Consider the following 57075-nt stretch of genomic DNA (forward strand, 5'->3'; position numbering starts at 1 on the left):
TGCCCTGCATCCCCGCCATAAACCCGGACGCGGAATGATACCCATCCGTGGGTAGAACCATCTTCATTCTGAACAACCTCGTGAAATATGCACATGCTATCCGCGCATCTTTCCCGTCATTGTTTCAGGGACAAACGGCACCGGACAAAGCTCAGCTTATCCGGCCAACAGTCTCAATTCCTTAAACCACAGCCCTTCCTGCGTTTTTTTTCCGGTACATCCGGCCTGCTTAAGCCCCGCACCGAAGCGGTTTTGCACTCTCCCTGCGCCATCCCTATCCATCAACAATAACAACGTCAACAACAACGTTAATTGAGTTAATACGCTTAGCAGGCGGGGATCATGCCGCCGTCCACCCGCAGTACGGCTCCGGTGATATAGGACGCCTGCCGGCTGGCAAGAAACGCCACCGCCGCGCCATACTCTTCGGGCTCGCCGTAGCGGCCGGCCGGAATCGTCGCGAGGCTATTGGCCTTAACCTGCTCCGTACTGATGTTTTCGCGTCCGGCGCGGGCGGCATCCAACTGACCGACGCGGGCGGTGGCGATACGGCCCGGGACGATGACGTTGGCGGTGATGCCCTCACGCGCCACTTCACCGGCCAGGGTCTTTGACCAGCCGATTAACGCCATCCGCAGGCTGTTGGATATCGCCAGATTGGCGATGGGCGCCACGACGCCCGAGGAGGTGCTGGTCACGATCCGGCCCCATCCGGCCTGGCGCATATCCGGCAGCACTTTATCGGTCAGCTGAATCAGCGACGACACCATGGCGTTAAACTGCTCCCGCCAAATCCGCGGCTCTACGCCGCAGGCTTTGCTGGGGGGCGGCCCGCCGGAATTGTTCACCAGAATGCCGATAAGACCGAAATCCCGGCGGATCTCCGCCAGCACGTCGTCAAAGGCCTCGGGCCGGGCCAGATCCAGGAGATAGGCCCGTGCCCGTCCGCCTGCCTGTTCAATCAGCGCCACGGTCTGTTCCAAGGTTGCCGCCGTACGGCCGGTCACCGCCACGGCAACCCCCTCCGCCGCCAGCGCCTGCGCGATGGCGCGTCCGAGGCCGCCACCGGCGCCGGTCACCAGCGCCACTTTGTCATTTATTGCAAAATTCATATTTTCTCTCTTTCTCCGCAAGCTAGGTATTTTTTTTACTGACTTTATCCGCCACCATGTCGTACGCGGACTGCAGGTGATGACGCATCTTCTCCGCCGCCTGCCGCATGTCGCCGTCGCCAACCGCGTCCATGATGGCCACATGCTCTTCGCACCATTCCCGCACCCGCTGCCGGTTTGTGTAGCTGCCGAACTCCAGCAGCCGACGCAGGCGGTTTTGCTGCTGGATAGCCTGCAATACAAAAAAATTGCCGCTGCACTCCGCCAGCAGCTCATGGAAGCTGGCGTCGGTTTCAAAGATCTGACGGCTCTCCACCTGAGTGATGTCCGGATGGGAAATCAGGAACAGGTGCTGCAAACGCAAACGTTTCAGGGCGCGTTTGTCCGCCTTGAATCCCGGTGTCAGCAAATTGGCGGGTTCGATCATCAGCCGGAAACCGTAGCCGTTGCGTAAGGCCACATCGGTGTTGAGCGTGGGCTGGAAACGCCAGCCGTGGCCCTGGTTGCGTGCGATCAGGCCGTCCTCCGCCAGACGCAGCAAGGCCCGGGACAATACCCCGCGATCGGCGTCGTAGCGTTGGGCGATGTCGGTCTGGGTCAGGGATTCGGGTAAAATGCCGGCGATACGATCTTTTACCAGTTGCTCATAGAGTTCCTGATCGGTGCTGGAAGGCACCTCGATTTTTATCCGTTGCAGTTCGTCATAGGGTTTTAAAAGAAAAAATCCCTGATTGCGACGGGCTTCGAGAATGCCCAGGCTGGTGAGCAAATGCAGGCCGGCGCGCACCGGCGTGCGCGATACGCCGATGGTATCGGCCAATTGCTGTTCCCGTAAATGATGACCTGGCTCGAATCTTGCTTCACATATCAGGTCAAGGATTTGATTCGCCAAACGCCGGCTGGTGGCGGTAGAACGCTGCTCCATGGGAATAAACGCCCTGATTAATGTATTTATTGACCTATAATATACAATATCCACGCCGGCGAACAGACAAGAATTGACGCAACTCATGCTCAACAACGGTGCGGGGACGCACTAAAAAAGGGCATTAAGCTGTCTTCATCATTGTATTAATTGACTCATAAAGAGCAATTTAATCATTCGAAAATCGGAGCCCGTTATGATCAAGAAAGCCCCTTTACGCCGCTATGCACTGACGTCGATGGTTCTCACCTGCCTGAGCGTATCGTTTTTCAGCCGGGCGGCGGAGCCTGAATGGGTGGAAAAAGGCCACATTACCTACGGCACCGCCGCGACCTTTATGCCGTTTGAATTTACCAAAGACAATACCATCACCGGCTTCGATATCGATTTGATCAACGCGCTGGCGAAAAAGCTGGCCTTGACCCCCACGCCGCTCTCCATGGAGTTCAAAGGTTTGATTCCGGCGCTGCAAGGCAAACGTATCGATATTATCAATTCGGCCATGTACATCAACCCCGCCCGTGCAGAACAGGTTGATTTCGTGCCCTATCTGAAAATCGGCGGACGGGTGGTGGTACGTAAAGGCAATCCGGCCAAGATAACCGGGCGCGATCATTCTCTGTGCGGTAAAAACATCGCCGTTACCCTGGGGGGAATCGAAGAGAGCCAGGCACGGGCGGACAATAAAAACTGTCTGGCCGCCGGTCTGAAGGCGGTTAACGTCATGACCTTCCCCGCCGCCACCGATTCCGCCGTGTCCGTGGCCCAGGGCAGAGCCGACGCCGAGTTCGTTTCCACCCCCGGCGCGGTGGCGCTGCTGAGCGAAAAAGGCGATGTGTTCGAGACCACCGGTCCGGAGTTTGAATCCGACACCCATATCGGCTTTGCGGTGCGCAAAGGAGATAGCGCCATGAAACAAACCCTGGAAACCGGCCTTAAGGGCGTGGTGGCGGACGGGACTTATAAGCAATTAATTGATAAATGGAAATTTCCCGCTTCCGTAGCAATCTTTTAAAGACCTGAGGTAAAGCGTCATGAGGAAAAGGTATGTCCATTGATCTTGTCTGGCAATATTTGTGTTCACCGGCATTCTTTCAGGGTGCGCTGATGACCCTGCTGTTGACGCTGTGTTCGCTGTTTTTCGGCGTCGTGATGGGGCTTATTCTGGCGTTGCTGCAAGAGTCGCGCTTTAGGGCCGGCCCGGCGCTGGCCTTTGTTTATCTCTGGCTGTTTCGCGGTACGCCGGTGCTATTCCAGATCATCTTTGTCTACAACGTCCTGCCGACGTTCGGACTGCGTTTTTCCGCCTTTACCTGCGCGGTGCTGGCGCTATCCCTGAATGAAGGCGCTTATATGGCCGAGATCCTGCGCTCCGGCCTGCAGGCGGTGAGAAGCGGCCAGCGCACCGCCGGCATGGCCCTGGGCATGACCAACGGCCAGATCATGCGCAAGGTGGTGCTGCCGCAGGCGGCGCGCATCGTGCTGCCCCCGATGGGCAATCAGATGATCAGCATGTTGAAATCCAGCGCCCTGGTCTCGGTGATTGCGGTACAGGAGCTGCTGCTGGTGGCCAACCAGACCGCCAGTGCCAGCTTTCGCTACTTTGAAGCCCTGTGCGCGGCGGGTATTTATTATTTGGTGCTCACCAGCCTGTTTATGATTTTCCAGTCCTGGGTGGATCGGGCGCTGGACCCGAAAAAACGCCGCAAGCCCGCGGGTTCGCTTACGGATCGGCTGATCCGCGCCGCCCGCCAGCCGGCCCCACGCTAAGGAGCCTTTATGGAACCAATACCTGTAATGCCTTCGGATACCGGCAAACCCATGCTGGAAATTATCGGCATCGATAAATTTTTCGGCCATAACCATATTCTGAAAAATTGCTCAATCAATGTGCACAAGGGGGAAACGGTGGTGCTCATCGGCCCCTCCGGTTCTGGTAAATCCACCCTGCTGCGCTGCGTGAATCTGCTGGAGCCGGTTGATGGCGGCGCCATATTTTTCGGTAATCAGGAAATCACCGCCGCCAATGTGATACCGCACCGGGTCCGGCAGGAAATCGGCATGGTGTTCCAGAACTACGAGCTGTTCTCTCATCTGTCGGCGGCGGAAAACATTATGCTCGCCCCGATGACGGTGCTGGGCATGAGCCGGGCCGATGCCCATGACATCGCGCTGGAACTGCTGGGCAAGGTGCGCATTCCGGATAAAGCCGATGCCTTCCCCGACGAACTGTCCGGCGGACAGCAGCAGCGGGTGGCCATTGCCCGCGCCCTGGCGATGAAACCCAAGCTGATGCTGTATGACGAACCCACCTCGGCGCTGGATCCGGAAATGATCCGCGAAGTGCTGGATGTCATGACGGACCTCAGCGCCGAGGGCATGACCAGCGTAGTGGTCACCCATGAGATGGGATTTGCCAAACGGGCCGCCAACCGCATCGTATTTATGGAAAGCGGGGAAATTATAGAAAACGCCACCGGCCGGGATTTCTTTGGCGGTGATGTCAGCGAGCGTGCCCAGCGCTTTCTCGACCAGATTTTACATTAAGAAGGGTGTCATTTTGGCGAAGACCATGATTTGTGCCGAACCCGATATCGCTCGCATGAAACGGGATCTTGCCGCGCTGGTGGCGGTCAATACCGAAAATCCTCCCGGCCGTGAACGGGAAGCGGCGGAGCTTATCGCCCATTTGCTGGGAGATGCCGGTTTTGATCTGAGCTACAGCGAGTATCAACCCGGCCGCACCAACGTTATCGCGGTGCTCAACAATGGCGAAGGTCCCTGCTTCGCCTTCAACACCCATATCGATGTGGTGCCGGCCGGCGAGGGCTGGGCCACGGATCCCTTTACGCTGACGGAACGGGACGGCCGCCTGTACGGACGCGGCTCCTGCGATGCAAAGGGTCCGCTGGTGGCGATGCTGGAGGCGATGCGCCAGATGGCCGCGCATCGCCACATGTGGTCCGGCACGCTGATGGGGGTTTTTGTGGCTGATGAAGAAGCGGCCAGCGAAGGGGCGAAATTTTATGTCCGCAATCATCCGCCGGCCATCGATTTCGCGGTGATTGGCGAACCCACCTCCAACGCCACCTTCTCGGCTCATAAAGGCAGCCTGCGGCCCTGGGTCCGGGTGGAAGGCGTTACCGCCCATTCCGGCACGCCGGATCTGGGCGAGAATGCGATTTTCCGCGCCGGGCAATTGCTGGGTCTTATCGAAGAGCAGCATCAAACCGAAGTGAAATGCCGCTGCCATCCGCTGGTGGGATCCGCCAGCCTGACGGTAACCCGCATCCAGGGCGGCCACGCCGACAATGTCCTGCCCGGCAGCTGCGATATCCTGCTGGATAGGCGCATGGTGCCCGGCGAGGATGAAGAGGTGGTGAAACAGGAACTGGAACACCTGCTGGCGGTGGCGAGGGAGCGTTTCGGCGTGCGGGCAGGGGTCTTGCGCTACCAGCCCACCACCGGCGGCGCCACTGAAACCGCCGCCGACGAAGCCATTGTCCAGGCCGGCCTCGCGGCCTGTCGCGCCCACGGCCAGCCTGAGCCGGGACCGTTCGGTTTCCAGGGCGGCTGCGATCTGGTGCATTTTCGCAACCTCGGCACCAAGGGCATTGTGATAGGCCCCGGCTCGCTGGCGGTAGCGCATAAACCCGACGAATTCGTGCCGCTGGATGAATTTATCAATGCCAGCCGGATTTATCAACAGGTGGCCTGCGCCATGTTGCCGTCGGAGAACGCCAAGTGAAAGCCACTCTTTATCGTGCCGATTTGCACTATCGGGGGCTACAGCTGCACACCGCCTCGTCCGGCAGCATTCCGGCCCTGGAGGCGCTTTATCTGGTGCTTGATGACGGCCACGGCAGTGGCGTGGGAGAGGTCCGGCTGAATATCGCCTACCTTAATGGTCTGAGCGCCGAACAGGTCATGGCGGACGTGCGTCTGTCCCTGACCAACGAAGACTGGTCGTTGCCCGCCGCCGCGCTGCTGGAACGTTCGGAGGCCATGCTTGCCCCTTACCTGGCGCCGACCCGCATGCTCATCGATCTGGCGCTGCATGATATGGCGGCCACACAGGCCGGCACCAGCGTGGCCGGATTATTGGGGTCGCCGACGGCGTTTCCCGTGGCCTCCTCCACCAACCAAACCCTGTTCTGGAGCCCGCCGGACATTTTTCTGCAGCAGGCCGAGGCCTATGTGGATCGGGGCTTCACGGCGCTTAAAGTGCGCATCGGCATCGGTACGCCGGAGCAGGATATCCAGCGTTTGGCGACGCTGCGTGACCGTTTCGGCGACCGCGTTCATTTGGCGGTGGATGCCAACGGCCAGTGGGCGCCTGAACAGGCCGCTGAACGTCTGCGGGCCTTGGCGCCTTTCGACCTGAGCTATGTGGAGCAGCCCATCGGGCCGCAGTGGCCGGATGAAATCGCCCGGCTGGCGGAGCAGAGTCCCATCCCCTGGATGCTGGATGAAAGCGTCAGCAGCGCGGCTGATGTCGATCGGGTGATTGCCCTTGAAGGCAAGGTCTGGGCGCATCTGAAGCTGGTGAAGCTCGGCGGTATCGCCCCGACGGTGCGGGCCGCACGGCGGCTCAGTGACGCAGGCATCCCCTTTATGATCGGGCAAATGAACGAAGGCGCCGCCGCCACCGCCGCGGCGCTTCAGGTGGCTTATCTCACTCAGCCCCTCTATGCCGAACTGTACGGCGCCGACGGCATTACCGACGATCCTGTCAGCGGCGTGACCTACGGGCAGGGCCGGGTCAGTTGTTCCTCTTCCACCGGTCTGGGTATTCATTTTGATGCGGACCGGGCTGTTTTTATTCAGGAGTTTACTAATGCAAAACGTGGGTAATATTGTCCAGGGCAGCCAATCCGCTTTCGCCCCCGAAGAGTATCGCGGCCGGGTGCAGCAGGCACGCCGGTTGCTGACCGCTGCCGGGCTGGACCTGATGATCATCACCGGACCGGAAAATATTTTTTACCTCACCGGTCAGCAAACGCCGGGGTATTACACCTTCCAGGCCATGGTGCTGCCGGTTGACGGCGATCCAATCTTTGTCATCCGTCAACTGGAATACTTCAATTTTATCTCCAATACCTTTATCAGCGACGCCGCCATTTATCAGGACGGGGATAACCCGGTGAATTTTCTGCTGGAGGTATTGCGCGGCCGGGGATGGCTTAACAGCCGCATCGGCATTGACAAACGGGGCTGGTTCCTGCCCATCAGCGTCTATGAGGCCTTACAGGAGAAACTGGGGGTTATCCATGACGCGGCGGGGATCGTCGAACAGCTGCGGGCGGTGAAATCGCCGGCGGAAATCGAAAAAATGGCGCTGGCCGCGCGTTATGTGGATGCCGGCATGAAAGCGGGCCGCGAGGCCATTGCCGCCGGCGCCACCGAGAATGACCTGGTGGCCGCCATGATGGGACAGGCCATTGCCGCCGGCTCGGAATATGTCGGCATGGAACCGCTGGTCTCCACCGGGCCGCGCAGCGGCGTACCCCACGGTACCTGGCGCCGCCGCCGCATTGTCACCGGAGATGCGGTGTTTCTCGAAATGTCCGCCACGCATGACCGTTACCATGCCGCGCTGATGCGTTCGGCCTGGCTCGGCACGCCTCCCGCCGTCGCACTGGACATGGAGAAGACCTGTCAGGAAGCCTTACAGGCGTCGCTGGACGCCATCCGCCCCGGCGCCACCTGCGAAGCCCCGCATCTCGCCTGCCAGCGGGTGATCGACCGCGCCGGTTATACCGAAAACTTCAAAAAACGTACCGGTTATTCCATCGGTATCGCCTTTGCGCCGGACTGGGGCGAAGGGGCGATCCTGAGCCTTTACACCGGCATTACCACCGAACTGCAGCCGGGCATGACGTTCCATATTCCGCCGGCGCTGCGGGTTTACGGCGAATTCACCGTCGGCGTCAGCGAAACCATCGTGGTCACCGAAACAGGCTACCGGGTACTGGGTTCAACCGAGCGTCCGCTGTATCAGTTAGGGTCTTAACCGCCCGCGGGTAGTTCCCTACCCTATTTTATCAAAGGAAATTGCAATGAAAGATTTGGTCGAAAGCCGCGAACGCCTCAAGGGCATTTTTAATATTACCGTTACGCCCTTCACCGCCGGCGGCGACATTGATTTTGACGGATTAAGCCGCAACGTGGAACGGGTTATCGCCCTGGGGTATGACGGCATTCTTATCGGCGGCACCTATGGGGAATTCCCCACGCTGACGGTAGCCGAACGGGCCGCGATGTTCCGCCGGGTGATGGATGTGGTGGATAACCGGGTACCGGTGATGCTGTGCAGCGCCGGTTCGGATCCGCGGGCGGTAAAAGAGCTGACGGCCCTGGCGGGGGATCTTGGCGGCCTGCCGATGGTGACGCCGCCGTTTGTCTCGGAAGTCACCGACGATCAAATCGTCAGCTTCTTCAAACAGATGGCGCCGTTATCGCGCACCGGCATCCTGGTGTATAACGCGCCGGGCATCGGCATCACCCTGGCGCCGCCCTTGTTGGAACAGCTGGCGGATATCCCTCAGGTCGTCGGGATTAAACAGGGCGACCTGAATCCCACCGTCATTGACCAGTTGGCCAATCGCCTGTCGGGACGCCTGCGGCTGTTTTGCGCATCAGACCTGGCCTTCCTCGGGCCGATGATGTGCGGATTCGACGGCATCAGCAGCACCAACAGCGGCGCGCTGCCCGAGCTGATTTTGGCGGCCTACCGGGCGCTGGAACGGGGGGATGCCCACACCGCCCGGGATTTGCACCGTCTGTGGTACGGCTACCGGGGTCTGGCGCGCCGTTTCGGCCAGCCGCAGCTGGTCAAGGCCGCCATGAACCTGCGCGGTTTCGACGGCGGCCACGTTCGCTCGCCGCTGATTGGCGTGGCGGAACCGGTGATAACGCAGCTTAAGGAAGAGCTCACCCGATTGGCGGAAGACAGCCGCAGCGGCGTGGTATTGAAACCTTGAAATCGCGGGCGGGCATGGCATAGGCCCGCCCGCGCACCATGACACCTGGAGTATGTGAGTCTGGTGCGGGCCGGAGATGGCGCCGGCGGAAACCGGCGGATATCTTAATGCCCCGACCGGGCGGTCTGTTTAAGCCAGGCAACCATCAGCGGGTGTGCCGCACCCGGTGCGGAGGTGAGTTCGGGATGTCCCTGCACGCCGAGATAAAACGGATGACCCGCCAATTCAATACCGTCGGCGATGGCGCCGGCCATGTCGGTGGCGCTCACCATCAGACCGCACCAGGGGAGGTATTCCAGCAAATCGGGATTGAGCTGATAGCGGTGGTTATAGCGCAGCCGGTTGCCGGCGCCCAGGATGGATGCCAGCCGGCTGCCCGCACGAAGCCGCATCTCATGCTCCCCGGAGCGATGTACGCCGTAGCGGTTCGGATCCCGCAGCGGCACGAAGGTTTTCACCGGGGCGTCGGGGTCGGCCTCCTGTAGATTGGCCCGGCTGAGTGCCGGCAGCTGTTGCAAGGCGGCGGTGGCCATGGTCTGCATGCCCAGGCATAACCCGAGGGTCGGTATGCCGTGTTTCAGGGTATAGCGCGCCACCCCGAGCTGGCCGGACACATTGCCCATATCCGCCCCGCCGGGCAGCAATACTCCCCCCACCGTCGCCGGTAGGGGGTCGGCATCCGGCGACAGCGTTTTGGGAGGGACGAACAGCACGTCAAGGGCCAGCCCCAGCGCGTCGGCGGCGTCGCCCAAAGCCGCCAGGGTGGCGGGATAAGCGGCGGCCTGGTCATCCCTTGAGCCGATAAGAGCGATACAGATTTTATCCGTGCCGCCGGAGGAATAGAGAGGCGATGAATGTGGCGGGGAGTCGTGCCAGCGGCCGAAGGCATCGGGTTGCCATTCGCCGCCGAGCGCTGCGCCCCCTGAGCGGTCCTCCAGAATAAGGCGGCCCTGGCGGCTGAGGGTATGCCAAAGGCGGTACGGTACGCCCCCCTGCTCCAGCAGCGGGATCAGGACGGATAAGGCGTCCCGTTGCGACGGGCCGATGGGCACCACGCAATCCTCCTGTGCCGCCCGTTGCGCGCAGGCGGCGGGGGTCAACGCGGCGCCGGGCGAGCGGCCGGTCATCCGCTCCAGCCATAGCAGCCCGCTGGTGACCAGCCCGCCGTGGCGTAGCGCATGCTGGCAGGCATCGGGAAACAGGCCGGTGTCGTAGTCCGCCGTCAGATGCAGCAGGGGAAGTTGCCGCCGCGCCGACACGATGGCGGCCATCAGACCATACAGCGCGGGTTCCGGCGTGTCGTGCACCACCAGGAGGATCGTCATGGATAGGTTCCTTTTGGAAAATCAATATAGGACAGGCGGCGCGGATGAGCCGCACCCGGTCAGGATGGACAAGACCGACCGGAACAGAAAGTATGCACAAAACCGACTCGATCATGCTACTTTAAATTGAATAAATTGAGTCAAATAATACAATTTTATTATCCCACTTTGAAGAGGCATCCATGTCTGCAGAATTTATCGCCCGGCGTATGAAACGCGTACGACCTTCTCCCACCGCCGTTATTTCCGATACCGTGCGGACCATGCAGCAAAGCGGCATCGACGTTATCAACCTGGGTGAAGGGGAACTGGACTTTGATACTCCCCGGCCCATCAAGCAGGCGGGGATCGATGCCATCGAGCGCGGCGACACCAAGTACACCGCCGTGTCCGGTACCGAGGCGCTGAAACGGGCCATCATCGGCAAATTCCAGCGTGAAAACGGGCTGGTTTACCAACCGGAGGAAATCATCGCCGGGTGCGGGGCCAAGCAGCTGATTTTTAACGCTTTCCTGGCAACGCTGTCCGCCGGTGACGAAGTCATCGTACCGGCGCCTTACTGGGTTTCCTATCCGGACATGGTGGCCCTGGCGGAAGGAGAGGCGTGTATCGTTCCTTGCAGCGAACAGTCGGGCTGGAAATTACAGGCCGCCGGACTGGCCGCCGCCATCACCCCCCGCACCCGCTGGCTGATACTGAATTCGCCCAACAATCCCACCGGCGCGGTCTATTCCCGCGGTGAGCTACAGGCCCTGGCCGCGGTGCTGGTGGACGCTCCCCAGGTGATGATCTTGTCCGACGATATTTACGAGCATATGCGCCACGGTGCCGAACCCTTTGTCACCCTGGCGCAAATAGAACCCCGTCTGCGGGGCAGAACGCTGACGGTAAACGGCCTGTCGAAAGGCTACTCCATGACCGGTTGGCGCATCGGTTATGCCGGCGGTCCAGACTGGCTTATCTCGGCCATGCAAATATTGCAATCCCAAAGCACCTCCAATCCCAGCTCCATCTCACAGGCGGCGGCGGTTGAGGCGCTGACCACACCGGCCGTATTCCACGCCGATTGGTTACAGCGGCTGGCGGCCCGGCGTGCCGTCGTCATGTCAATGGTTGCTTCGGTGCCGGGGCTCAGTGCAGATCTGCCGCCGGGGGCGTTTTATGTGTTTGCCAACTGCCAGGGTATGCTGGGCAAACGTACGCCGCAGGGAAAGGTGTTAAACAGCGACAGCGATTTCGCCGCCTATTTGGTGGAAAACGCCCATGTGGCCACGCTGCAGGGCTCGGCATTCGGCGCATCGCCCTATATCCGCATTGCCTATGCCATTGACGACAGACGGCTGCAAGAAGCCTGTGAACGCATCAAAACCGCCTGCCTGGCATTACGGTAATAAAGCCCAGGCTGCTCGGTAATCACGTACGGATGGCTTTGCCATTCGCGAGCTTGTTGACAACGTGCCCGGTCGGCAAGGCACCTAATAAGATCGGCGGATCTCCCGCCGGCTTATTTTACGGTAATCGATAATAATATGATCCAAATTAATAATCATTGAATAAGTAACTATACGAAACTAATGATTAGCATTGCTAATTAATTAGCGTTAAATTTTCTTTTGCTTCGCTAAACGTATTATTTTTTTTGATCCTTATTAATCATAGTGCTAATAGGTTTCTTGCCCAATCTATCCAAACGGCATCTTTTCAAACAAAACAATTTATTTATACTGGAAACATAAACAGTATAAATGAGTTCAAAGAATGAAGATTATCGCAGACTTTTCCGGCGCCCATGCAATGCTGCCGGTGCTATCGCTTCCCTTGTTCGCCGACCAATGCCGCGCGGGCTTTCCTTCGCCAGCGCAGGACTATGTGGAAAAAACCCTCGACCTGAACGAGTATTGCATTCGTCACCCCAGCGCCACCTATTTTGTTCGCGCCAGCGGTGAATCGATGATTGAAGCCGGTATCGGCGACGGTGATTTGTTGGTGGTGGATCGCGGCGAAACCGCCGGTCACGGCGATATCGTCATTGCCGCCGTCGACGGTGAATTCACCGTCAAACGGCTGTGCCTTAAGCCGCGCCTGGCGCTGCAACCGATGAACCCGGCCTTTCCGACACTCTATCCCCACCCGGATGCATTGGAAATCTTCGGCGTGGTGCTGTATGCCATCCACAACACCCGGAACTAGTCATGTTTGCCCTGGCGGACGTGAACAGCTTCTATGCCTCCTGCGAGACGGTGTTCCGTCCTGATTTGCAGGGATTGCCGGTGGTGGTGCTGAGCAACAATGATGGCTGTGTTATTGCCCGCTCCCGGGAAGCCAAACATCTTGGGATAAAAATGGGCCTGCCCTATTTCCAACTGGGAGAATTGATCCGTAAGCACCGCATCGCGATTTTCTCGTCGAATTATGCGCTGTACGCCGATATGTCGGCCCGAGTCATGTCTATCCTTGACGCCATGGCGCCGCGCACTGAAATCTATTCCATTGATGAAGCCTGGATGGACGTGAGCGGTATCGAAGCCAGCATGGCCTATGCGGACTTCGGCCATCGGGTACGGGACAGGGTCAGGCAAGAGACCGGACTGACCGTGGGGGTCGGTATCGCCCGCACAAAAACCCTGGCTAAACTGTGCAATCACGCGGCCAAACAGTGGCCGGGCACCGGCGGCGTGGTGGCCCTCAGCGAACCGGCACGCCTGCGCAAGCTGATGTCGCTGATACCGGTGGAGGAGGTCTGGGGCGTGGGCCGTCGCATCGGACGTAAACTTAATGCCATGGGGATTCATACTACCCTGCAGTTGGCGGAGTCGAATACTCAATTTATTCGCAAGACCTTCAGCGTAGTATTGGAACGCACCGTACGGGAACTGCAGGGAGAATCCTGTATTGCCCTGGAGGAGCAAACGCCGGTGAAGCAGCAAATTGTCTGCAGCCGCTCGTTCGGCGGCCGCGTCACGGCTTTGGCCGATATGCGGCAGGCGGTGTGCCGCTATGCGGAACGGGCGGCGGAGAAATTACGCCAGGAAAAACAATATTGCCGGCAAATAGCCGTGTTTATCCGTTCTTCGCCCTATGCCGTCAATGAACCCTATTATGCCAACGGCACCAGTGAAAATCTGCTTACCGCCACCCAGGACACTCGGGATATCGTTGCCGCCGCCATGCGCGGCCTGGACCGGATTTGGAAAGAGGGACCGCGTTATGCCAAGGCCGGGATAATGTTGAATGATTTTTCCCCCACCCGCCAGGCGCAGCTGCATTTATTCGACGTCTGCCCTCCCCGGCGCGCCAGTACGGAGCTGATGGCGGTACTGGATAAAATCAACCACACCGGTGTCGGCCGGATCTGGTTCGCCGGGCAAGGCATCGCCCCGTCCTGGGCGATGCGCCGGGAAATGTTATCCCCGGCCTATACCACCCGCTGGGGGGAACTGCCCAAAGCCAGATTATGCTAACCAGCCAGCAGCGAGCCAGCGTTGACTTACAGAATAATATTGTCGCTACCTGACTCCATCTATGATAAATAATCCCCTTGGTAATAATAAAAAATTGATCTCGTCAATCTGGCATTCCTTATCTGCCAGCTCGCTATCTGGTAATATTCCCCGGCGACATGTTAATAACACTTTTACTTAAAAGATGAGGAGTCTCCATGCCGATAAGCGCAGCAGGACACAGAAAGAATATAGGCGTATTTGAAAATAAATATAAAAAATATACATCTGATATTATTATCCAGAAAACACTTATTGGCATTGCCAATTCACAACAGGAGAAAGTGCCGCTCAAGCCAAACGGAATGACTGTTCTTTACGTCATTTCGGCGGTTTTACCGCATCTGAAAATGATAGCGAATACGCCGCCGGAGGCACGCGGCGGTCTTGTCCTATATAATGGAGTATCGCAGAATGCAGCCGACCACAAAGGCGCGTCAGAGGAAATGGCGGCAAGGTGCAATATCCGCCAGGGTAGCGTTCATCCTCCGGCGGATTGCAGAGTGACCCCGGCGTTAAATAATGAAATTTCAAATAGCATTTACAAAGAAATAACTATTACAAATAATATATTTTTTCACTTAGGGCAAAGCACAAGTGAATTCCTTATTCATCCCGTGCGAAAGCTCGGCGAACTGGTGGCGAAATATGACCCGCTGAGATTCCCCTCCGCCGGCGCCACGCCTGCCAGTTCTGTTGCTTTATCACGGAATCCAGTTTATTGGGATAAGAATAGTTATGCATTTATCGTCGAAGATGAATTTAAGAAGAAAGAAATCATTGAGTCATTGGCAAATTTTCTTATCGCCACGAGGCAATTAACGGAACCTCAGATTGAACAATTCGAAACCTTAATGAAAGAAAGCACCTCTGGCTTTCCAATTACAATAACGCCTGTAATGAGATTCGAAGGCGACTTATCAAGAACGAAAAGGATATCTGAGGCGGATAGAAATCGGTATATCGACGAACATATTAAAGAACATTGTGCTTTTGAAACGGAGGTTCTCAATACCAAAGGCGAGAATGAGGGTAAAGTGCTTATTTTCCAGGCACAGCGGGCTGAAAATCCGTTCCGGATGATGTATGACAATACTGATGAACCGCCTTCCCCGTTAATACGTGGAGTGTCCACTGGACTGAATTTCTTTGCCGACATTATGACGCTGGGCTTAAAACCGCTTATTGGAAATATCGTCGCCAATTCTTTGAGAAAAAAATACTACCTATCAAAAGGGGATGACATATGCGCAACAAGACAGGACCATCTGAGCATAGCTGAACTCGCCACTGCTATTAACGTTGAAGGATTGTCATTCGCCCGCCGGGGAAATGCGCCAGTGGCAAAACCCCGTGAGTTGATGCACTCGATCCCCATCCCCGACAGGGCCGCCTATTCTCTGCGCAACCCGGCAACCGGGATTCAGCAGGAATTGCTGATTAATGTAGTTGATAAGAGAAAAACGGCGGGTGCAATCCGAGATGGGGAGAATATCACTTATCTGAAACCCACGGGCCAGGGAGAATTTGTGACCTACCACCCCCGCCCCGCCAAGCCGGAATTAGCGGAAAGGAAAGTCATTGTAAATGAAGAAACGTTAACCTGGCGATATGCCGATGACGTTGGCGCCGCCGATCTCAATGTTCATTTCAGTGAAGGCAAGGCGTTTGTTCATCTTCAGGGAGAGAAATATGAATTACGGATGAATCGTCACCGGCAATATGAAATCGTGGTTCATAAATCATCAGGCGCCACGGAACACCTTCCGGTCTATCGGGAGCCGTTATCACGGAAATGGCACTTAGTTAATTATAACGCTCATCCTGCATTCAATACCCGGCAGCAAAATATCATCAACGAATACCACACGCCTATCGACGAACAATTTAAATATGTAGCGGGACAAAACGAAAATGAAAAAAGGTATGGCGCCGGCATAATATACCGTGTTGAAAAGATTGATGATCCATCAAATGAAATATTGCATACGTCCATTGAAATGAACGGTATGCTGGTGCCGGTACGTGAGCGAATCACAGCGAAAAAACCTCTACACTATGAAATATATCATATTGATAATGTTAACAAAGAAACTTATCCGGTTGAGTTTGACGGTGCTCGCTGGCTTTTTGAACGCCCCACCTCGGTTCATGCATCCAATACGCTGAAAAATGCCGTCACGCGCGATATGCTCACCGACGTGGATGCCAGCCAACTTTCAGCGCCGGGATATAAGGGATTGCGATGGGATGCCCAGGATAAATCCTATTTAAAAGTCGAAAATAAATACCTGGAGATAAAGAAATTAAATGGCAACAGGTACTGTATCAAAGCGCCTTTTAAGGGTAAGCGAACCTATCTCAGATATAATAATGAAAGATTCTCAATAGAAACGACTCGCGAGAGATTGAATAACATTATAACAGAAGGCCTGAGCGGAAGAAAAAGAACGCATGCTTTGGATATTTTGAAAGAGCAGGATGGATTTACTGAAGACAGCGCCAGGAGACTGCTTCAGGGATATCAGTTTCCTAAAAATGGTTTTTATGATGATTATAATTTTGCTCTTGAAATCGAGCAAACAGGTCAAGTGCCTCAGTGGGCTAACAAATTCAAAAAATCCAGAATATCCGACCATGTGGAATCGGCGGCGCAAAAAACAGTTTCGGTGTTTGTCGCCGATCAACCAGAACACCTTATTGAACTGAAGATGGGTGAGAAGATAGGAGAAGGCAGCTATGGTAAAGTTTTCATCGATGCCGGTGATAATAACTATGTGATAAAAAAATACGTTCTTGATGATGATTCTCCTTACATTAATATAGAAAACTTGGCCACCAACGAATCCGACTCATTCCGCCGTTATTATGGAGAGGGCTCAGCAAAAATATATCACGATGGGAATGAGGACTATTATATGCGAATGTACCGGGTTCCGGGTAAGACACTCCAGGAGCTCCCCGCGAACGTATTACCGCCGGATGCCGTAGAACGGTATGTGGATATGCTGGAGAAACTCAACCATGTCGGCATATTACACAGCGATCTGCACGAGGGTAACATCATGTGGGATGAAGAAGCAGAAATTTTCAATCCCATCGATATTTACAATATCAAAGACCAATACTTTAGTAGAGGCGCCGGTGACAGCTTTCAAGACGAGATAGATGAAGAGGAGTGGGGCTATCTGATTGAAGACATTATCCGCAAGATGAAAAGCGACGACCAGGTTTAATCAATCGGTAATCGATATTCGATGATTATCGTTATTCAGGGTGACCGATTTTGGGTCACTTTTTTTGCTGATGATGCGGAAAAACCGGCTGTTGCGTATCCTGGCCAGGGGTTTGAGACTATGTTCAAAAGCGATTTATTCGTTCGATATCTGGCCGCGGGGTGATATTAGCTTTTTTTTTGCCGGAGATTGATTGCTACCGGCGGCGATTGACGGTAAAAATACATCCGCTATGGTAAGAGCCGGAAACACAAAGGTACGGCTGTTAAACTCTATCCATTATTAAAAAGACGACAAGGACCCCCTATGTTAGCCAAGATTACCCGCCTGTTCCCGCTGTGGGCCGTTTTGCTGTCGGTTATCGCCTATTACTCTCCGGGTACCTTCACTCCCATGGGTCCCTATGTCAGTTATTTGCTGATGCTGATTATGTTCGCCATGGGCGTGACGCTGAGGATCAGTGATTTCAAGCGGGTACTTACGCGCCCGGCGCCGGTGGTGGCCGCAACCTTCCTGCATTATCTGGTGATGCCGCTGGCCGCCTGGATATTGGCCAAACTGTTTCATATGCCGGCGGATCTATCAGCCGGCATGATCCTGGTGGGCAGCGTGGCAAGCGGAACGGCGTCCAATGTGATGATTTACCTGGCCAAAGGCGATGTGGCGCTATCCGTCACCATTTCGGCGGTATCCACCCTGGTGGGGGTCTTCGCCACGCCGTTGCTGACCCGACTCTATGTCGATACCCATATTAAAGTGGATGTGGCGGGCATGCTGCTGAGCATCCTGCAAATCGTGGTCATTCCCATTTTTGCCGGCCTGGTTATTCACCATTTATTCACCCGGACCGTCAAGCGCGTTCAACCCGTGTTGCCGGCCCTTTCCATGGTGTGCATCCTCGCCATCATCAGCGCGGTGGTTGCCGGCAGCCAGGGGTTTATCGCCTCGGTGGGCCTGGTGGTGATTGCGGCGGTGATTTTGCACAACGGTATTGGCCTGCTCAGCGGTTACTGGGGCGGCAAGCTGTTCGGCTTCGACGAAACCACCTGCCGCACGCTGGCAATGGAAGTGGGCATGCAGAACTCAGGTCTGGCGGCAACCTTGGGCAAGATATATTTCACGCCGCTGGCCGCTTTGCCCGGCGCGCTGTTCTCGGTTTGGCATAATTTGTCCGGCTCCGTGCTGGCCGGTTACTGGTCCGGTCGTCCGGTGGATAAAGATGAAAAGCGATAAGCTCAACCAAAGCCGATATTCCTGAACCCGTTTCAAAAAACCATTATTTAGCCGCATTAATCTGACAACGAGTGACTTTATGCGGAAATACTGTAGAAACGGCGCACTATCCAGAAATACCACCGGTCGCCGCCGCGGGCCTTATTTCGCCTTCGGCCTGGATCATATCCGCTTACAATCCATTTTCCCATCGGGGCTTTTCGCCCCGTGACATGAAGATTGTTCATAATCCGCGTTTTTTTCCAGGTTTTTATCACTTTTTGCCGTAATATCTATGGATTGGCCAAAAACGCGGGCCGGTCCGACACCATGAAACAGGCGCAATAAAGACACTTTATGCTTATCAGGATGCCGATTACGACATCTATACTTCACTGAATATGAATTATTCATTAAGCCATATCTATTGTCTCCGGCAAGATAGGTAACAGTTTTTTACCAAAGAGATAATGAATAAAACCCATTTGGGTGTTAAATCTCACCGCCCAAATCATCGCGTTGTCGCTGAAAAGCAGGATTGTTGAAAATATGTTCAGAATGAATGCCTTCCATTCCATCAAGCTCAATCTCAAATGGGCCGGCATGTTCTGGTTACTGAACGCCTTTTTACTGACGGCAATCGCTTTTCGCTTTTGGCAGTGGATCTCCATTCCCCGTGGGGATATACGCTCAGTGGTGTATTTACTGGCCACTCAATACGGGCTGTTCGGCGCCTTCTGTGTGCTGGCGATGGTCATTCAATGCCTGCTGTGTTTTTTACCGCCCAGGCTGTTTCGGCCCGTGGGTATCCTGTTGGCGTTTTGTCTCAGTGCGCTGCTGGTGGTGGACACACTGGTCTATGCCCAATATCGTTTTCACCTGAACGGCGTGGTTCTGGAAATGCTGTTCCAGGGACAGGATATCATCGATCTCTCCTGGTATACCTGGCTGATAGGCGGTTGCATCGGCCTGGTATTACTGACAGTGCAATGCCTGTTCAGCTTTATGGCGTTGAGGATGCCGCGGCTCCAGCGGATGCGCAAGCCGGCCTATGCGCTAATGGCGGTAAGTATTCTGGTGAGCCAGGGTTTGCATGTCTGGGACGATGCCAACTATAAAACCCAGATACCCAGCTATACCCGGCAATTCCCACTGTATTATCCCTTAACCGCCAAAAGCCGGCTGGTTAAATGGGGCCTGGTGGACCCCTCGGTGGCGCTGAACAAGGAAAACAACCTGCATGTGGCGAGCGAGGGGGTACTGCATTACCCCTTGCAGGCTATCCAATATCAAAAGCCGGCCCGGCAGCCCAACATCCTGTTTATCCTGATTGATGCCTGGCGCTACGATGACGCCAACCCGCAGGTGACCCCCAATGTCAGCCGTTTTGCCCAGAAGGCCCTGCGCTTTCATCAGCACCGTAGCGGCGGCAACTCCACCGAACCGGGTATCTTCAGCTTGTTCTACAGCCTGCCGGATACCTATTGGCTGTCGGTACGCAACAGCGGTCAACGTCCGGTTTTAATGCAAACCCTGGCGGAACAGGGGTATGAATTCACTATTCACGGTTCCGCCACTATCAGCCACCCGCCATTTGACCGCACGGTATTTGCCGACATACCCCATTTGACCCTCAGTAATAACGCCCGCACGCCCGCCCTGCGGGATCAGCAGATAACCGATGAGTTCAAGCAATTTATCGATAAACGTGACGGCTCACGCCCGTTTTTCGGTTTCCTGTTTTATGATGCGGCTCACGGTTATGATCTGCCGCCCAATCCGGTAACGCCGTTCCAGCCTTATTGGGACCGGGTTGACCATATCAAGCTGAATAATGATTTTGATCCCACGCCTTATCATAATCTCTACCGTAATGCGCTTTATTATGATGATGGGCTGATCGGCCAGGTATTAACCAAATTGCAGCAGGCCGGGCTGGATAAAAATACCCTGGTGATCATCACCTCCGATCACGGCGAAGAGTTTAACGATCATAAAAAGAATTATTGGGGACACGGCAGCAACTATAGCGATGTGCAGATACATGTACCGATGTTTATGCGCCTGCCGGATGGGCAAAGCGGCGATATCGACCGGCGGACCACGCATTTCGATGTGGTACCGACCCTGATGGCGACCGTGGCCGGAGTATCAACCCCCACCAGCGACTACAGCGTGGGCCAGAATATGTTGGATCCCTCGGCCCCGCGTTCGGAGGATATGATTGTCGGCAGTTATTATAATTATGCCGTGGTCTCGCCGGATTTGATTAATGTGGTCTATCCCGGCGGCGTTTTCGAAACGTTGACCCCGGATCTGAACCCCACCAAACACCGCCTGCTGCAGGGAGATCGGCTGAAAAACATTATCAGCCTGATGTCGCGCTTCAATAAATAGCCGGACGTTATCAATGGACCTGCCCTGACAAAAACGGTTCCCGTTCGGGAACCGTTGAAGAGTTAAAAAAGCGGCCGGTGGCGACGCGTTGCGGCATCGACGATGAAACATTGTGAGTCATAGGTCTGTCTCCATGTTAAATAGGACTTGCGTGCGATCATGACTAGATAATTAATAACTCTCATAATTAGCCTTTTCAGATCAAAAGCCCAAAATAACTACCGCCAGTGGCGCGATTACGGTTCAGGAAGTTTGAGGATTATACCGGATGTTCGACAGGAATCAGGAGGGGGGATAGGTGTCGGTTGACAGGAACACGTTTAGCCATAGGCGAATCTGCTGCCAGCAATTATACTATTGACCTGTCTTAGGCTGTCTGGAGGGCTTATGAAGCTCACGCGATACACCGACTATGCATTGAGGGTCATTATTTACCTCGGTTCGCGGGATGACGGTCTGTCGTCCATTGCTGAAATTTCCGCTCTTTACGATATCTCACGCAATAATCTGATGAAGGTGGTGCAGGATTTGGCCCATTGGGGTTATATCGAGGCTATCCGCGGGCGCAGCGGCGGGATCCGCCTGGGGCGGCCGGCCGAAGACATCAATCTCGGCACGCTTATTCGCCACACCGAAAAAAATCAAAATCTGGTGGATTGCACCCAGTGCGTGATTGCCCCCGCCTGCGGCCTGCCCGGGGTACTTACCGAGGCTACCCGGGCATTTTTCGCCGTGCTGGATAAATACACTCTGGCCGACTTACTGGTACAGCGCCACCATTTCAAAGACCTGCTGATCTTCTCCGATCAATAAACCCCGCCATCATCCAAGCCAAAATACCAACAGCGCGGCGAGAATGCAGTAACCGCCGAACAGATGCCAGCGGTCTTGTTCCAGCCAGCGCGACAACCAGCGCAGGGCAACCAGTCCGGCGATAAAACTAAACAGCATACCCAGCAGGCTGGGCAACAGCATAGGCAATATCGTGCCCGAAACAGCGCCCGAGGGTAACGCGGGATTAGCCCCGCCGCCGTGAAAGGCGCGCAGCGCTTCTTTAGCGATCACCACCGGCGTAAGCACCACCGCCAGGGCAAAACTGAACTCTTCGGCGCGTTTGCGCGTCACCCCCATAGCCAGACCGGTGGAAATAGTGGCGCCCGATCGGGAAAAACCGCGAAAAGGCAGACAGAGTCCCTGAACCAAACCTATAACCAGCGCGCGCACGCTTGATATTTCCCCCCCCTCCCGTTCGCCAAAGCGTGACGAAGCGATAATCAGAACGCCGGCGGCGGCTAAGCCCGCCGCAATAATCTTACTGTTGCCGAACAGATGCTCAATTTCAAAATCCGGGGCATTGTGGGCATACAGATGTTTGATCAGGCTTTGCAAGGTCAACCCCACCACTCCGGTTACCGCGGTGGCCAGAACAATATAAAAAGCATTGTGGCGAAATGCCTTGCCGGAGCTGAAATAGGTGGTACGCCAGGTTTTCCAAAAATACAGGATTACCGCAAACATGGTGCCGGTATGCAGCATCACCAGTAATAACGTCATTTCTGGCGCGGTAGGATCCAGGCCCAGCAGCTTCTCGGCCATGATCACATGCGCCGAACTTGATACCGGCAGCAGTTCAGCCAAGCCTTGTACAATGGCGAGAATGAGTATGTTTATAAAGGACATCGTGTTGGTCTCACAGCAAGGCAAGGGCGATGACGCCATCGCAAAGGGTGGAATTCATAAGAAGCGTTAACCTGGGGGAAGGGATGAATATGAAAGAAGTTTATAGAAAGCGCTTTATTTTTACCGCTGAATTTTACATTAGAACTGTTACTGATCATTTCGTGCGAAAGTTTCAACCGACAACCATTCCGATGCGCATGGGGGCGCCAGCCGGACTGACCCCAAAAATTGCGCTACATCAAGCAATGATTAACTAACGGAAATTGCTCTATAACATTCGGCGATGCCGTTCTATCTTAAAGATGCATTTAAAATGCATCTTATAAGGAGAACTCATTATGTTTTGTGTGCAATGTGAACAAACCATCCGTACGCCATCGTCTAACGGCTGCGCCTACGCGCAGGGAATGTGCGGTAAATCCGCCGAAACCTCCGATTTACAGGACCTGCTGATTGCGGTGCTCCATGGATTATCGGCCTGGGCGATACAGGCCCGTGAGCAGGGTATCGTCGATCATCAGGTGGACAGCTTCGCGCCGCGGGCTTTTTTCGCCACTCTGACCAATGTGAACTTCGATTCGGCACGCATCGTTGAATATGCCCATGAAACCATCGCCCTGCGCGAGAGATTGATTGCGCGCTGCCGCGCCCTGGAACCAGGGGTAGATATTCCGCATCCCATGGCCCATATTATGCTGCCCTCTCTGTCGCTGGCCGGCCTTCAGGCCGAAGCGCAGCGTTTCGCCCTTAATGCCGATAAAGCCGAAGTGGGCGCCGACATACACGGATTGCGGATGCTTTGCCTGTACGGTCTGAAGGGCGCCGCCGCCTATCTGGAACATGCCCATGTGCTGGGACAGTATGACGACGAAGTCTACCGTCAATACCATGAAATCATGTGCTGGCTCGGCACCCGTCCGGCGCAAATGGACGAGTTGCTGGCGCAGTCGATGAATATTGGCAAAATGAATTTTTCCATATTGGCGATGCTGGATCGCGGCGAGACCGAAACCTACGGCAATCCCCGGCCCACCCGAGTGAACGTGAAAGCGGTGGCGGGCAAGGCCATATTGATTTCCGGCCATGACCTGCGGGATTTGCGCATGCTGCTGGAGCAGACCGAGGGCACCGGGGTCAATATTTATACCCACGGTGAAATGCTGCCCGCCCATGGCTATCCGGAGCTGAAAAAATTTGCCCATCTGGCGGGTAACTACGGCAGCGGCTGGCAGAACCAGCAGACCGAGTTCGCCCGTTTCCCCGGGCCGGTGGTAATGACCTCCAACTGCATTATCGATCCCTTTGTCGGGCAATACGACGAACGGATCTGGACCCGCAGTATTGTCGGCTGGCCGGGGGTAAAACACCTGGAAGGGGAGGATTTCTCGCCGGTGATAGAGCAGGCCCAAAGCATGCCGGGTTTCCCTTACAGTGAAATCGAGCATCTCATCACCATCGGATTTGGCCGCCAAACGCTGCTGGATGCCGCCGATACGGTTATCGACCTGGTGGCGCGGCAAAAACTGCGGCACATCTTCCTGGTGGGCGGTTGCGACGGCAGCCGGGAAGAGCGCAGCTATTACACCGATTTTGCCCTCGGCGTACCGCAGGATTGCCTGGTCATGACCCTGGCGTGCGGCAAATACCGCTTCAACAAACTGGACTTCGGCACCCTGGAGGGGCTTCCCCGTCTGCTGGACGTGGGCCAATGCAACGATGCCTATTCGGCTATAACCCTGGCGGTAAAACTGGCGGAAAAATTGGGATGCGGCGTCAATGATTTGCCGCTCAGCCTTGTGCTGTCCTGGTTTGAACAGAAGGCCATCGTCATTTTGCTTACCCTTTTGTCTCTGGGGGTAAAAAATATCTTTGTCGGGCCCACCGCGCCGGCCTTCCTCACCGACAATCTGCTGACGGTGCTCAATCAGCAATTCGGCCTGCGTCCCATCACCGACGCGACCCGGGATCTTGATGCCATTTTCGCCGCCTGCGCCTAAGGAGTCATCATGTTAATACCCCACGGGTTATGCACTCACGCCATGCAGGTTCATCATATAGAGCAGGAGACCCCCGATGTCTGGACTCTTTCCCTGATCAATCACGATGTTTATGCTTACGAACCGGGGCAATTCGCCTTGGTAAGCATCAATAACAGCGAGACCCTGCGCGCCTATACCCTCTCGTCCACGCCGGGACAAAGCCGCTTTGTCACCTTGACGGTGCGCCGTCTGGAAAACGGCAGCGGATCGGGCTGGCTGACGCGGCGGGTGAAAACCGGCGACACTCTCTGGCTGTCGGATGCCCAAGGCGACTTCACCTGCGCCCGGCAAGAGGACGAACGTTATCTGTTTCTGGCCGCCGGCTGCGGCGTGACGCCGATTATGTCCATGTGCCGCTGGCTGGCGGCCAATCGTCCGCGGGCGGATGTTCAGGTGATTTACAGTGTGCGTACGCCCCGGGAGGTTATCTTCGCTAAAACCTGGCCGACGCTGCAGCCCTGGCTGCGATTGACGCTGTTTGCCGAACAGCAGGCCGTTTCGCCTATGATAGCCGGCAGGCTTGACCGGGCACACCTGGCGGCGCTGGTGCCGGATATCGCCACGCGTCGGGTGATGGCCTGTGGTCCGGCGCCTTATATGGATCTGGTGGAAAAGGATGCGATGGCACTGGGCGCCACCGGCTTTATGCAAGAGCGGTTCCATACGACCGCCGTCACCGGCACGCAGCGGTTGAAGATCACCGTGACGCGATTGCAGCGTGAATTCAGCGCGCCGGTGGGAATGAGCCTGCTGGAGGCGCTTGAGGCCAACAACATCCCGGTTAACGCCGCCTGCCGCGCCGGCGTATGCGGCTGCTGTAAAACCCGCATCCTCGCCGGCCGCTATACCGCCGCCAGCACCGCGACCCTTAGCCCGGCGGAGATCGCCGAGGGCTACGTGCTGGCCTGCAGTTGCCGGTTGGAGGGAGATGTCGTTGTAGCTTGAGAGGGTTATATGCCCACCGGTTATTGCCAACAAGAGGATAAAATGGCCGGCTTCCGCGCCGGTCAGTTATGCACGGCGTCGGGAGACTTGCCTGCGTGTAAATTTAGCAAAGATGTCGCTAAATATTTGACCTTGTATAAGCCATTTACGTTGATCCCGCAGGCAATAATCTGTATAAAAAACCAGTGCCAATAAAAGGGAGGATTTATGCGGGTAGAATTGATTTATGACAAGCGTAATGTCAGCGGTTTACCGAACGCCGGCGCATTGATCGAAGCGGAACTGTCAAAACGCGTCCATCGGGTATTCCCTGCCGCCGACGTGAAGGTCAAAGCCATGCAGGCCAACGGCATCAACACCGACGCCAATAAACAGGAAAAGGCGATATTGAATCGCCTGGTGGAAGAGATGTTCGAAGAAGCCGATGAATGGATGATTGTGGATTAAGCCGCCCTACGCGTGCCCTATAGGGTACAGCAGGCCCGCGATCACCAGTCGTGCAACGAACCTGTTAAGGGAGACCGTGCTGATGGGGTCGAAGCGGGCGTGGTTTTTCCGCCCGCCAGAGCGCCCCACAGCACGGTGGGCCCGCGTTAACCGATCGTGCAACGAACCTGTAAAGAGAGACCATGCTGATGGGGCCGCCGCCGGCGCAGCCGTCAGAAGTTAAACGCACCGCCGATATAAGGGCCGTCGGCCACGATATTGTCGCGGTCGCCGTCTTTACCGTCCATCGCCATATAACGATAACCGACGCTTACCGTCACCACCGGGATCGCCGTCAAACGCACCCCGGCGGTAGCTTCGGTGTAATTGCCGATACCGCTGGAAAGGGAATCCGGGGAATAATAATAATCGCCGTATAGACTGAAAAGGCCGCCCACCGGCAGCTGTAGCCCGCCGCCCACCGCGACGGCATAACCTTCATCACCGTCTTTGGGCCCCATATACAGGCCTTTGCCGCCGGCGGTGGCCATAAACGGCCCGAAAGGAATATTGTAACCCAGGCCTAAACCGGCCACATCGCCATTGTCGTCGTTGTGCGCCCAGTTACCGGTCAATGCCAGGCCGGGAGTGGTGGTACCGAAACCGAAACCCAGGTTAGTATAATGCTCACCCACCTCACCGGTGACGCTGGCGGCATTAACTGATGCGGCAGCAAACATCAGGCTGGCGGCAGCGCCAGCAGCAAGAATCTTGTTCATTATTTATCCTGAATAATCAAAAATGAGCGGGTAAAGTTCCGCCAGAGGCAGTCTACCTCAAAGCAGGATGAAAAGTAGCAGGTTCTTGGCTTGAGTATCATGATTTAACAGCAATTTTGTGCAAAAAAAGCCTAATTTTGGTTTAGTCTGATCCGTATCTGGCTAGAGCTGTGCCGAAATGTCTAAAACCAGAGGATAAACCGGGTTCCCGGCGCGGATTGTGTGACCGACAGCCGCCAACGATGGGCCACCGCGATTTCCTTGCAAATAGACAGGCCCAGCCCGGCTCCTTCATGGACGGCGTCGGGAGCCCGCCAGAATCGATCGAACAGAAAAGGCAGATATTCGGCCTTAATGCCCGGCCCGCTGTCTTGTACCTGAATCGAACTGTCGCTGATGGCAACGTTGACGGCGCCATAGGGCGGCGTCACGTTGATAGCGTTTTCAATGATATTTTTCAACAGGATAAACAAGGCGCCTCGGTCAGCGGTTAACAGCGGCAGGGCGTCCGGCGCGTCCACGCGCAGTTTCACCTGGTTCTTATCGGCCTTGCGGGCCAGATACTCCACCACATCCTGAGCGACATCCACCGTGTCCACGCCGGCAAAATGATAATTCTGCGACTCGCTCACTTCCGCCAGATGCAAAAGTTGCCGTACGTGTCTTGCCATCAAATCGATTTCAAAAAACAACAGTTTCTTGTCTTTGATTTCCGGCTGCAGCTCAATCTGTCCGCGAATCAGGGTCAGGGGCGTTTGCAGCTCATGGGCGGCCGAGGCCAGGAATTCCTGCTGCACTTTAAAGCCGTTTTCCAGCCGCGCCAAGGCATCGTTAAACGCCACCAGCAGCGGCTTGATCTCGCTTGGAATGTTGTTATAGGACAACCGGGTTTTTAAATTGGCCGGGGTAATGGACGCGGCGGCGCCCGAGGCGACTCTTACCGGACGCATGACCCGGCGCACAGTGAAGGGAAAGGTCAGACTGAATAAAATCATCGTGATAAACAGTGACCAGCCGAAAATTTCCGGAATCGGTTTGAGTTTCAGATTCATGATGGCTTTATTGAAAATCTCGCTGGTGGCGACCTGGACATAGAATCGCACCCCCGTTTGATCTATGCCTAACGTCACCAGATCGAACCGCCGTCCGTCTATGATTACCTTCTCGCGCAGGGTCGCCTCGTTGGCCAGATTCTTGCTGTCCAGCGTGCCGAAAAGCCGGCCCTGGGGGGATTGCAGCAAAATATTACCGTCCTCATCGCATACGCGATAGAGTATTTCGCTGGCGGCGGTCTTGACCAGCCATGCCGTTTGCGGGTCGAACACTATCGATGCCGGACGGCCGCTATCGTTGAACCGAAGCCCGGCCGCCACCTCCTGCGCCGTCTTCATATCCTTATCCCGCTGCCACATGAACTCCGGGTACTGATTAAAGACATACAGAACAATGGCGGTAATAATCGGCAGGCTCAGCGCCAGCGCGGCTACGCTGATGAGCCAGAGACGGGCGGACAGGCTGCTGATCCAATACCTGAACATAGGGTCTTTCCTTCCTGTGCAGGCGCCCGGCATGTTGCGGGATGAAGGCTTTATGCGGCGGACTGCAGGGCAAAACCCACGCCGCGGATGTTTGCAATGCGCACCGTGGCGCCGACGCCGGCCAGCTTTTTACGCAACCGATGGACCGTAACCTCCAATGCATTGGGCGTAACCGCATCCGCCAGCCCCCATGCCGCATGCTCCAATACCGCATGGCGCACGGTCTGCCCTCCGGCGCCCAGCAGCGACGACATGATCTGCAGCTCCGCCGGCGCCAGTATCGTCACACGGGCGCCGCAGCGCAGCGCGTGCTCCTGCGGATCCACGGAGATATCGGCAAAACGCTGCACCAGCGCGGTCATTTTAACCGGCCGTCGCATCAGCGTACGCACCCGCGCCACCAGCTCGCTCATTTCAAAGGGCTTGCTCACATAATCGTCCGCCCCGCTCTCCAGGCCCTCGATGCGATCGTGCAATGCATCCCTGGCGGTTAACATTAAGCACGGCGTCATCTGGCCGCTGGCGCGCAGGTTGCGTAAAAAGTTAAGCCCGTCCCCGTCCGGTAATCCACGATCCACCAACAGTACCGCATACTCCGCCTGCTTCATCCCGTAGGCAGCTTCCGAAAGATTGGCGAAAATATCCGTTTCCACTCCCGCACTCAATAACGCCTGGCGAATCATCTGCGCCAGGCGCTGCTGATCCTCGATCAGCGCCACTCGTGACATAGGCCGTTACTCACCTGAATGTATAAAGATAACCGAACTTCGCCTCGGGAATATAGGTTTTACCCACCAGCGGGCTATCGGTAATGCCACCGCCCAGGCGGGTGACTCCGACGTCAAGGCTTATGCTCTGGTTCGGCGTTAAGTTATAGCCAAAGCTTGTACCCACCGACGTATTGTAGGTGGATTTGCCATTATACTGGTCACGTCCGGGGCGCGCCTCCGACGGCATCACGCCATAATAATAATCGACGTTTTTATCGCTGAGCCACTGGGCGCCCACATAGGGTTTGATGGAAAAATCCCCGAAGTCGAAGGATTTGCCGAATTCGATATCGGCCTTCTGCCCTTTGCTGCCCGCGGTCAGGAAGTCGGCGGAAAGCGTGCCGTATCCCGTATCCCACGCCGCCGCCGGGCCGAACCAGAAGGCGCCTTTGCGTTTTTGCATGTCGTTGAGTATCGGCGCATCGGATCCCTTGTAACCGTCGCCAAGGGCATACCTGCCGCGCAGGGTGAGCGCCAGGCCGCCCCATTTGCCGATCTTTGCGTCGACGGTGGTCCCCAGGACATGTACCCATTTGTCCTCAAAATAGACCAACGGAAGCGGCGTGAAGTCCGAACCGTAACCGCTGTAGGGCGATTGGTGATAACCCAGCCCCGCCCCCAGGCCCCACTGCGTGGTGTCCTGGGTATCGCTTAGCAGCGTAAAGCCGAAATCCTCCCCGGCGTCGGGCTCGTTGACACCTTCCGCCCAAATGGCGCCCGTGTACAGCAAAACCGACGCCGCCAATAACGGCAACCAGGACCTATGGCTAAGAAATTTTGTCACAATCGTGCTCTTGAGTTTGAAAAAGGACGGCACGACTTTAAAACCCAACGACTTACTGTTCACTTACGGCCCGACAAATCAGCAACGACGCCAAGCTCCCCCAGCCAATCTGTTTATTGCCATTTATGTTTTGGCGCCTGATAGCGATTAAATCTTTCGAGTATAAGGTCTGGTCTCTCCTCGACAATCAGCATATCCACATATTCGGCTTTTAGGAAACCTTCCTCGGCCATTCGGTTTATCATAGCCAGCAAAGGAGAAAAATAATCATTCACATTTAAAAAAGCACAGGGTTTCTGATGTAACCCCAACTGAGCCCATGTCCACTGTTCGAATATTTCTTCCAGCGTACCGGCCCCGCCGGGAAGCGTCAGGAAAGCATGGGAAAGACCGGCCATCATATTTTTTCTTTCATGCATGTCTTTCACTACATAAAGTTTTGTCAGCCCGGTATGGGCTATCTCTTTATCAACCAGTGATTGAGGCATAACGCCTATTACCTGGCCGTCATTTTGTATGGCCGCATCCGCGATGGCGCCCATAAGGCCGACTTTTCCCCCGCCATAAACGATTGTTATACTATTTTTCGCGAAAAAAGCGCCGATAGAGTTAGCCGCCTGAAGATAAACGGGATTGATGCCCGCGCTGGAACCGCAGAAAATGCCGATGCTGGTTAACATTTGTCACTCCACCAAAAATTTTCTGAATTTTAAAACCCGTCCGACCTATTTACATTTAAATTATTCTAAGAAAAAGCGCAAAATGTGAAAAATACGTGCGTTAAAGGGGCTTACTGCCTATGCGGCAGTGAACGATGCGGCCGATGATACAATAGTAATAGCGCAATTTTAAGCTGCCTGTGCGGCAGTTTATTCCCGCTTCAGGCGATTGCTGTTTGCCAGCCACAGAGTAATCACCAGGATTAAGATCGCTGCCGAATAATAGAGCGTATCCAGGGAATTTTTATGGTCGACGATAATCAGGCGAATAATCGCGGTAATACTGATATAGACAAAATAGCGCAGCGGGAAATGATAGCCGGACTGGAAGTATTTCACAATCAGCGCGATAAATTCGAAATATAAAAAATAATTAACTATACCTTCAATAAGTAAATAGGTTGAGGACTCAGCGTCCGTATGCAGCAGTACCTCACCCAGGTGGTAAGTTTCCTTGCCCAAAAAAACGATAAGAATAATCCCCAGGCACACCAGGCCGATGTTCAATATCATTTGCAGTAGGGTTGCAATGCGCAATCCTGTAATCATGCTCACACCTTTTTATTGTTATCCCATGGACAATCCCGACGAGCATAGCATGCTTTTATGAGACTCAGATCACAAAAGCAACCTCAAGCTTTTAGCTCAGCCGTGAATTTTTTTGCTTAACTTTACTTGGATTCATATCCAACGGCACAAACCCTCCGCAGCGGGTTTGTGTCTAATGAGAAATTCTGGGACAGGAGTCCTTGCCGAGTGGTTAACGCAACGCAGAGTGCTCAGGCGTGTTTAAGACGCTCGTTCAACGTTTCAACAATAAATGAATTTACCGAGACATGATGTTCAGCAGCGGCAATGGCCAACTGCTCACCAAATGATTCCGGATAGCGAAGCGTAAAGGTTTTTACTTTCTCTTCCCGTTCATAAGGGTCAATGTTATTTTCCCGGCAGTCTTCAAGGTATTCACGTAACGAAACCTCTCCTTCCCTTTTTAACCCTTCGATGCTATCGGCAACGAAATCACAATACCCTGACAACCCGACAAACCTGCCTCGAAACATGCCGATTTCGGTAACATAGCTGATAGTGGCCGGTTGCCCGGCGACTACCATGGTATTAGGGGTTATTAACACTTTTGTCATGGTTCAACTCCTATGCTCTCCAGCCATTCACGCAGGCCGACCAGCGCGCCTTTGTCAGTGTCAGGTGACGGATGGGGACGATGAAACCTGGCGATGCCGCCATTAAGTAAGAATCGGACCCGCGACCCGCCGCCTTCCTTGATTTCACCGCCTAAAGCACGGATAAGCGATTCAATTTCCGACCATTTAATGTTGGAGGGTACCGGTGATTTAAAAATTTGATTCAACACCACCTGCTGTTTTTTACGCAGGCCGGCCAATTTTTGTCGCATTGACTCATCCATGAGCACCTTGATTGACGTTAAAATAGCAACCTGCTCCGATGAAGTCAATTTATGAAGTCAAAAATCACCATTTAAGGTCATTTAAGGTCATTTAAGGTAGACAGAAATTACTCCCGCCCCCTATTCTATAACGGTAAACAAGCGACTTTATAAGGGTATAAGGACTAAGGGGATGAGCATGCCGGCCACCAATAACAATCAGCTCGGAACCTATCTCAAGGATCGGCGCGGCAAACTCGATCCAACGGCCTTTGGCTTTTCATTGACACGCCGCCGGACCCCCGGTCTGCGGCGCGAAGAAGTGGCCCAGCGCGCCAATGTCAGCCCGACGTGGTACACCTGGCTCGAACAGGGCCGGGGCGGGGCGCCCTCCGCCGAGGTACTGGAGCGGATAGCCGGCGCCCTGATGCTGACAACGGTCGAACGCGAGCATCTTTTCCTGCTCGCCCTGGGCCGTCCCCCCGAGGTTCGTTACCAGGCGGGTGAGGGCATTTCACCGCGACTGCAACGGGTGCTTGATGCGCTGGCGTTCAGCCCGGCCTTTGTAAAGACCTGTACCTGGGACATAGTGGCGTGGAATCGCGCCGCTTCGGCGGTGTTCGATTATGGATCCCTCTTACCTGGACAACTCAACATCCTGCGCCGGATATTTCTTGATCCCGAGACCCGCGCCGCGCAGCTTGATTGGGAAAGCGTCGCCCGGCTAGTGGTGGCGGTGTTCCGGGCGGACGCCACGCGCGCGGGCGCCGTGAAGAATATCGAGGCCCTGGTGGACGAGCTCTGCCGCCAAAGCCCCGAGTTCGCCGCAATGTGGCGCGACAACGATGTACGCGCGCATGGTGAAGGCATAAAAAGCCTGAAGCATCCGCAGGCCGGACTTATCGCCATGGAGTTTTCGTCCTTTGCCGTTGATGGACGACCCGATCTCAGCATGGTTGTCTATAACCCGGCAACGCCGACGGATTACGAAAAGGTCCGTGCGATTATCGAAGCCGGATCGGAAGCGGTCCGGTGACAGGACAGCGCCGTTTGCCGATGAAAAAATCCCATCACCGCAAAAGCCTCAGCGAAATGGCTTAAGCAACGCATTAAAATCAAAGTGAGACACCGGCTGCGTTTCCACGGCCGCGTAAATCCGCGTAGTCGACACATGTTCTCGCGCCTGCAAATGTTCATCGAAATAATATTGGCTTCGGCAGCCTATAAATTTTAAATATCATATTCATTTAAGTAAGAACCGGCAACGACCCATTAACTGTGCTTTGTTTTGATTGTCACTAAACTATGCTATGATCTCCTTCTCTCTGGACGACCAGGCAGACTTTCACTCACTTAGGGACGGCCCTGTTATCGGAGATATAACATGGCTTGGTTTTACCTATTAGCAGCAGGTTTGTTTGAAGTGATTTGGGCCAGCGCAATGAAAGCGTCGGAAGGTTTTACCCGCCTGACTCCCAGCGTTATCACATTGGTTTTTATGATTTCAAGCTTCGCCCTATTGGCCATTGCGATGAAAACATTGCCATTGGGCACTGCGTATACAGTATGGGTCGGAATAGGTGCGATAGGTGCATTTATTCTGGGGGTGGTACTTTTTGGTGAAAGCATAAACCTTTATAGAATTATTGCCGTTGCGTTGATTATTTCCGGCGTCACGCTCCTTAAGGTTATTTCCAATTAAGACCCATGGCATAAACCGGCCTCTGTATTAGGAAATACGAAATCGGAGGCCGGGATATAAAGGGTTATATCCCCTATTCTCCTTGCCCCCCGCATTCCGCCATTCCGCCATTCCGCCATTCCGCCATTCCGCCATTCCGCCGACGAGTTTGACAAAATTATTCGTGATAAGACAATAATTATTTTTTTCTTAACAAATTCAACGTGCTTGTGGTCGCACGGGCACCCCGGTAACAATAAATAAATCGATATTCACATACCTGTTAGTATGATGAAATCAATAGATTGATATACAAAACAGGAGATAACGATGTCCGAATCGATACAACAGACGCAGAACGCCAGAATAGCCTTGGTCACAGGGGCCGGAAGCGGTATTGGACGAGCAGTTGCCCAAGGGTTGTTGCAGGACGGATTTACCGTGGTCCTCGCCGGTCGTCGGCCGGAACCGCTCAACGAAGTCGCGCAGGCGGCAAAGGCGGCGGGTCAACATGCATTAGCGGTAGTCACGGATGTCCGCGACCCTGTCAGCGTGGAGGCATTGTTCACCATAATCAAATCAAACTATGGCCGCCTCGATCTGTTGTTCAACAACGCAGGCATCAGTTCACCGGCCGTTCCCATGGACGAGTTGCCGGTGGAAACGTGGCTTAATGTCATTAACACCAATGTTACCGGCGTATTTCTTTGCGCCCGCGCGGCATTTGGCCTGATGAGAAAACAAGTTCCGCAAGGGGGGCGAATTATCAATAACGGATCCATATCCGCGCATACGCCCAGACCCTTCTCCTCACCTTACACGGCCAGTAAACATGCCGTACTGGGATTGACCAAAAGTATTGCCCTTGACGGCCGCACTTTTGATATCGTGTGCAGCCAAATCGATATCGGCAATGCGCTGACGGAACTATCCGCACGGACCACCAAAGGCGTCCTGCAGGCGGATGGACACATCGCCACGGAACCGATGATGGATGTCAAATATGCCGCCGATGCTGTGCGCCATATCGCGGCATTGCCGCTCTCGGCCAATATTCTTAACATGACGGTGATGGCTACTAAAATGCCCTTTGCCGGGCGGGGATGAATGGGGGATGAATTAACGGTCTTGTTCTGAAAACCAAGCCCCCGCTTTTTCAATTGGCAAGATGATTATTCATTCGAGAGTTCGTTTTTGCCGTCAAGTAATCAAACCGGGCCTGCGCTATGACATAGTGCCGGCTCGGTATATTATTTAGCACACGGCTATTTTAAGTGTATCCCTTTTACGTCCAGCTGTGGAGATAATAAGCAGGTGATGTTGACCGCCGCAAGGTCCGGCCCCGACGATTTATAAAAAGAAGTCCCTTCCACGGCAATATCATAGCGAGCGGCCTTGGCGCCGGCGATTGAAGCACCAGGGTGGTAAGCACGGCTGCCAAGCGTGATTTCGACAACGCTCGAATCAACGCTGTGATCAAAAGCCGGACGGTTAATTTTTGCGGTGCCCGCATCCAGACAAACTTTGGCGGCCATCTCACGGCCTTGCTGGGTGCCGATGCCAGGCTCAAATTGTTTTGGCTTCAAAAGATGCCAAAATCCCTGTTCGGGGCTCATACTGGCCGGTTCATATTTACCCGTGCCATCGCGAAGGTAGCACTCAATAAGCTGAGGACTGCCGCCATCAATGGCCACAAAAGTCGTATCCGGATGGGAATCTCGTGACGACGCAACGTAGCTTGAATCAATTTCAAAAGGCACTGCGGTTCCATGGGCGCGCTGCGCGCACAGTTTCGCTTTTGCCGGGTCATTACCGATCGAATCGCTGGAAACCATGGCGGCATGAGCGACGCCATAGCAAGACAGCAGTCCAAAAATCACGACTAATTTTTTCATTTTCATCCTTTTTAATTTAGTACCATCAAAAATGGATCAACAGGCCGGCATTTTGCAACGCTTAGACCTTTTGAGTGTTATGGCGAGCAAAATCAATATTCGGTTATTATCGGCCGAAAAATCGTTATCATGAGTATAAATTTTATCTTAATTTTAAATTTGTTATGAATACCTAATCTCGGAAGGCTGCTTTCACTTTGATAGTAGGAATGAACCGTTAGGGGCAAAACGGGTTTATCAACGTTATTTTTACAACCACTTTCTTATCAAGATATATATCGACTTCTTTAACCGAGCTAAGGCAGGACGCGAAATTCGGATGGGTACAGTTAATCAACATATTATATTCGATGGGCACACTTCCTTTGAGCAATTTAAATATCTTAAAAATATTTCGTCACTGACGTTTAGATATCTCTATCTATTTAAATCATAGGTCCATCTCTTTTTATCATAATATCATATTCAAATTGACCCAGAAGTAAAAATTATTGGCGCCAAAACATATAATGTTCCATTATGACATTTTGATGACAATCAGCATCGACCGCGATGTAAATGACGCGATGTATATGAAGAGAAACGCACAGTGAGGAAGAGAATTAAATTAATCAGCCCCACAGGCGCAACGCCAGGCATTCAGTTCGGCATGTGGATCCTTTCCAGCATGCTGAAGGTGGATAAACCTGAATCAGGGAGGCCATTGCATGTCTCGGCAGAATAGCGAGGTATTACTCGGCGGCGCCACGTCAAAATCAGGCAGCAGACGAATACTCGGCGCAACCAGTTTGGCACACCTGTTCCATGACGGCGCCACGGACATGCACTATCTGCTGTTCGCCATCTGGCAGCAGCAGTTCGGATTGTCGCTGGCGCAGGTCGGGCTGTTGAAGATGCTGTTTTCCGGCGCAATGTCCGCGCTGCAAATTCCGGCCGGCGAACTGGGAAGAGTCGTCGGCGAAAGAAAGGTCCTTGTCGGCGGGACTCTGCTGCTCACGGCGGCGATATTCTGCTACGGGTTCGCCACCACCCTGCCGGTGCTAATGGGCCTGATTGTTTTAGGCGGCGTCGGGGCAAGCGTCCAGCATCCGCTGTCATCAAGTTATATCTCCCGGAGTTTCCCCCGTTTGCAGGCGCGCTTGGCCCTCAGTACCTACAATTTTTTCGGTGATGTAGGAAAAGCCATCATTCCCAGCGCCCTTTCCGCCCTGCTGCTTATTACCGTCTGGGGTCACTCGGTTCAACTGATTGCCGTCGCGGGCTTGTTTATTGCCTTTTGCCTGGGCGGGTTGTTATCTTCTGAAAAACGCTTACCCAAGAGCATGGCGCCGCGGCCTTCCGCATCAGACGACCAGGCGCCGCAACCGGCTGACGCAGTATCCCCGCTGTTCTCTGAAACACAGAGAAAAAGGGCATTCGCTTCGCTGTGTACCATCGGTAGCCTGGATAATGCGACCCGTACGGGCACGCTCACCTTCCTGCCTTTCCTGCTGGCGTCTAAGGGAGCCTCGGCGACTCAGGTAGGTTTTGCGTTGACCGTCATTTTTATCGGCGGCGCGCTGGGTAAACTGGTATGCGGCGCCCTTGCTCCGCGCCTGGGCATTTTAAAAACGGTCGCCGTCAGCGAAATCGTGACCTCAGGGATTGTTCTGGCGGTCACGCAGATTCCGTTGCCGGCCATTTATCTGCTGCTCGTGCCATTGGGCATTGCCTTGAACGGGACCTCGTCCGTGCTCTACGGCACCGTGGCCGAACTGGCCAAACCCCACCAGCAAACCCGGGCATTCGCCGTTTTTTATACGGCATCCCTGGGATGTGGTGCCGTGATGCCCTTGGTGTACGGGCTGCTGGGGGATCGGTTGGGAATATCACATACGCTGATTGTGATTGCGATATTGCTGCTGTGCATTTTACCGTTATTGCTGCCGCTCAAAGTGGTGACGACCCAGCATCATTCTCCTGCGGCCTGATCCAAGGGGTTAGACTGCGACGCGCTATCATCAGCATCATCATGTCCCGCGGGCTGATTCAGGATCTCGTCCAGCCATTGGCAAAAAGCGCGCGCCTGTTGTTTATAGGGACTGCGGGGATTGACGTAAGCCGTGTAGGCATCGCCGGATTGGACTATCGCATCATCCACCAGGACCAGCGTCCCGTCGCGCAAACCCTCGCGCACCAGCAGATGGGGGACCACAAGCAGACCGGCGCCGCCCACCGCCGCGGCCACCGCCAGAAAATAGTGGTCATAGGTGGCGCGAACGCTTAGACGATCCGCTTGCCGTTCATGGGCCGCCGCCCACTTGGCGATGGCATCCGGTCGCGAGCGAGCCGCGATCATGGGCCAGGCTTCCGATCCGCCACGTTGGGCGACGGTCGCGGCCAGGCTCGGCGAAGCGACACAGACCAAACCTTCGCGGGCCAGTTCCCAACGCTCCGTATTCGGCAGGACAAGATCACGGGTGATCAGGACATCGTACTCATCCTGCGGCAATGGAAACGACAGAGAGGTAAAGAGATCAATTTGAACGTCGTTACGCTCCGTGTAACCACCCAATAATGGCGCAAGCACGGCCATTGCGAAGCTCGGCATTGACGTTCGGATCCGGATCCGATTAAGGGAGTGCCCGCGGTAGGCCAGTTGTTGAGTCGCCAGTTCAATGGTGGAAATAGCGTCTTTGACCGATTCGTAAAACTGAGATCCGCGCGGCGTGAAGATGACCGTCGCGCCACGGCGCACGAAAAGCGGTCCGTCAGCCACCGCCTCCAAATTTGCCACGTGGCGGCTGACCGCGCTTTGCGTAATGCCCAGTTCCGCCGCCGCGCGGGTAAAATTCCCATGCCGGCCGATAGCGACCAATGCGCGAATCGCCGTCAGTGAAATATCCAAATCCTTCATGTTCAGGTCCTTTCTTGCAAGGGCGAAGACAAGCCCGCTCTTTGACCGGCCGGGGACGTGAGGCCTGAAGGTGCCATTACTTACCGGCGGGTACCCACCCGGGAATATCCCAGGAACAATCAGTATACGTGATTTCCGGTTTGTAAAGTTTCCTCTGATAGCTTTGTGAGCGTAATCTTAAACAAGAATAGTGCCTTTTTTATCCATATAAATAGCCAGTATATCTATAGATAACTCCGCCGTATCACTTCATATTTCAAATGTTTTATCTGTGTAAATTCTGATTTTTTAATATAACAACAATGATAAATTTCATTAAATTTCAATAAACTATCACATTATCTTTTGACCGTATCGACTCTGTTTAACCCTACCCTCCTAACGCATGAGGATAATAAAATGAAAACAAATACCCTGCAGAATTGGTTAACCGCAGGCTGTCTGGGCCTGATGATAAGCGCGACCGCCGCGCTTGCGGCGCAGCCTGAAATTGTCAATATCTCCAAGATTGCCGGTATGCCCTGGTTTAATCGCATGGGTGAAGGCGTCACCCAGGGCGGCAAGGATTTTTCGCTGAATGCCTCTCAGATAGGCCCGTCCAGCACCGATGCGCCGCAACAGGTAAAGATCATCGAAGACCTGATCGCGAAAAAAGTCAGCGTGATAACCATCGTGCCCAATGATGCCGATGTCCTGGAGCCGGTGTTCAAAAAAGCGCGCGCGGCCGGCATCGTGGTACTGACCAACGAATCGCCGGGCCAGCCCAGCGCCAATTGGGATATCGAGATCATTGACAACCAGCGGTTCGCCGCCGACAACGTTGAGCAGGTGGCCAAGTTCAACGGCGGCAAGGGGGGCTATGTGATCTATGTGGGCAGCCTGACGGTGCCGCAGCACAATCTCTGGGCGGATCTGTTTGTGAAATACCAGAAAGAGCACTATCCCGATATGCATGAAGTGACCAGCCGTATGCCGGTGTCGGAAAGTATTGATGATTCCCGCCGCACAACCCTTGATCTGATGAAGGCCCATCCGGATCTGAACACCATCGTTGCCTTCGGATCCCAGGGACCCATCGGCGCAGGGCGCGCGGTTAAAGAAAAACGCGCCAAAAACAAAGTCCATGTCTACGGCATGATGATCCCATCCCAGGCCGCGTCGCTGATTAAGAGCGGCGATATCACCGAAGGGATTACCTACGATCCGGCAACCGCGGGATATGCGCTGACGGCGGTGGCATCCAGCCTGCTTAAAGGCGAAAACATCGGTCCCGGTTACGAAGTAAAAAGTATTGGCAAAGCAGACGTCGATACAGACAAGAAAGTGATTAAGTTTCATAAAGTGCTGCTGGTGACCAAGGACAATATCGATAGCCTGTATTGATGGGTTCCGGCGTTTTACATCGTGGGATAACGACGTGGCCGGAGCGGGAGCGCATCAACCCCGGCCGCTCCCTTGGACGCTTGATGATGAGGTTTCAATGAAGCCGCTAGTTGCTATGGAAAATATCAGCAAAACGTTTTACGGGGTGAAAGCGCTTGATGATATCGCCTTGACCCTGTTGCCAGGGGAAGTGCATTGCCTGGCCGGTCAAAACGGCTGCGGCAAGTCGACGCTGATTAAAATCATCTCCGGCGTCTATCAGCCGGATTCCGGAGCAAAAATCACCATTGACGATCATCCATTCTCCCATTTGACGCCGGCGGAATCGGTCAAACGCGGTATTCAGGTGATTTACCAGGATCTCTCCTTGTTCCCCAACCTGAGCGTTGCTGAAAATATCGCCATTAACCTTTACCATCGGCATTTTTGGGTAAATAAGCGCCGCTTGTATCAACTGGCGCAGCATACTCTGGACGATATCGGCGTTACCCTGAATCTGCACGCGCAGCTGGAGACACTGTCCATCGCGCAGCGGCAGCTGGTGGCGATTTGCCGGGCGTTGGCGCAGGACGCCCGGCTGATTATCATGGATGAACCCACCGCGTCGCTGACCATGACGGAGGTCAAAGGGTTGTTCAGGCTGATCCGCCAGTTGAAGGAGCGGGGCATCTGCATAGTCTTTATCAGCCACCGGCTGGATGAGATATTGGATGTGTCGGACCGGATTACCGTATTGCAGGACGGCGTCCTCATAGGGACCTTTCCCGTGGCCGAAATGGGCAGTAAGCAGTTGGCTTTCCTGATGACCGGCCAGGCGTTCGACTACCGGGTGCTGGCACCTTATACGGGTGGTAAACCGGTGATGCTGGAGGTGGGAAAGCTAAGCCGCCGTGGTCAATATCATGATATTTCCCTCAAGGTGCACCAGGGGGAAATTGTCGCCATCACCGGCCTGCTGGGCTCAGGGCGAACCGAACTGTGCCTGAGCCTGTTCGGCCTTACCCGTCCGGACAGCGGCGTCATCAACATACACGGCCGGCCGGTGCATTTCAACAGCAACCGCGACGCCATTGCCGCCGGCATCGGTTATGTCTCGGAAGATCGCCTCAGCACCGGCTTGGTTATGGAACAGTCCATTGGGGACAATATCATCTCGACGGTATTGCCGCAGGTGAAAAACCGTTGGCACCTCATTGACCGGCAACGGGTGCAGCGTCTGGTGGATGAGATGATCCGCCGGCTGACCATCAAGTCAGACAATACGTCGCTTCCGGTCAACACGCTTTCCGGCGGCAATGCCCAGCGAGTAGCCATAGCCAAGTGGCTGGCGACCCGTCCGCGCCTGCTGATCCTCGATTCACCCACGGTCGGGGTTGATATTGCCAATAAAGCCGGTATCTATCAGATTATCAATACGCTGGCCGAGCAGGGCATCACGGTGTTGATGATTTGCGACGAAATCGAGGAGGCCTATTTTAACAGCCACCGTATCCTGGTGATGCGCGCGGGTGCGCTGGTGGCTGAATTTCTTACGGCCCACACGACCGAAGCGGCGTTGGCGGAGGTGGTCAATGGTTAACAAACTGGAATTGCATCGCCATGAAGGATTGCTGATCGTGACTATCCTGATCCTTGGGGCGATTTTCAGCCTTTACAGCAATGATTTTCTGACCTTCGGCAATCTCTACGACCTGGTTAACAATTATGCCATGCTGATGATCCTGGCCTGCGGTCTGTTTATCGTCCTGATCTCCGGCGGTATTGATATTTCCTTTCCGCCCATGACCATTATTGCCCAGTATGTCATGGTCACGGCGCTGCTGAAGTACGGCGGTAATTTTCTGGTGGCCTTCTTGATAGCCGGCGGCGTCGGGACGGCACTGGGCTTGGTCAACGCCGTATTGGTCAACCGACTTAAAGTACCCTCCATCATCGTCACTATTTCTACCCTGAATATTTTTTATGGCCTGCTGCTCTACTTTTCCAAAGGCGTCTGGCTGTATAAATACCCCGGCTGGTTTGAAAACGGGCTGACGTTATTCACGTTTACCGCTTCCGACGGTAATGATTACGGACTGAACCTGCCCATCATGACCTTGCTGGTGGTGCTGATAGTCACCGGTCTGCTGATGAAACACAGCAGTATCGGGCGCAAAATCTATGCCATGGGCGGCAACCGCGAGGCGGCGTCCCGGCTGGGCTTCGGCATCTTCAAGCTGCAACTGTTCGTCTATGGTTTTATGGGATTTCTGTCAGGTATAGCGGGGGTGGTGCAATCCTATACGGTGATGACGGTGGCTCCCGACTCGCTGCTGGGGTATGAACTGACCGTACTGGCCGCGGTGGTGCTGGGCGGGACCAGTATCATCGGCGGACGCGGCACGCTGTTGGGTACGCTGCTTGGGGTCATATTGCTGGCAATGCTGCAAAACGGCTTGAACCTGATGGGTATTTCATCTTACTGGCAAATGGTGATTATTGGTCTGGTCATCGTGGTAAGCATCAGCTCCACCGCCTGGAGCCAGCGCGATAAATCGGAGATCCTGTCATGAACAGCGCCAAAGTTAAAGACCATGTGGAACTCTACCTGGTGGCATTGCTGTTGCTGATGATGCTGGTTTTCAGCACGCAGATCCCCGGCGTATTCTGGTCGGCGTCCAATTTCCAGTCTATCGGTTCACAGCTGCCGGTACTGGGCGTGCTGGCGTTCGCTATGGCGGTTACCATGCTGACCGGCGGTATCAATCTGTCGATTATCTCCACCACCAACTGCTGCGCCCTGGTCATGGCATGGGTGGCTACCCATTTCCCTCCCTCCGTGGGCAGCGCCCTGTTAATGCTGCTGACCGGTATCGGCATGGCCTTGGTTATCGGACTGTTGAACGGCATATTAATAGCCGTCATCCGCGTCTCGCCCATATTGGCTACCCTGGGTACGATGACGCTGCTCAAGGGAATTACCATCCTGATATCCAAGGGGACGGCGATTTCCAATTTCCCCGCCTATGTGCTGTGGCTTAACAGCAACAACTGGCTGGGCATCCCGGTGCCGTTGTATCTTTTTGCGCTGGTGGCGCTTGTCATGTGGATTGTGCTGGAACGTTCACCGTTGGGCCGGCGAATTTATCTTATCGGTTCCAACCAGCGGGCAGCCCACTATTCCGGCATCAATACGCCGCGCACGCTTATGGCGACCTATATCATCTCCTCGCTATTGTGCCTGGTGGCCGCGCTGATGATGATGTCAAAGCTGAACTCCGCCAAGGCCGGCTACGGCGAATCCTTTCTGTTGACCAGTATCCTGGCGGCGGTTCTGGGGGGAGTGAATCCCGATGGCGGCTTCGGCAAGATTGTCGGTATGGTGTTGGCGCTGATTCTGCTGCAAATGTTGGAAAGCGGACTGAATATCATGGGGATAAGCAGCTACATCACGATGGCGCTATGGGGCGGGCTGTTGCTGGCGTTTCTGTTTCTCAAGGGCATCCGGTTGCCTTATTTCAGCCGTTAGTCGGCCGGCGTTATTGCGATGTCCGGCCCAGCAATAAGCCTTTATAGGCAATGCCGGTGATCCGCGGCCGGAACACCCGCGATGAGCCTACGGATCGGGTCAATCTCATCGCCATTAACTGTTGAACTCCGCCGTCGCCATTTAAATAATTGAAATAGCCGCGCCGGGGCAAATATTTTCCCGGCTGATTCGTCTACCTCTGTATCTGAACAATATGGAGTGGACAACATGAGAGATCGCAAGTTTAAGATATTGGTTATGGCCGTGGTGGCCGTCATTGCCGTTACCACGCTGGTGATGCTGCTGTGGAATGCGCTGCTGCCGGTCATTTTTGGCGTGAAGAGCATTGGCTTTTTCCAGGCGCTGGGATTGCTTATCCTCTGTAAAATTCTGTTTGGCAGCTTTCACGGCCACGGCATGTTCGCACGCAGAAGACAAGAACTGCGCGAGCGCTGGATGGCGATGAGTCCCGAGGAACGCGAGGCCTTTATCAAACAGCGCGGCGCGGGCCATTGGCACGGACACTGGCATGGACGCTGCCATCATAGGGATCGGGACAATGCACCTCGCACCGACGACAACGGCCAGGCGTAATGACTAACGCCACGGAACGGCGCCACGTTCTAATGGCTGCGCTGCGTGGTTGCCAGCAACGGCTGCGGGCGTTTATTGCCGGGCGCACCGGTAATATCGCCGATGCGGAAGATGTTTATCAGGAGGTAAGCTATCAGTTGATCAAAGCCGACAGCTATCTTCATCCCATAGAGCAGGTCGCCGCCTGGTTGTATCGCGCCGCGCGCAATGAGCTTATCGACCGATCGCGTAAAAAGCGCGAGCTGCCGCTATCTGACGATCTCGACAGTGAATGGCCTGCGGGAGAAGAGCTGGGGGAGGTATTGTTCAACCCGCAAAGCGGCGCCGAAGATGATTACCTGCGCCAGCTGGTCTGGCGGGAATTGGAACTGGCGCTGGCGGATATGCCGGCGGCGCAGCGGGAAGCGTTTGAAAAGACCGAGCTTCAGGGCTACTCCTTTAAGCAGCTTGCCGAGGAAACCGGTACCGCCGTTGAAACGCTGTTGTCGCGCAAGCATCAGGCGGTGCTGTTTTTGCGCCTGCGGCTGCAGGTGCTGTATGAAGCGGTGACGGGCTCCTGACCGGCCGAACGCAGAGGGATGGATCTATGAATTGCGGCGAACTAACCGCCCCGTAAAACATGAAGCGGGCGGTTTGCTCCTCTAGCAGCCTGTCCCGCCTTATCGACTCCGGGTATGTTCGCAAACTCCAAGCATTTTTATTATCTTAAAAGATAAATCAAAGCCATAATGATTACACAAACACTACAAATTACTGCGCTGCCGGATAACTCCCTTAATGAATCTAAATAACCTTCATTGTTTTCATTTAATTTATTAATCGCTTCTTTCTCATTTTCAGCTTCAACTTCAATATGATATCTGCTGAACCCTTTTTGTTTCATCCCCTTGATAAAAAGGCGTGTGACAAATTCTTTTGGGATGACTTTTGATGCATCACTTTTTATAAAAATAATATATTTACGCATCATTACCTCCATAAAAACGCAGAATATTACCCCATATTCTTTCCCTAGATAAGATAAAAAAATATTGTGACTGATAATGAATCATAATTTAATAATCATCACTCAAACGCGTTCAACGTAAATTAAACAAACAATATTTTTTGTAAAGATTTGATAGAATGTGCCGATGTCATTTTTTTCATTTGAAACCTAGGTAACGTTTATGACGACAGTGTTAAATCAATATGGCCAAGCCTTGGGGAATCCCCTACCCAATTGGCAACCGCGGGCTACCCCACAAAAAATAGCTCTCAAAGGAAATTATTGCCAACTTGAACCCATTGATATCAAACATAGTCAGGATTTGTTTTACGCCTGGCACAGCATTGATGATGATCGGGACTGGACGTACTTTCACATCAAAAGACCCATCACTACCAAGCAATGTGATTATTACATCGCATCTCTTGCCGCCAGTAAGGACCCTCTTTTTTATGCAGTAATCAGTCATTTCTCGAAAAAAGCTATCGGTTTCTTAGCGTTGCAACGTATCGACCCTGATAATGGCGCTGTAGAGATTGGTTGGATAAACTGGTCGCCGATGATGAAACGTACCGTTTATAGCACTGAAGCAATATTCCTTTTGCTGTCATACGTCCTCGACACCCTGCAATACCGGCGCTGCGCGTGGAAATGCGACAGCCTTCATCAATCAGCAATCAATGCGGCGGAACGGCTGGGATTTCAATACGAGGGCATTTTCAGACAAATGCAAGTATCTAAAGGACACAGTCGTGACGTCCGTTGGTACTCTATTATTGATAATGAATGGTCCGGGATTCGTCAAGCCATACAACTTTGGCTAAACCCGGATAACCTAGACGAAAGCGGGAAACAAAAGCGAAAGCTGACCGAGTTCATGCCGCCTAAAGTGAATATTTCATAGCGGCGAACCCGTTAACCGATAAGCGAGACCGCCGTCTCAAGGGCATGGTCTATGGCGCGGTTGGCCTCCTCGCCGTCGGGCATGGCTCGGGAGATGCTAATCACGCCAACCATCATCGAGACGATGCTCCACGCCCGCCGTTCGCGATCCGCTTCGTTGCCGCCAAGGACAGCCGACACTTTGCCGATCAGTTCCGCCATTCTGAGCCGGTATGTCTCCCGGACCGCCGGGCCGGCCCGGGCAACATCGGCGCTCAAGGTCGGCATGACGCAGCCCGATGCCGGATTCTCCCGATGGCAGACGCTGATATACTCGGTTAGCCATTGCCGGAGAAGATCCCGTCGCTCGGCGACGCTGCCGGTATCGGAATCGATGAAGGACTTGCCCAGGCAAGACTCGATGACGCCCTCCAGCAGCGCCTGCTTGCTCGGGAAATTTGAATAGAAAGCCCCCGACGTGACGCCGGCCGCCGCCGCCAGACCGTCGACGCCGATCCCGTTGAAACCGTTCGTCCTGAGAGCCTGCGCCCCTGCCTGTAGAATGGCCTCCTTGGCCTTAGCCTTCTGATCCGGCGGATATCTCATTCATCATTCTCCAAACGTACCACGGAAAGCATTGGACCATAGAATAACGATCGCTATATTATGATCATCGCATCCATTATACCACCCGCAATGGCTTTGCCAGCGCGTGGTTCGCGCCGGTGGTGCAGCAATAGCTTTTGACTGTGTGCCGACCAAAGCAGTTGCCCGACACTTGCATCCGTTCCAGCAGACTGGAGAAAAAAATGTCCCATGAAGCGCACCAGCGCCACCCGTTCCTGAATGACCTGACATCCGATGCGGAAATGACAGGTACAGCACTGCGCAGAGCTGTATCCGGTCGCCAAAACATCAAGAAGCTCATCGAAACCGTCGCCACGCTGTACAAATCGCAAACGCCGATTTTTCTCGAAACCGTCGGGTCCCGCAGCTTTCTGCAATATGAAGCCGAGCTTACCAACGGCATGCCGTTAACCGGCGTGGCCGTCATCGAGCGCAACGCCGATGGCGGCGTCCACCAAGTATCCATCACCATGAGCCCTTTAGACTCGGTACTCTCGCTGTCCGGCCAGCTTGGCGCGCTGCTGGGCAATGACATCGGCGAGGGTCTGTTCCTTTAAGACCGTCCCTATCAAGCAATGGCGCAACATCATGATGAACCCGCGTCCATTTCTATCAATTTCAAGAGGAAAACGTTATGGCTACCACGAAGATCACCTCTAACCCCATTACCATCGAACATGTCAGAATAACCTCCAAACGTCCCTTTCAACAGGTGCGAGCCGCCATTGAGGCCGACCTTCCCATACTCGACGAGAACATCAGGGTCATGCTGAGCAACGGCGATCAGGAGGGTATCAAGCAGTATGTAGACCACGGGCCCACGCTTTTCATGTTTCTCGAGCGCGACCACGGAGCTCTGCTGGCGATAGCCGGGCATAAGCGCAACGCCGTCCAATATGAGATTGGCAATCCCATCACCGCCTCGACAATGACGCGGCACAATTTGGGCGCTGCGCTCTATGCGCCGCTGCGCGTCGCGCTCTTTGAAACCGACAACGGGGAAGCCGTTTTCGAATATGACAAACCTTCCACGCTCTTTGGCCAGCTAGAAAACGAGCAGGTCACCGAAGTCGCACGCTACCTCGACCGGGAGCTTGAAGCCGCACTGCTTAAGGCGGCTGGTTGAAGGATTGATGGGCGGGATCAGTCCAGAACGTGACCTTAACGTGGGATATGCTGCGCATAAACGTAAGCGGCGAAACAGCTATCCCATGAAATAACGTAAAATATCCGGCGGAGAAGCGTAATTAACCTACTAGGTGAAAAGATTTGCCAAAACTAACCTATTAGGTTACTGTTGTCAACAGAGGTATGGAGCATTAAAACATGGAAAAGTTCATCCCTCATACACGGCTGTCTAAGGTGAAAGAGCTTGTATTAAAGGGAGAAGTGCGGGCTACACGAAGCGCACTCGAAAATGCGGGTGAGTTGGGACTGAGCTTTAAGGATATCTGTAATGCGGTTCGATCACTCACTACCGCTGATTTTTATAAAAGTATGACGACTCATCAGAATCATACGATTTGGCAAGAAATCTACCGCCCACGCCTAGCTTGCGGTCACGTTTATCTAAAAATCACGGTTATTAAAGATGTTTTAATTGTCTCACTAAAGGAGCTTTAATGATGAAATGTCCCATTTGCGGCGGTGCGGATCTTGTCCATCAAACCCGTGACATCCCTTTTATTTACAAAGGGCACACATTCGTTATTGGCGACGTAACAGGCGACTTCTGCTCTGCCTGCGGTGAATCCATCTTGGATTCAGCCGAGTCTGAAGCCTTTATGACCAAGACCATGCAGTGCCGGAAGAAGGTTAATAACCAAATTATCTCCCCTGAATTTATTGTTCAAATCCGTAAAAAGCTCGGTTTAAATCAGAAAGAAGCCAGCGAAATATTTGGCGGAGGCGTTAATGCATTCTCCCGTTACGAAAAGGGTCAGGCACAGCCTCATCCTTCAACCATAAAATTGTTGCAGGTTCTGGATCGCCATCCCGAGCTGCTGCCGGAAATCCGTTAATAACCGTTTATTTTTTGATATTACTGATTTTTGAGTTACGTCTGATGGGCTATCAAAAAGATTGGAGCGGTGAAGGGAATGATTAAATGGAGTTAGCATATTGATATGAAATATATTATTTTTCATTCACGTATATTTTAGACACATTTCTATACATGAAAATATCTTTTAACATCCCTACATTTACTTCCTCTTGCCAGTTCCAATTTTAAGATGTGGTGAATTAGAAAGTACATATGCTTACGTTAATCTCCCCTTATTATCTGAATAGTGTTATAACTTATTGATAATAAATTAAAATGTATAAATATAGCCTCCTGAAAAATCTGTTTTAAAAATCACCAATATTTGCAAAATAAATACCGCGCGTTACTATTTTTTTTAAAATAACACACTATAGTTATGATGCCAAAATTTATAATAAAAAAATTTTTTTACGTGAGCTTATCATATAGACATGAAATAAAATCAGGTGTATAAAAAAACAACTATAATAAAATTATAAAGTTTTTTGAAGGAAAAATTATATGTCTGGTGAAACAGCAGCTATACAGCGTGTTGCGAATCAAATAACGGAAGAAATATATGCAGAAGAAATAATAATCGAAAGACTCGAGTATAGAACAACGGAATTCAATTTCCGAGAAGATTGTCAACCTTTGATAGAGTTTTTAAATCCACCCAGCACAATAAAACCTTTTTCTATTGCTTTAGTCAACAATCTTGGTCTCGGCGTTAGTCTAGATGAAATCGATATTAATCCAGTTTTATGGTTCGAGAAAATATCAAATAACTACCCCTTTAGAATATCACAAATTGATATATCTCAGATAGCCGTAACTGACGCAGCCATTGCTAAAATGCAAATAACAAGTTCTAAAAATTTAGTAAAATATTATCTTTCCGAAGTGACAAATAAAAAAATAGAGTTGATAAAATAGTTACATCCATTGAATCTCCAACACTTACAGGTAAAATAAAACTTACTCGCACCGGCATGGCACATTTAGACTTAAACCATGAAAATGATATTTTGAAAGTATTATTAGATGCTTTAAATCAATTAATTTTCGACAAAGATAAACTTGAGCAATAAAATCCATATTTGTTCTATACTTGGCTATAATTTCAGATTATAGCTTAGTTTAACATCACAGCGCGCAGTGTCCCCCGCCTGCCCGCTGTGACTACATCATGCATTTCTCATACACGAACCAATAGCCTGTATAGCCCATATACAGCGAGCTTTAAACGTTTTGTAGGGGTATATGTTGTATGCAGATCCATGCACCCACTGCATGCGCGGTCATGTTACGGCAGGCTGACCAGAGAAAAGGCGTTTTGCGAAGGCGTCGGGGGTGGAGCAACTACCCCGCCCGGAAGAATATCTGATGTGCTGATTAGTGCAAACGGGCACTCGAACCATAACGATTTAATACACGTTTCTCTGGCTGTGTTATTAATGCTACCAGTGCAATTTTGGGTTCCAGTAGTCGGGTAATAATTCTGTTTACACTTTCCACCGATTTAAAAGTACAGGGGCATTGCAGATTTTGGTATTGATAATACGACTCTTTTACTTGCTCAGACAAATAACGACTGGAGCGAATATTCGATGCTGAGCTTCATACCGAGCAGCGCATCATGCTAGTATTTCCTCGTTATTTTTTTACTTTTTTTTATTTCCTTGTTCATTTATCCTCTCCAATAATGTCTCGGCTAATCGCATTCTCCTAAACGGACTATTGTTTAATTCATGGCCGAAATCTTTCATTACATACAGGAAGTCGAGACCAAATTTTATCAGCATCGATTATTTCGTCATATCTGTGAATGTTATCTCACAGATCGCGCGCATTAGTTTATCGACAGACGTCATCATCTTCTGAGAAACATCCCCTTCGCGGTGGTTGCAGCGATTACGAATATCTTTCACAAAATAAGCATGCATAAATATTAATTGCAGAAGAATGGGGAAAGTAGGATATTAAAATCAATGTGACTTCCCCATTTTTTAATTTTACTTTTTTTAACTCAATTGAAAATAATAAGTATCCTAATAGTATTTCTTTATAATATACTAGAATATCATTATGTTATTCATACAAGTTTTCAAATTTATAGACCATCAATGATTAATCCAAAAATCACTCCTTCGGTATTTCCATTTCCAAGGTGAGGTTTAACAATTCCAGCCTTTCAAAGAGAATAAATAACAATATTTCTCTGTAAACCGGGTGTTGAATTTCAAGGATGGCATGGGTCAGCGCGCGACAATGGTCGACAATTTCTTCAGCTGTGAGAGGTGTGTTATCAAACATCATGCTTTCCCCCGTAATTGATTAATCGGAGGGGAAGGTAAAGAACGTATCTTAGGCATAGAATCGCTTCACAGTAGTTTATGATGAAAACTACCACCAGAGCTGCTAATCCCATGGGTGGTAGCCCAGACGAGGTTAGCAGTACCGGCACTACTGGAAACCGGCCAGCCCGAGGGCTGCCTCGCCTGAGCCACCATAGACATAGATAAACACATTTTAAACTGCGTTCATTATGGTGTGCCAAAGCGTCGACCAAGAGCATGCGTTTTGCATGCAATATCGCCAGTAGCGTTCCAGGCTGCTAACCCCGGCTACGGATTGAGCCGTAGCAAGGTGACTATAACCCAATTTTTCAATTACATGCAATCAGATATCAGACTTTCCACTGCTTATGCGATAGCCGTTACAGTAAAATTGAAATGCATGTTTTGGGCGATTAGCCGTATCGAATACAATCGATAATGATCGGAACTGTTGTGGGATTCAAAAAGCTGTAATAAGGAATTTATCCATATAAAAAAAGCTGATCTTTTAGCTTATGGATGCTTGAATAGCAGGAGAATTTGGAGCGGGTGAAGGGAATCGAACCCTCGTATAGAGCTTGGGAAGCTCTCGTTCTACCATTGAACTACACCCGCGGGGGGAAACGCGCAGAGCATTATAACCTTATGTCGGCGGCTGACAAGCGGTCCGGCGACTAACTGCGTGAGTTTTAAACAATTATCTCCAAACGAATAAAAAGGCCGGCGATTTTACGACCGGCCTCAATGAGTGCCAGAGTTGCCCAGACGGCAACCGGGTCTTAGGTGACAAGGATTGCCTTCGCGCTGCTGGCGATAACTGTGGTCTTTAGCACCGGCGATTGCATCGCCTTTCAGCGGCCACTCGCGAAGGATGCGTGCGCTAGCCGTCTTGTTTAAAGCCCCTTACTTCTGCGGACGCAGCGCCGGGAACAGGATCACGTCACGAATGGTATGGCTGTTGGTAAACAGCATGATCATCCGGTCGATGCCGATGCCCAGGCCGGCGGTGGGCGGCAGACCGTGTTCCAGGGCCGTGACGTAGTCTTCGTCATAAAACATGGCTTCGTCGTCGCCGGCATCCTTGGCGCGGACCTGATCGGCAAAGCGCTGTGCCTGATCCTCGGCGTCGTTTAGCTCGGAGAAGCCATTGCCGATTTCCCGGCCGCCGATAAAGAATTCAAACCGGTCGGTGAAGAACGGGTTTTCATCGTTGCGGCGCGCCAGCGGCGAGACTTCCGCCGGATATTGGGTAATAAAGGTCGGCTGAATCAGGTGGCTTTCCGCGGTCTCTTCAAAAATCTCGGTTTGCACCCGGCCCAGGCCCCAGCTTTTTTCCACATGAATCCCCAGGGATTCGGCGATGGCGCCGGCCTTGACCATATCGTCCAGGTCGGCGAGATGAGTTTCCGGCCGGTAATGGCAAATGGCTTCCCGCATGGTCATCTTGACGAACGGCTGGCCGAAATCAAAGGTATGATCGCCGTATTCCACCTTGCTGCTGCCCAGTACCCGCTCGGTCAGGGTGCGGAACAGGTCTTCGGTCAGCACGATCAAATCCCGGTAATCCGCGTAGGCCATATAGAGTTCCATCATGGTGAACTCGGGGTTATGGCGCGGCGAAATGCCTTCGTTGCGGAAATTGCGGTTAATTTCAAATACCCGCTCAAAGCCACCCACCACCAGGCGCTTTAGATAGAGCTCCGGCGCGATACGCAGATACATGTCGATATCCAGCGCATTATGATGGGTAATAAACGGACGGGCGGCGGCGCCTCCGGGGATGCTTTGCATCATCGGGGTTTCCACTTCCATAAAGCCGTGATCCACCATGAAGCGGCGGATTTCCACCATGATTTGCGAGCGCACTTTAAAGGTATGGCGGGATTCACTGTTGGCGATCAGGTCCAGATAGCGCTGACGGTAGCGGGTTTCCTGATCGGCCAGACCGTGAAATTTATCCGGCAGCGGGCGCATGGCTTTGGTCAGCAGGCGGATCTCGGTGCAATGGATGGACAGCTCGCCGGTGCGGGTTTTAAACACCCGACCACGGGCGCCGAGAATATCCCCCAGATCCCATTTTTTGAACTGTTCGTTGTATACGCCTTCCGCCAGTTCGTCGCGGGCGACATACAGCTGAATATTGCCGCCCACATCCTGCAGATTGGCGAAAGAGGCTTTACCCATGATACGGCGGGTCATCATGCGTCCGGCGACGCTGACTTCCACCGCCAGGGCCTCCAGCTCTTCGGCGGATTTAGCGTCATAGGCGGCATGGAGCTTATCGGAGGTGGTATCGCGCCGAAAATCGTTCGGGAACGCATTACCCTGTTCGCGCAGCTGCGCCAGCTTTTCACGACGGGCGGTTAATTCGTTATTTAAATCCAGCGCCTGGGGGGCACCGTCCTGTGATTGTGATTCAGACATCTTGGTTCCTCATAACCCGGCTTTAAGACTTGCTTCGATAAATTTATCCAGATCGCCATCCAGCACCGCCTGTGTATTGCGCGTTTCCACGCCGGTACGCAGGTCCTTGATACGGGAATCGTCCAGGACATAAGAGCGGATCTGGCTGCCCCAGCCTATGTCTGACTTGGTGTCTTCCAGCGCTTGTTTTTCCGCGTTTTTCTTCCGCAGCTCATATTCATACAGCTTGGCTTTGAGCTGCTTCATAGCCTGTTCTTTGTTTTTGTGCTGCGAACGGTCGTTCTGGCACTGGGTCACGATATTGGTGGGGAGATGGGTGATACGCACCGCGGATTCGGTACGGTTAACATGCTGACCGCCGGCCCCGGAAGCGCGGTATACGTCGATGCGCAAATCCGCCGGGTTGATTTCGATATCGATATCGTCGTCCACATCCGGGTAAACAAACGCCGAGCTGAACGAGGTGTGCCGTCTTCCGCCGGAGTCAAACGGGCTTTTACGCACCAGGCGATGCACGCCGGTTTCGGTGCGCAGCCAGCCGAAGGCGTATTCGCCCATGACCTTGATGGTCACCGATTTGATGCCGGCCACTTCGCCGTCGGACTGTTCGATGATTTCGGTCTTGAAGCCGCGAGCTTCCGCCCAGCGCAGGTACATGCGCATCAGCATGCTGGCCCAGTCTTGCGCCTCGGTGCCGCCGGAGCCGGACTGGATATCCAGATAACAATCGGAGCTGTCGTATTCGCCGGAGAACATGCGGCGGAATTCCAGCTGGCCCAGTTTGCCTTCCAACTGGTCCAGCTCGGCCACGGTGTCGTTAAGGGTTTCTTCGTCGTCTTCTTCCACCGCCAGTTCCAGCAGGCCGGCGACATCGTCCAGGCCGCGGGTCAACTGATCGATGGTTTCAACAATCGCTTCCAGCGAGGAGCGTTCTTTGCCCAGCGCCTGCGCGCGTTCGGGCTCGTTCCAGACGCCGGGCTGTTCCAGCTCGGCTATGACCTCTTCGAGACGTTCCTTCCTGAGATCGTAGTCAAAGATACCCCCTGAGAACTTCCGTCCGTTCAGACAGGTCCTGGATGCGGTTTTTTACCGGATTGATTTCAAACATGTGTGTCATTAGCTCGTAAGGAGATGGAGTACGTATTAACCCGCTATTCTAGCGGATCCGCGCCAATGTTTGTAGCGTCTTAGGCTTACAGCGGCCAGAGATGCTGGATTAATAATTGTACGTTGCGATTTCCGCGATACTCGTTCACATCCAGCTTATAGGCCATTTCAACGGTGCGGACGCTGTTGTCGGGCCAGACCCGGTTATCGATGTTAAACGCAATACCGTCCAGCAGCGGGCCGCCGCTCAAAGGTTCCACCATGAGTTTCAGGTGCTTTTCCCCCACCAGCCGCTGTTGCAGCACGCGAAATTTACCGTCGAACAGGGGTTCCGGAAAGGCTTGTCCCCAGGGGCCGCCGTCGCGCAACAGCTCAGCGGTGGGCAGGTTCATCTCTGTGCCGGCCAATTCGCCGTCAGACCAGACCACGCCGTCCAGCTGCGCCGGATCCAGCCACTCGTTCACCAGATCCGCGAAACGCTGCCGGAAGGGTTCGTATTGGACCTGCTCCAGTGAGAGTCCTGCGGCCATGGCGTGTCCGCCGAATTTAAGGATCATGCCGGGATAGAGCGTATCCAGTCTTTCCAGCAGATCGCGCAAATGCAAACCGGCCACCGATCGGCCGGATCCTTTCAACATGCCCTCCCCCGCCGGCGCGAAGGCGATAACCGGGCGATGAAAACGTTCCTTGATTCGCGAGGCCAGTATCCCCACCACGCCTTGATGCCATTCGGCGTGATAAATCGCCAACCCGTAAGGCAGGGTCGTTTGGCTGCGCTCCATCTCACCGCACAGCGCCAGGGCTTCCGTCTCCATGCCTTGTTCTATCTCACGGCGGGTTTGATTTAATGAATCCAGCTCAACCGCCAGCATGCGGGCCTGGGACAAATCCTCGGTTAACAGCAGTTCGACCCCCACCGACATATCATCCAGCCGACCGGCGGCATTCAGCCGCGGTCCCAGGGCAAAACCGAGATCGGCGGCGCAGAGCCTGGCCGTATCGCGATTGGCGATTTCCGCCAGGGCGCGAATACCCGGCCGGCAGCGACCGGCGCGGATCCGGCTGATGCCCTGGTGCACCAGGATGCGGTTATTGCGGTCAAGGGGCACCACATCGGCCACCGTACCTAGCGCGACTAAATCCAGCAGTTCCGCCAGCTTGGGCGCCGACAGGTTTTTCTGCTCGAACCAGCCGCTTTCGTGCAGCCGGGCGCGCAGCGCCAGCATGAGGTAAAAAGACACGCCCACCCCCGCCAGGGATTTGGAGGGGAAGGCACAGCCATTCAAATTGGGGTTTACGATGGCGTCGGCGTCGGGCAAGGTCTCGCCGGGCAGGTGATGGTCGGTAATCAGCACCGGGATGCCGTGCCGGTGCGCCAGCTCGACGCCCGAATGAGACGAGATGCCGTTATCCACCGTCACGATGATTTGCGCGCCACGCGCCATGGCCTGTTCAACCACTTCGGGACTCAGGCCGTAGCCGTCTTCAAAACGATTGGGCACCAGGAAATCAATATGTTCCCCGCCCATCTGCCGCAGCGCCAGCACCATGACAGCAGTACTGGTGGCCCCGTCGGCGTCAAAATCGCCCACCACCATTAAGCGGCGGTTCTCCGCCAGCGCGCGCACCAGCATATCCACGGCGAGTTCAATGCCGTCCAACTGCTGATAGGCCAGCAAACCCCGTACGCCGCGTTCGAGATCGTCGCTGGTTTTGATGCCGCGCAACGCATAAAGGCGTCTGAGCAGCGGGGGAAGATCCACCTCAAGCAACCCGTCGGCGGTGGCTGCCGGACGGCGCCGTAATACCGTTTTCATGTCCGCCACGTTTAGCCGCCCGTCGCGCCGTTTGGCGATTGCTGATCGAGCATCGCCGCCATCTCTTTCGGGCTTTGATAACCCGGCACCATGACCCCGCTTTCCAGCAGGATGGCCGGTGTGCCCTGGATACCATACTGTACGCCGAGCTGGTAGTGCCTGCTGAGATCGATTTTACAGGTGGCCGGGGGCACCGCGTCGCCATGCATGGCTTTAGTAAAGGCGGTTTTGGGGTCGGCGCTGCACCAGACCGAAACCATGTCCTTCTCCGCCTGGGAATTCAGCCCCTGGCGCGGAAAGGCCAGGTAACGGATGGTAATGCCCAGCGCATTGTAGTCCTTTATCTGCTCATGGAGCTTGTGGCAGTAGCCGCAGGTGATATCGGTAAAAACGGTAATGACGTGTTTTTGTTCAGGCGCCTGGTAAACGATCATCTCGTCCTGCAAGGCGTTCAGGCGCTTATTTAATAATTGATTGGTCACATTTACCGGCTGGCTGCTGCCGACATCGTACATCGGGCCTTGTATGACATGCCGGCCGTCATCGGATACATACAGGACGCCGCTTTCGGTAAGCACGGTTTTCAGGCCCGCCACGGGTGAGGGCTGAATTTCGGCATGATGCACGCCCAAGCGATCAAGTGCGTGCGTTATCGCGGCGTCGTCTGCATAAGCCGGGCGAGTGATCGCCAGCGCCACGAAAGAAAGCAATAGCAGCCTGTTTTTCATTATTATGTCCTTGTCTGTTTATCCTAATGGTATTGGTAAAGTCCGTTCGCAGGTGGCTCTTGGTACATATTTCTGGTATCGGCATTGGGATAGGTATCACGGCCGTGATTATGCAGGCCGGATAAACCCTTTACCGGCTCATCCCCGGGGATGATGCTGCTGGTGTATCAATTTCAAGCGCTCGGTGGCCACATGGGTGTAAATCTGGGTGGTGGAGAGATCGCTATGTCCCAGCAACAGCTGTACCACGCGTAAATCCGCGCCATGATTCAGCAGGTGAGTGGCGAACGCATGACGCAAAACATGGGGCGAAAGCCGCGCACTGTCGATACCCGCCAGAATCGCATAATGTTTGATGCGATGCCAGAACGTCTGCCGGGTCATTTTCTGGCTGCGATTACTGGG

General features: G+C 53.7%; 58 protein-coding genes and 1 tRNA gene (1 of these 59 only partly in view). 34 read left to right on the forward strand and 25 right to left on the reverse strand.

Going from position 1 to position 57075, the window contains the following annotated elements; translation table 11 throughout:
- Positions 1-326 precede the first annotated feature (326 nt).
- Together HB631_RS07640 and HB631_RS07645 are read right to left on the reverse strand one after the other, a co-directional pair.
- Positions 327-1112: an SDR family oxidoreductase gene (locus HB631_RS07640; RefSeq protein WP_213990565.1), complete on the reverse strand. Its 786-nt coding sequence runs from the start codon at positions 1110-1112 to the stop codon at positions 327-329.
- 22 nt (positions 1113-1134) lie between these two features.
- Positions 1135-2037, reverse strand: a complete 903-nt coding sequence (locus HB631_RS07645) for a GntR family transcriptional regulator (RefSeq protein WP_213990566.1) — start codon at positions 2035-2037, stop codon at positions 1135-1137.
- Between the two features lie 196 nt (positions 2038-2233).
- Between HB631_RS07645 and HB631_RS07650 the strand changes: the two genes are divergently transcribed.
- Genes HB631_RS07650 through HB631_RS07680 form a run of 7 tightly spaced genes read left to right on the forward strand, consistent with a single transcriptional unit; the run spans position 2234 to position 9020 of the window.
- Positions 2234-3052, forward strand: coding sequence for an ABC transporter substrate-binding protein (locus HB631_RS07650; RefSeq protein WP_213990567.1), 819 nt, complete (start codon positions 2234-2236; stop codon positions 3050-3052).
- A 32-nt stretch (positions 3053-3084) separates the two neighbouring features.
- Positions 3085-3807, forward strand: a complete 723-nt coding sequence (locus HB631_RS07655; protein ID WP_213990568.1) for an amino acid ABC transporter permease — start codon at positions 3085-3087, stop codon at positions 3805-3807.
- Positions 3808-3816: 9 nt separating this feature from the next.
- A complete protein-coding gene (locus tag HB631_RS07660) occupies positions 3817-4584 on the forward strand; it encodes an amino acid ABC transporter ATP-binding protein (RefSeq protein WP_345945696.1) in 768 nt (255 codons plus the stop codon).
- A 25-nt stretch (positions 4585-4609) separates the two neighbouring features.
- Positions 4610-5785, forward strand: a complete 1176-nt coding sequence (locus tag HB631_RS07665; RefSeq protein WP_213990935.1) for a M20 family metallopeptidase — start codon at positions 4610-4612, stop codon at positions 5783-5785.
- Positions 5782-6891, forward strand: coding sequence for a mandelate racemase/muconate lactonizing enzyme family protein (locus HB631_RS07670; protein WP_213990569.1), 1110 nt, complete (start codon positions 5782-5784; stop codon positions 6889-6891). The genes HB631_RS07665 and HB631_RS07670 overlap by 4 nt, the downstream gene beginning before the upstream one ends.
- The gene (locus HB631_RS07675; protein WP_213990570.1) at positions 6875-8050 is read left to right on the forward strand and encodes a Xaa-Pro peptidase family protein; all 1176 of its coding nucleotides are present in this window, start codon (positions 6875-6877) and stop codon (positions 8048-8050) included. Before HB631_RS07670 ends, HB631_RS07675 begins: the two co-directional genes overlap by 17 nt.
- A 46-nt stretch (positions 8051-8096) precedes the next feature.
- Entirely contained in the window at positions 8097-9020 is a 924-nt protein-coding gene (locus HB631_RS07680) for a dihydrodipicolinate synthase family protein (RefSeq protein ID WP_213990571.1), read from the forward strand.
- A 104-nt stretch (positions 9021-9124) separates the two neighbouring features.
- On the opposite strand, the gene HB631_RS07685 is transcribed toward HB631_RS07680, so the two are convergent.
- Positions 9125-10345, reverse strand: coding sequence for a gamma-glutamyl-gamma-aminobutyrate hydrolase family protein (locus HB631_RS07685; RefSeq protein ID WP_213990572.1), 1221 nt, complete (start codon positions 10343-10345; stop codon positions 9125-9127).
- A 182-nt stretch (positions 10346-10527) separates the two neighbouring features.
- On the opposite strand from HB631_RS07685, the gene HB631_RS07690 reads away from it, so the two are divergent.
- The 7 genes from HB631_RS07690 to HB631_RS07720 all read left to right on the forward strand — a co-directional run bounded on the left by HB631_RS07690 (position 10528) and on the right by HB631_RS07720 (position 21503).
- Positions 10528-11736: a pyridoxal phosphate-dependent aminotransferase gene (locus tag HB631_RS07690; RefSeq protein WP_213990573.1), complete on the forward strand. Its 1209-nt coding sequence runs from the start codon at positions 10528-10530 to the stop codon at positions 11734-11736.
- 367 nt (positions 11737-12103) lie between these two features.
- Complete coding sequence (umuD, locus tag HB631_RS07695) at positions 12104-12535, forward strand: translesion error-prone DNA polymerase V autoproteolytic subunit (protein ID WP_213990574.1); 432 nt, start codon at positions 12104-12106, stop codon at positions 12533-12535.
- Positions 12536-12537: 2 nt separating this feature from the next.
- A complete protein-coding gene (gene umuC / locus HB631_RS07700) occupies positions 12538-13806 on the forward strand; it encodes a translesion error-prone DNA polymerase V subunit UmuC (protein ID WP_213990575.1) in 1269 nt (422 codons plus the stop codon).
- A 197-nt stretch (positions 13807-14003) separates the two neighbouring features.
- Entirely contained in the window at positions 14004-17081 is a 3078-nt protein-coding gene (locus HB631_RS07705) for a hypothetical protein (RefSeq protein WP_213990576.1), read from the forward strand.
- Between the two features lie 306 nt (positions 17082-17387).
- The gene (gene panS / locus HB631_RS07710) at positions 17388-18314 is read left to right on the forward strand and encodes a bile acid:sodium symporter family protein (RefSeq protein WP_213990577.1); all 927 of its coding nucleotides are present in this window, start codon (positions 17388-17390) and stop codon (positions 18312-18314) included.
- 528 nt (positions 18315-18842) lie between these two features.
- Positions 18843-20690: a DUF3413 domain-containing protein gene (locus HB631_RS07715; RefSeq protein ID WP_213990578.1), complete on the forward strand. Its 1848-nt coding sequence runs from the start codon at positions 18843-18845 to the stop codon at positions 20688-20690.
- 387 nt (positions 20691-21077) lie between these two features.
- Positions 21078-21503: an Rrf2 family transcriptional regulator gene (locus HB631_RS07720; RefSeq protein ID WP_213990579.1), complete on the forward strand. Its 426-nt coding sequence runs from the start codon at positions 21078-21080 to the stop codon at positions 21501-21503.
- Between the two features lie 9 nt (positions 21504-21512).
- Here the strand turns inward: HB631_RS07720 and HB631_RS07725 are convergent, their stop codons facing one another.
- Positions 21513-22370, reverse strand: a complete 858-nt coding sequence (locus tag HB631_RS07725) for an undecaprenyl-diphosphate phosphatase (protein WP_213990580.1) — start codon at positions 22368-22370, stop codon at positions 21513-21515.
- Positions 22371-22459: 89 nt separating this feature from the next.
- Here HB631_RS07725 and HB631_RS07730 point away from each other — a divergent pair, with 89 nt between their 5' ends.
- The 4 genes from HB631_RS07730 to HB631_RS07745 all read left to right on the forward strand — a co-directional run bounded on the left by HB631_RS07730 (position 22460) and on the right by HB631_RS07745 (position 25801).
- Positions 22460-22627: a hypothetical protein gene (locus HB631_RS07730; protein ID WP_213990581.1), complete on the forward strand. Its 168-nt coding sequence runs from the start codon at positions 22460-22462 to the stop codon at positions 22625-22627.
- An 81-nt stretch (positions 22628-22708) separates the two neighbouring features.
- Positions 22709-24367 carry a hydroxylamine reductase gene (gene hcp / locus HB631_RS07735; protein ID WP_213990582.1) on the forward strand — a complete coding sequence of 553 codons (1659 nt, stop codon included), beginning with the start codon at positions 22709-22711 and terminating at the stop codon, positions 24365-24367.
- A gap of 9 nt (positions 24368-24376) precedes the next feature.
- Positions 24377-25354: an NADH oxidoreductase gene (gene hcr / locus HB631_RS07740; protein WP_213990583.1), complete on the forward strand. Its 978-nt coding sequence runs from the start codon at positions 24377-24379 to the stop codon at positions 25352-25354.
- Positions 25355-25561: 207 nt separating this feature from the next.
- Positions 25562-25801: a DinI-like family protein gene (locus HB631_RS07745; RefSeq protein ID WP_213990584.1), complete on the forward strand. Its 240-nt coding sequence runs from the start codon at positions 25562-25564 to the stop codon at positions 25799-25801.
- Positions 25802-26013: 212 nt separating this feature from the next.
- On the opposite strand, the gene HB631_RS07750 is transcribed toward HB631_RS07745, so the two are convergent.
- The 8 genes from HB631_RS07750 to HB631_RS07785 all read right to left on the reverse strand — a co-directional run bounded on the left by HB631_RS07750 (position 26014) and on the right by HB631_RS07785 (position 31784).
- Complete coding sequence (locus HB631_RS07750; RefSeq protein WP_213990585.1) at positions 26014-26559, reverse strand: YfaZ family outer membrane protein; 546 nt, start codon at positions 26557-26559, stop codon at positions 26014-26016.
- Positions 26560-26741: 182 nt separating this feature from the next.
- Positions 26742-28097, reverse strand: a complete 1356-nt coding sequence (locus tag HB631_RS07755) for a HAMP domain-containing sensor histidine kinase (protein ID WP_213990586.1) — start codon at positions 28095-28097, stop codon at positions 26742-26744.
- Between the two features lie 50 nt (positions 28098-28147).
- Positions 28148-28825, reverse strand: a complete 678-nt coding sequence (locus HB631_RS07760; RefSeq protein WP_213990587.1) for a response regulator transcription factor — start codon at positions 28823-28825, stop codon at positions 28148-28150.
- A 10-nt stretch (positions 28826-28835) separates the two neighbouring features.
- Complete coding sequence (locus HB631_RS07765; protein ID WP_213990588.1) at positions 28836-29651, reverse strand: MipA/OmpV family protein; 816 nt, start codon at positions 29649-29651, stop codon at positions 28836-28838.
- Between the two features lie 113 nt (positions 29652-29764).
- The gene (locus HB631_RS07770; RefSeq protein WP_213990589.1) at positions 29765-30331 is read right to left on the reverse strand and encodes a TIGR00730 family Rossman fold protein; all 567 of its coding nucleotides are present in this window, start codon (positions 30329-30331) and stop codon (positions 29765-29767) included.
- Between the two features lie 189 nt (positions 30332-30520).
- Positions 30521-30919: a phosphate-starvation-inducible protein PsiE gene (psiE, locus tag HB631_RS07775; RefSeq protein WP_213990590.1), complete on the reverse strand. Its 399-nt coding sequence runs from the start codon at positions 30917-30919 to the stop codon at positions 30521-30523.
- A gap of 230 nt (positions 30920-31149) precedes the next feature.
- The gene (locus HB631_RS07780) at positions 31150-31512 is read right to left on the reverse strand and encodes a type II toxin-antitoxin system HicB family antitoxin (protein ID WP_213990591.1); all 363 of its coding nucleotides are present in this window, start codon (positions 31510-31512) and stop codon (positions 31150-31152) included.
- Positions 31509-31784 carry a type II toxin-antitoxin system HicA family toxin gene (locus HB631_RS07785; protein WP_213990936.1) on the reverse strand — a complete coding sequence of 92 codons (276 nt, stop codon included), beginning with the start codon at positions 31782-31784 and terminating at the stop codon, positions 31509-31511. The genes HB631_RS07780 and HB631_RS07785 overlap by 4 nt, the downstream gene beginning before the upstream one ends.
- A gap of 190 nt (positions 31785-31974) precedes the next feature.
- Here HB631_RS07785 and HB631_RS07790 point away from each other — a divergent pair, with 190 nt between their 5' ends.
- The 3 genes from HB631_RS07790 to HB631_RS07800 all read left to right on the forward strand — a co-directional run bounded on the left by HB631_RS07790 (position 31975) and on the right by HB631_RS07800 (position 34563).
- Positions 31975-32811 (forward strand): helix-turn-helix transcriptional regulator, encoded by an 837-nt coding sequence (locus HB631_RS07790; protein ID WP_213990592.1) that lies wholly within the window; start codon positions 31975-31977, stop codon positions 32809-32811.
- A 348-nt stretch (positions 32812-33159) separates the two neighbouring features.
- Positions 33160-33477, forward strand: a complete 318-nt coding sequence (locus HB631_RS07795) for a multidrug efflux SMR transporter (RefSeq protein WP_213990593.1) — start codon at positions 33160-33162, stop codon at positions 33475-33477.
- A gap of 309 nt (positions 33478-33786) precedes the next feature.
- Positions 33787-34563 carry an SDR family oxidoreductase gene (locus HB631_RS07800; RefSeq protein WP_213990594.1) on the forward strand — a complete coding sequence of 259 codons (777 nt, stop codon included), beginning with the start codon at positions 33787-33789 and terminating at the stop codon, positions 34561-34563.
- A gap of 158 nt (positions 34564-34721) precedes the next feature.
- On the opposite strand, the gene HB631_RS07805 is transcribed toward HB631_RS07800, so the two are convergent.
- Positions 34722-35351: a hypothetical protein gene (locus tag HB631_RS07805; protein ID WP_213990595.1), complete on the reverse strand. Its 630-nt coding sequence runs from the start codon at positions 35349-35351 to the stop codon at positions 34722-34724.
- A gap of 707 nt (positions 35352-36058) precedes the next feature.
- Between HB631_RS07805 and HB631_RS07810 the strand changes: the two genes are divergently transcribed.
- The gene (locus HB631_RS07810; RefSeq protein ID WP_213990596.1) at positions 36059-37321 is read left to right on the forward strand and encodes an MFS transporter; all 1263 of its coding nucleotides are present in this window, start codon (positions 36059-36061) and stop codon (positions 37319-37321) included.
- On the opposite strand, the gene HB631_RS07815 is transcribed toward HB631_RS07810, so the two are convergent.
- Positions 37303-38247 (reverse strand): LysR family transcriptional regulator, encoded by a 945-nt coding sequence (locus HB631_RS07815; protein WP_213990597.1) that lies wholly within the window; start codon positions 38245-38247, stop codon positions 37303-37305. The genes HB631_RS07810 and HB631_RS07815 overlap by 19 nt on opposite strands.
- A 450-nt stretch (positions 38248-38697) precedes the next feature.
- Here HB631_RS07815 and HB631_RS07820 point away from each other — a divergent pair, with 450 nt between their 5' ends.
- The 6 genes from HB631_RS07820 to HB631_RS07845 all read left to right on the forward strand — a co-directional run bounded on the left by HB631_RS07820 (position 38698) and on the right by HB631_RS07845 (position 44292).
- The gene (locus tag HB631_RS07820; protein WP_255556902.1) at positions 38698-39630 is read left to right on the forward strand and encodes an autoinducer 2 ABC transporter substrate-binding protein; all 933 of its coding nucleotides are present in this window, start codon (positions 38698-38700) and stop codon (positions 39628-39630) included.
- A 97-nt stretch (positions 39631-39727) separates the two neighbouring features.
- Complete coding sequence (locus HB631_RS07825) at positions 39728-41209, forward strand: sugar ABC transporter ATP-binding protein (protein ID WP_213990599.1); 1482 nt, start codon at positions 39728-39730, stop codon at positions 41207-41209.
- Complete coding sequence (locus tag HB631_RS07830; RefSeq protein ID WP_213990600.1) at positions 41202-42182, forward strand: ABC transporter permease; 981 nt, start codon at positions 41202-41204, stop codon at positions 42180-42182. The genes HB631_RS07825 and HB631_RS07830 overlap by 8 nt, the downstream gene beginning before the upstream one ends.
- A complete protein-coding gene (locus HB631_RS07835; protein WP_213990601.1) occupies positions 42179-43138 on the forward strand; it encodes an ABC transporter permease in 960 nt (319 codons plus the stop codon). Before HB631_RS07830 ends, HB631_RS07835 begins: the two co-directional genes overlap by 4 nt.
- A gap of 228 nt (positions 43139-43366) precedes the next feature.
- Entirely contained in the window at positions 43367-43732 is a 366-nt protein-coding gene (locus HB631_RS07840) for a hypothetical protein (RefSeq protein WP_213990602.1), read from the forward strand.
- Positions 43732-44292, forward strand: a complete 561-nt coding sequence (locus HB631_RS07845) for an RNA polymerase sigma factor (protein WP_255556868.1) — start codon at positions 43732-43734, stop codon at positions 44290-44292. Before HB631_RS07840 ends, HB631_RS07845 begins: the two co-directional genes overlap by 1 nt.
- Before the next feature lie 140 nt (positions 44293-44432).
- Here HB631_RS07845 and HB631_RS07850 read toward each other — a convergent pair whose 3' ends face one another.
- Positions 44433-44699 carry a hypothetical protein gene (locus tag HB631_RS07850; protein WP_213990938.1) on the reverse strand — a complete coding sequence of 89 codons (267 nt, stop codon included), beginning with the start codon at positions 44697-44699 and terminating at the stop codon, positions 44433-44435.
- Positions 44700-44901: 202 nt separating this feature from the next.
- Here HB631_RS07850 and HB631_RS07855 point away from each other — a divergent pair, with 202 nt between their 5' ends.
- Positions 44902-45624, forward strand: coding sequence for a GNAT family protein (locus HB631_RS07855; protein ID WP_213990603.1), 723 nt, complete (start codon positions 44902-44904; stop codon positions 45622-45624).
- Positions 45625-45635: 11 nt separating this feature from the next.
- Here HB631_RS07855 and HB631_RS07860 read toward each other — a convergent pair whose 3' ends face one another.
- Positions 45636-46208: a TetR/AcrR family transcriptional regulator gene (locus HB631_RS07860; RefSeq protein WP_213990604.1), complete on the reverse strand. Its 573-nt coding sequence runs from the start codon at positions 46206-46208 to the stop codon at positions 45636-45638.
- Between the two features lie 203 nt (positions 46209-46411).
- On the opposite strand from HB631_RS07860, the gene HB631_RS07865 reads away from it, so the two are divergent.
- The 5 genes from HB631_RS07865 to HB631_RS07885 all read left to right on the forward strand — a co-directional run bounded on the left by HB631_RS07865 (position 46412) and on the right by HB631_RS07885 (position 49191).
- Positions 46412-46786, forward strand: coding sequence for a hypothetical protein (locus HB631_RS07865; protein WP_213990605.1), 375 nt, complete (start codon positions 46412-46414; stop codon positions 46784-46786).
- Positions 46787-46863: 77 nt separating this feature from the next.
- Complete coding sequence (locus HB631_RS07870; RefSeq protein ID WP_213990606.1) at positions 46864-47355, forward strand: DUF302 domain-containing protein; 492 nt, start codon at positions 46864-46866, stop codon at positions 47353-47355.
- A 200-nt stretch (positions 47356-47555) separates the two neighbouring features.
- Positions 47556-47852: a type II toxin-antitoxin system MqsR family toxin gene (locus HB631_RS07875; RefSeq protein ID WP_213990607.1), complete on the forward strand. Its 297-nt coding sequence runs from the start codon at positions 47556-47558 to the stop codon at positions 47850-47852.
- Positions 47852-48250: a type II toxin-antitoxin system MqsA family antitoxin gene (locus HB631_RS07880; RefSeq protein ID WP_275955684.1), complete on the forward strand. Its 399-nt coding sequence runs from the start codon at positions 47852-47854 to the stop codon at positions 48248-48250. Before HB631_RS07875 ends, HB631_RS07880 begins: the two co-directional genes overlap by 1 nt.
- A 527-nt stretch (positions 48251-48777) precedes the next feature.
- Positions 48778-49191: a hypothetical protein gene (locus HB631_RS07885; RefSeq protein WP_213990608.1), complete on the forward strand. Its 414-nt coding sequence runs from the start codon at positions 48778-48780 to the stop codon at positions 49189-49191.
- A gap of 459 nt (positions 49192-49650) precedes the next feature.
- Here the strand turns inward: HB631_RS07885 and HB631_RS07890 are convergent, their stop codons facing one another.
- The 9 genes from HB631_RS07890 to xerD form a co-directional block, all read right to left on the reverse strand.
- Positions 49651-49860 (reverse strand): ogr/Delta-like zinc finger family protein, encoded by a 210-nt coding sequence (locus tag HB631_RS07890; protein ID WP_345945698.1) that lies wholly within the window; start codon positions 49858-49860, stop codon positions 49651-49653.
- Positions 49861-50397: 537 nt separating this feature from the next.
- A complete protein-coding gene (locus HB631_RS07895; RefSeq protein WP_213990960.1) occupies positions 50398-50574 on the reverse strand; it encodes a hypothetical protein in 177 nt (58 codons plus the stop codon).
- A 65-nt stretch (positions 50575-50639) separates the two neighbouring features.
- Complete coding sequence (locus HB631_RS07900) at positions 50640-50786, reverse strand: ash family protein (protein WP_213990609.1); 147 nt, start codon at positions 50784-50786, stop codon at positions 50640-50642.
- A gap of 349 nt (positions 50787-51135) precedes the next feature.
- Positions 51136-51209, reverse strand: a tRNA-Gly gene (locus HB631_RS07905).
- Between the two features lie 288 nt (positions 51210-51497).
- Positions 51498-53018 (reverse strand): lysine--tRNA ligase, encoded by a 1521-nt coding sequence (lysS, locus tag HB631_RS07910; RefSeq protein WP_213990610.1) that lies wholly within the window; start codon positions 53016-53018, stop codon positions 51498-51500.
- 9 nt (positions 53019-53027) lie between these two features.
- Positions 53028-54126 (reverse strand): peptide chain release factor 2 gene (gene prfB / locus HB631_RS07915; RefSeq protein WP_213990611.1). Its coding sequence is split into 2 segments (ribosomal slippage): positions 53028-54050 and positions 54052-54126, totalling 1098 coding nucleotides; the frame shifts between segments, so codons are not numbered across the junction.
- 85 nt (positions 54127-54211) lie between these two features.
- Positions 54212-55942, reverse strand: coding sequence for a single-stranded-DNA-specific exonuclease RecJ (recJ, locus tag HB631_RS07920; protein WP_213990612.1), 1731 nt, complete (start codon positions 55940-55942; stop codon positions 54212-54214).
- Between the two features lie 11 nt (positions 55943-55953).
- On the reverse strand, positions 55954-56670 hold the full coding sequence (gene dsbC / locus HB631_RS07925) for a bifunctional protein-disulfide isomerase/oxidoreductase DsbC (protein WP_213990613.1): 717 nt from the start codon (positions 56668-56670) through the stop codon (positions 55954-55956).
- 138 nt (positions 56671-56808) lie between these two features.
- On the reverse strand, positions 56809-57075 hold the 3' end of the coding sequence (gene xerD / locus HB631_RS07930; protein WP_213990614.1) for a site-specific tyrosine recombinase XerD. It continues 633 nt past the right edge of the window; only the last 267 of its 900 coding nucleotides appear in the window; the start codon falls outside the window, past its right edge — the gene reads right to left on this strand; the stop codon is at positions 56809-56811.

It is taken from the genome of Sodalis sp. dw_96, from assembly GCF_018449575.1.
GTDB lineage: Bacteria > Pseudomonadota > Gammaproteobacteria > Enterobacterales > Enterobacteriaceae > Acerihabitans.

Coding starts and splice junctions, on each gene's coding strand:
- HB631_RS07640 (WP_213990565.1), bottom strand. CDS start 1,112: ATGAATTTTGCAATAAATGACAAAGTGGCGCTGGTGACCGGCGCCGGT.
- HB631_RS07645 (WP_213990566.1), bottom strand. CDS start 2,037: ATGGAGCAGCGTTCTACCGCCACCAGCCGGCGTTTGGCGAATCAAATC.
- HB631_RS07650 (WP_213990567.1), top strand. CDS start 2,234: ATGATCAAGAAAGCCCCTTTACGCCGCTATGCACTGACGTCGATGGTT.
- HB631_RS07655 (WP_213990568.1), top strand. CDS start 3,085: ATGTCCATTGATCTTGTCTGGCAATATTTGTGTTCACCGGCATTCTTT.
- HB631_RS07660 (WP_345945696.1), top strand. CDS start 3,817: ATGGAACCAATACCTGTAATGCCTTCGGATACCGGCAAACCCATGCTG.
- HB631_RS07665 (WP_213990935.1), top strand. CDS start 4,610: ATGATTTGTGCCGAACCCGATATCGCTCGCATGAAACGGGATCTTGCC.
- HB631_RS07675 (WP_213990570.1), top strand. CDS start 6,875: ATGCAAAACGTGGGTAATATTGTCCAGGGCAGCCAATCCGCTTTCGCC.
- HB631_RS07680 (WP_213990571.1), top strand. CDS start 8,097: ATGAAAGATTTGGTCGAAAGCCGCGAACGCCTCAAGGGCATTTTTAAT.
- HB631_RS07685 (WP_213990572.1), bottom strand. CDS start 10,345: ATGACGATCCTCCTGGTGGTGCACGACACGCCGGAACCCGCGCTGTAT.
- HB631_RS07690 (WP_213990573.1), top strand. CDS start 10,528: ATGTCTGCAGAATTTATCGCCCGGCGTATGAAACGCGTACGACCTTCT.
- umuD (WP_213990574.1), top strand. CDS start 12,104: ATGAAGATTATCGCAGACTTTTCCGGCGCCCATGCAATGCTGCCGGTG.
- umuC (WP_213990575.1), top strand. CDS start 12,538: ATGTTTGCCCTGGCGGACGTGAACAGCTTCTATGCCTCCTGCGAGACG.
- HB631_RS07705 (WP_213990576.1), top strand. CDS start 14,004: ATGCCGATAAGCGCAGCAGGACACAGAAAGAATATAGGCGTATTTGAA.
- panS (WP_213990577.1), top strand. CDS start 17,388: ATGTTAGCCAAGATTACCCGCCTGTTCCCGCTGTGGGCCGTTTTGCTG.
- HB631_RS07715 (WP_213990578.1), top strand. CDS start 18,843: ATGTTCAGAATGAATGCCTTCCATTCCATCAAGCTCAATCTCAAATGG.
- HB631_RS07720 (WP_213990579.1), top strand. CDS start 21,078: ATGAAGCTCACGCGATACACCGACTATGCATTGAGGGTCATTATTTAC.
- HB631_RS07725 (WP_213990580.1), bottom strand. CDS start 22,370: ATGTCCTTTATAAACATACTCATTCTCGCCATTGTACAAGGCTTGGCT.
- HB631_RS07730 (WP_213990581.1), top strand. CDS start 22,460: ATGAAAGAAGTTTATAGAAAGCGCTTTATTTTTACCGCTGAATTTTAC.
- hcp (WP_213990582.1), top strand. CDS start 22,709: ATGTTTTGTGTGCAATGTGAACAAACCATCCGTACGCCATCGTCTAAC.
- hcr (WP_213990583.1), top strand. CDS start 24,377: ATGTTAATACCCCACGGGTTATGCACTCACGCCATGCAGGTTCATCAT.
- HB631_RS07745 (WP_213990584.1), top strand. CDS start 25,562: ATGCGGGTAGAATTGATTTATGACAAGCGTAATGTCAGCGGTTTACCG.
- HB631_RS07750 (WP_213990585.1), bottom strand. CDS start 26,559: ATGAACAAGATTCTTGCTGCTGGCGCTGCCGCCAGCCTGATGTTTGCT.
- HB631_RS07755 (WP_213990586.1), bottom strand. CDS start 28,097: ATGTTCAGGTATTGGATCAGCAGCCTGTCCGCCCGTCTCTGGCTCATC.
- HB631_RS07760 (WP_213990587.1), bottom strand. CDS start 28,825: ATGTCACGAGTGGCGCTGATCGAGGATCAGCAGCGCCTGGCGCAGATG.
- HB631_RS07770 (WP_213990589.1), bottom strand. CDS start 30,331: ATGTTAACCAGCATCGGCATTTTCTGCGGTTCCAGCGCGGGCATCAAT.
- psiE (WP_213990590.1), bottom strand. CDS start 30,919: ATGATTACAGGATTGCGCATTGCAACCCTACTGCAAATGATATTGAAC.
- HB631_RS07780 (WP_213990591.1), bottom strand. CDS start 31,512: ATGACAAAAGTGTTAATAACCCCTAATACCATGGTAGTCGCCGGGCAA.
- HB631_RS07785 (WP_213990936.1), bottom strand. CDS start 31,784: ATGCGACAAAAATTGGCCGGCCTGCGTAAAAAACAGCAGGTGGTGTTG.
- HB631_RS07790 (WP_213990592.1), top strand. CDS start 31,975: ATGCCGGCCACCAATAACAATCAGCTCGGAACCTATCTCAAGGATCGG.
- HB631_RS07795 (WP_213990593.1), top strand. CDS start 33,160: ATGGCTTGGTTTTACCTATTAGCAGCAGGTTTGTTTGAAGTGATTTGG.
- HB631_RS07800 (WP_213990594.1), top strand. CDS start 33,787: ATGTCCGAATCGATACAACAGACGCAGAACGCCAGAATAGCCTTGGTC.
- HB631_RS07805 (WP_213990595.1), bottom strand. CDS start 35,351: ATGAAAAAATTAGTCGTGATTTTTGGACTGCTGTCTTGCTATGGCGTC.
- HB631_RS07810 (WP_213990596.1), top strand. CDS start 36,059: ATGTCTCGGCAGAATAGCGAGGTATTACTCGGCGGCGCCACGTCAAAA.
- HB631_RS07815 (WP_213990597.1), bottom strand. CDS start 38,247: ATGAAGGATTTGGATATTTCACTGACGGCGATTCGCGCATTGGTCGCT.
- HB631_RS07820 (WP_255556902.1), top strand. CDS start 38,698: ATGATAAGCGCGACCGCCGCGCTTGCGGCGCAGCCTGAAATTGTCAAT.
- HB631_RS07825 (WP_213990599.1), top strand. CDS start 39,728: ATGAAGCCGCTAGTTGCTATGGAAAATATCAGCAAAACGTTTTACGGG.
- HB631_RS07830 (WP_213990600.1), top strand. CDS start 41,202: ATGGTTAACAAACTGGAATTGCATCGCCATGAAGGATTGCTGATCGTG.
- HB631_RS07835 (WP_213990601.1), top strand. CDS start 42,179: ATGAACAGCGCCAAAGTTAAAGACCATGTGGAACTCTACCTGGTGGCA.
- HB631_RS07840 (WP_213990602.1), top strand. CDS start 43,367: ATGAGAGATCGCAAGTTTAAGATATTGGTTATGGCCGTGGTGGCCGTC.
- HB631_RS07845 (WP_255556868.1), top strand. CDS start 43,732: ATGACTAACGCCACGGAACGGCGCCACGTTCTAATGGCTGCGCTGCGT.
- HB631_RS07850 (WP_213990938.1), bottom strand. CDS start 44,699: ATGCGTAAATATATTATTTTTATAAAAAGTGATGCATCAAAAGTCATC.
- HB631_RS07855 (WP_213990603.1), top strand. CDS start 44,902: ATGACGACAGTGTTAAATCAATATGGCCAAGCCTTGGGGAATCCCCTA.
- HB631_RS07860 (WP_213990604.1), bottom strand. CDS start 46,208: ATGAGATATCCGCCGGATCAGAAGGCTAAGGCCAAGGAGGCCATTCTA.
- HB631_RS07865 (WP_213990605.1), top strand. CDS start 46,412: ATGTCCCATGAAGCGCACCAGCGCCACCCGTTCCTGAATGACCTGACA.
- HB631_RS07870 (WP_213990606.1), top strand. CDS start 46,864: ATGGCTACCACGAAGATCACCTCTAACCCCATTACCATCGAACATGTC.
- HB631_RS07875 (WP_213990607.1), top strand. CDS start 47,556: ATGGAAAAGTTCATCCCTCATACACGGCTGTCTAAGGTGAAAGAGCTT.
- HB631_RS07880 (WP_275955684.1), top strand. CDS start 47,852: ATGATGAAATGTCCCATTTGCGGCGGTGCGGATCTTGTCCATCAAACC.
- HB631_RS07885 (WP_213990608.1), top strand. CDS start 48,778: ATGTCTGGTGAAACAGCAGCTATACAGCGTGTTGCGAATCAAATAACG.
- HB631_RS07895 (WP_213990960.1), bottom strand. CDS start 50,574: ATGATGTTTGATAACACACCTCTCACAGCTGAAGAAATTGTCGACCAT.
- HB631_RS07900 (WP_213990609.1), bottom strand. CDS start 50,786: ATGTGTTTATCTATGTCTATGGTGGCTCAGGCGAGGCAGCCCTCGGGC.
- lysS (WP_213990610.1), bottom strand. CDS start 53,018: ATGTCTGAATCACAATCACAGGACGGTGCCCCCCAGGCGCTGGATTTA.
- recJ (WP_213990612.1), bottom strand. CDS start 55,942: ATGAAAACGGTATTACGGCGCCGTCCGGCAGCCACCGCCGACGGGTTG.
- dsbC (WP_213990613.1), bottom strand. CDS start 56,670: ATGAAAAACAGGCTGCTATTGCTTTCTTTCGTGGCGCTGGCGATCACT.